Below are 56,744 nucleotides of genomic sequence, written 5' to 3'. Positions count from 1 at the left end.
CAGCGTTCCGAGCCGAGCTCTGAGCAGCCGCTCCGCAAGCCCCGTGTGGCCGTCGTCTTCGGCGGCCGCAGCTCGGAGCACGGCATCTCCGTCGTGACGGCCGGCGCCGTGCTGCGCGCGATCGACCGCGCCAAGTACGACGTCCTGCCGATCGGCATCACCACCGACGGCCGTTGGGCGCTGACCGCCGACGAGCCCGACCGGATGGCCATCGCCGACCGCAGGATGCCGAACGTCGCCGAACTCGCCGACTCCGTGGCGGGCGACGTCGTGCTCCCGCTCGACCCCGGCAACCGCGAGGTCGTCTACAGCGAGCCCGGCTCCGTGCCCAAGGCGCTGGGCGAGGTCGACGTCGTCTTCCCCATGCTGCACGGTCCCTACGGAGAGGACGGCACGCTCCAGGGGCTGCTCGAACTCTCCGGAGTGCCCTACGTCGGCTCCGGTGTCCTCGCCTCGGCCGTCGGCCAGGACAAGGACTACATGAAGCGGGTGTTCACCTCCTTCGGTCTCGACGTCGGTCCGTACCTGGTGATCCGCCCCCGCGAGTGGCAGCAGGACGAGGCCGGTGCCCGCCAGCGCATCGCGGACTTCGCCGGTGAGCACGGCTGGCCGCTGTTCATCAAGCCCGCGCGCGCGGGCTCCTCGATCGGCATCACGAAGGTCGACTCCTTCGCGGGCCTCGACGAGGCGATCGCCGAGGCACAGCGCCACGACCCCAAGATCCTCGTCGAGGCGCTGCTGCGCGGCCGCGAGATCGAGTGCGGCGTCCTGGAGTTCGAGGACGGCCCGCGCGCCAGCGTCCCGGCCGAGATCCCGCCCGTGCAGACGCACGACTACTACGACTTCGAGGCGAAGTACATCGACTCCACGCCCGGCATCGTGCCGGCGCCGCTGACGCCCGAGGAGACCGCGGAGATCCAGCGGCTCGCGGTCGAGGCGTTCGAGGCGGCGTCCTGCGAGGGCCTGGTCCGCGCGGACTTCTTCCTCACCGAGGACGGCCGGTTCGTGATCAACGAGATCAACACGATGCCGGGCTTCACGCCCATCTCGATGTACCCGCAGATGTGGGAGAAGAGCGGCGTCGGCTACGCGGAGCTGGTGGACCGTCTCATCCAGGCGGCCCTGAAGCGCTCCACGGGGCTGCGCTAGCGGCTCTCCCGCGGGGGCGCGCCGGCAGGGCGAGCCCCCGGGGAACACCGGCAGGTCCCCTCGGAGAGGGTCAGGAGGCGATCCCCACGGGGATCGTCTTCTTGATGGGGGCGGCGAAGTCCGTGAGCGGACCCAGGCCGTCCCCCGTCCGCTCCTCGGGCAGCGTCACCTCGACGTAGGCGAGCCGCGCCCCCGTGGTGAAGGTGTACGAACCGTCGTCGTTCTTCTGCAGGAGCCAGGCGACGCCGTTCACCTTGACGCCGTTCTTCTCGGCGTACGCGGGATCGATCATCTCGGGCGGACGCTCCACACCGCAGCGCAGTATGATCGCCGGGTCTCCCCACCCCGCGGTCAGCTCGGACGTCGGCCCGGGGTCGGTGCGCTCCAGCCCGTCGATGTTCTCGGGGAGCTGTTCGTGCAGGTCCCGGCAGAGTCCCGCGGCCTTCGCGGCCGGGGACGGAACCACCACTGACGCCTCGTCGTCCGTAGCTGAGCAGGCCGCTGTCGTGATCAACAGGGCGAGGGCGGACGTTCCTGTGAGGCAGCGGCGCCGGAGACGGGGGATGTTCACCGGGCCAGGGTAGACGGGGGCTACAAGTGCACGACCGGGCAGGTCAGGGTTCGGGTGATGCCATCCACCTGCTGGACTCTGGCGACCACCATGCGGCCGAGTTCGTCCACCGTGTCCGCCTGGGCGCGCACGATGACGTCGTAGGGTCCGGTCACGTCCTCGGCCTGGATCACTCCTGGGATCTTGCCGATCAGCTCGGCGACGGTCGACGCCTTGCCGACCTCGGTTTGGATCAGGATGTACGCCTGTACCACGGAACCTCCAGGGCGGCCACGAGGATCATGTGGGGGAGAAGGGACGCCACGGTACCGCGTCGCCGCTCGCCACGGGGAGACCCGGGCGACCTGTGGCGCGCACATGGTGGTGGACGGACAACAGAAGTTGACGGTCACGTCGACCGTACCGACGACAGAGGCGGCTCGCGACCGGGGGCCGAGCAGCGTGAAAGGGCATGGTGAGACTCGGTGAAGGGATCCGTGGGCGAGTTGGGGGAGTTCGGGCTCATCAGAGAGCTCACCTCCCGGCTCACCTCCACTCCGGCCGTACGGCTCGGCCCTGGCGATGACGCCGCGGTCGTGTCCGCCCCGGACCGCAGGGTCGTGGCGAGCACCGACGTCCTCCTGGAGGGACGCCACTTCCGCCGGGACTGGTCCACGGCGTACGACGTGGGCCGCAAGGCCGCCGCGCAGAACCTCGCCGACATCGCGGCCATGGGCGCCGTGCCGACCGCGCTGCTCCTCGGCCTGGTCGTCCCCGCCGAACTGCCCGCGAGCTGGCCCACCGAGCTGATGGACGGCCTGCGGGACGAGTGCCAGGTCGCGGGTGCGGCCGTCGTGGGCGGCGACGTCGTACGCGGCGACACGATCACCGTCGCGATCACCGCACTCGGTGACCTGCGCAACCACGAACCGGTCACCCGCGCGGGTGCCCAGCCCGGCGACGTCGTCGCCGTCACCGGCTGGCTCGGCTGGTCCGCCGCCGGGCACGCGGTGCTCTCCCGCGGCTTCCGCTCGCCCCGCGCCTTCGTGGAGGCCCACCGCAGGCCCGAGCCGCCGTACCACGCGGGCCCCGCGGCCGCCGGGCTCGGCGCGACCTCGATGACGGACGTCAGCGACGGGCTCATCGCCGACCTCGGCCACATCGCCGAGGCCAGCAAGGTGCGCATCGACATCCGCTCCGGAGACGTCGACGTGCCCTCGCAGATGAACGACATCGGGCAGGCCGTCGGCGTCGACCCGCTCCAGTGGGTGCTCAACGGCGGCGAGGACCACGCGATCGTGGCGACGTTCCCCGCGGACGTGAAGCTCCCCGCCCGCTGGAAGGTCATCGGCGAGGTCCTCAACCCCTCGGCGCTGCCCCAGGTGACCGTGGACGGCGCGCCGTGGACCAGCAAGGGCTGGGACCACTTCGGGGACAACGGGGACGCCGAGTGACCGCGCCGCCGCGGGTGCTCACCGTCGCGGGCTCCGACTCCGGGGGCGGCGCGGGCATCCAGGCCGACCTGAAGACGATGCTCGCCCTCGGTACGCACGGCATGAGCGTGGTCACCGCCGTCACCGCGCAGAACTCCCTGGGCGTACAGGGGTTCTGGGCGCTGCCGGCGGAGGCGGTGCGGGCCCAGTACCGCAGCGTCGTCGACGACATCGGCGTCCAGGCGGTGAAGACCGGCATGCTCGCCTCGGCCGAACTGGTCGAGACGGTCGCCGACTTGCTCGCGGGCACCGACGCGCCCGCGGTCGTCGACCCGGTCGGCGTCTCCAAGCACGGCGACTCCCTGCTCGCCGCCTCCGCGCTGGACTCCGTGCGCACCAAGCTGCTGCCGGTCGCCACGGTCGCGACGCCCAACCTCGACGAGGTCACCCAACTCACCGGCGTCGAGGTCGACTCCGAGGACGGCCTGCGGCGCGCCGCGGCCGCCGTCCTCGCCCACGGACCGAAGTGGGTCCTCATCAAGGGCGGCCACCTCAAGGGCGACGCCGTGGACCTGCTCACCGACGGCTCCGAGGAACACGTGCTGCGGGCCCCGCGCCACGACAACCGCCACACGCACGGCACGGGCTGCACCCTCGCCAGCGCGATCGCCGCGGAGCTGGCGAAGGGACAGGACGTGCCGGAGGCGGTCGCCGCGGCCAAGGAGTACGTCACCGGAGCGATCGCCGCCGGGTTCTCGCTCGGCGACGGGATCGGCCCGGTGGACCACGGCTGGCGGTTCAGACAGGCGTAGTCCGCGCGGGCGCCGGTGCGTAGTCCTTGAGCGTCAGGTCGCTCGCGGTCCGCTCCGTCAGCCTCTTGAAGAAGCCCGCCAGCAGGCGCGAGCTGAGCAATCGGTACGCGCGGTCGCGGCTGCGGATCTTCTTCTCGGTCGGCGGGGCGAGGAAGGGCCCCGCGTTGCCGGACGTCTTCTGACAGCCTTTGGCGTAGTCGCGGACCTCCGCCTCGTACGCGGCGAACGCGACGCGGTGATCGCCCCGCGCGGCCGCGAGCTCACCGGCCAGGACATAGGCGCACACCAGCGCCGTGCCCGTCCCGATGCCGCCCATCGTGGCGCCGTACCCGGCGTCGCCGAGCAGGACCACACGGCCCTGGGAGAGCCGGTCGACGTGGATCTGGGCGATGGCGTCGAAGTACAGGTCGTCGGTGTGCGCGAGGCCGTCCAGGGCCCGCTGGGCGTGCCGCCAGGCCATGCCCGCGAAGCGCTCCGCGGGGATCTCCTTCTGCCGGGCGACGTCACGCCGGTCGTGGTCGAGCGGCCCGGACGCGAAGACCAGGCCGACGCCCGCACGGTCCGCGTCGCCGTCGTAGTTGCTGATGATGACGGTGCGGCCGGGCTCGCTGTAGAGGCGGGCGGTGCGGTCCAGGCCGAGGTGGTTGGGGATGTCGAAGCCGGCCACGTAGTAGCCGAGGTGGCGCAGGTGGCGCAGGTGGCGCGACTCGTCGCCGAAGACGAGCCGGCGGGTGTTCGAGTGCAGCCCGTCGGCGCCGACGACCAGGTCGAAGCGGCGGGGAGCGCCGCGCTCGAAGGTCACGTCGATGCCTTCGGAGTCCTCGGTCAGCGTGGCGACGGAGTCTCCGAAGACGTACTCCACACGGTCCTTGGCGCGTTCGTGGACGTCGAGGGGACCGAGGGTGCCGAAGCGCATCCGCCAGATTCTGGCAGGCGCCCCGCGCGCGTGAGCACACGAAAAAGCCGGTTCCCCAAAGGGGAACCGGCTGATTCAGCAACCAGCTAGGTGGCCGCGCTGGCGTCAGCGCGAGACCTTGCCGGCCTTGATGCACGAGGTGCAGGCGTTGAGGCGCTTCGGCGTCCCGCCGACCACGGCACGCACACGCTGGATGTTCGGGTTCCAGCGACGGGGCGTACGGCGGTGCGAGTGCGAGATGTTGTTGCCGAAGCCCGGCCCCTTGCCGCAGACGTCGCAGTTGGCAGCCACGGGTCACTCCAAAGACTTCAGATGCACTTACGGTTAAACCCGGCATGCCGGGATCAGTGCAATGATCGGAGTGGCGTTGCCAGGAGGAATGGCCCGATGCGTATCGGGCAACCGGAGCAGCATACAACGACTGCTTCGGTACAACGAAACTACCATGGCTCGCCCGGCCCCCGCCCCGGGACCTCTGTTCACCCTGGGTCTACGCTGCGTCCATTCCGGATGGTCAAGGAGGCGAACAGGTGCCGCAGAACCTCGACGCGGTCGCGGTGCGCGCCTGGTGCCGACTGACGCTGGACGCCCTCGGCAGGGCCCGCGAGGAGATCGACTCCATCAACGTCTACCCGGTCGCGGACGGCGACACGGGGACCAACCTCTATCTGACCGTGGAATCCGCCTCCCAGGCGGTCGACGCGGCCTTCACGGGCCATGAGCCGGCCCTCCCCTCGCTGGCCGAGACGGTGCGCGCGATGGCGCACGGAGCGCTCATAGGGGCCCGGGGGAACTCGGGCACGATCCTGTCGCAGCTGCTGCGGGGGATGGCGCAGGTCCTCGGCGGTCCGGACGGGGACCCGGACGAGGGGGGACGTGAGGCGGATCACGCCGACGGGCAGGCCCTGGCGCTCGCCCTGCGGCGGGCCGCCGACTCCGCGTACCAGGCCGTCGCGCACCCGGTCGAGGGCACGGTCCTGACGGTGGCGACCGCGGCGGCCCGCGCGGCCGCCGACGCGGGAGCCGACGCCGACTGCGGGACCGTCGCGCGGGCCGCGTACGACGGTGCCCGCGCCGCCCTGGACGCGACGCCCGGGCAGCTCGCGGTGCTGGGGCGCGCGGGTGTGGTGGACGCGGGCGGGCGCGGGCTCGTCGCGGTGCTCGGGGCGCTCATGGGCGCGCTCGCGGGGGAGACGGTGGTGGCCAGGAGCTCCGAGGGCTCCCACGCGCGGGTGGGTGCCGAGCACGCGCGGACGGGCGCCGAGCCTGCCCGCGCGCGCGTGGCCCCCGTCGCCGTCGCGTGCGAGGACCCCCAGGGGGACACCGGCGGTCCCGCCTTCGAGGTGATCTACCTCCTGGAGGCCGACGACGCCGCCGTCGCCCGGCTGCGGGCACGGCTCGACCGGCTCGGCGACTCCCTGGTCGTGGTCGGCGGCGACGGACTCTGGAACGTGCACGTCCATGTCGACGACGCGGGAGCCGCCGTCGAGGCGGGCGTCGAGGCGGGCCGCCCCCACCGCATCCGCATCACCCACTTCGGGGCGGGCGACGCGCACACCACCGCCCGGCCCCCGCAGGAACGCGCGCAGCGCGCCGTCGTCGCCGTCGTGCCCGGCGAGGGGCTCGCCGGGCTCTACGCCGAGGCCGGGGCGACCACCGTGCCCGCGCGCCCGGGAGAGCCGCCCGCCAGCGGTGAGCTCGTCGACGCGATCCGGCGCGCCCACGCCCGCGAGGTGGTGCTCCTGCCGAACGACGCCGAGCTGCGCCACACGGCGGCCGCCGCGGCGGAACAGGCGAGGACCGAGGGCGTGCGCGTCGCCCTGATCCCCACCCGCTCCGCCGTGCAGGGCATCGCGGCGCTCGCCGTGCACGAGCCGGACCGGCGCTTCGACGAGGACGTCGTCGCCATGACGTCGGCGGCCGGCGCGACCCGGTACGGCGAGCTGGCCGTCGCCGAGCGCCAGTCCTGGACCATGGCGGGCATCTGCCAGGCCGGTGACGTCCTCGGCCTGATCGACGGCGATGTCGCGGTGATCGGGTCCGAGGTGGCCCGCACGGCGGTCTCGGTCCTGGACCGCATGCTGTCGGCGGGCGGCGAGATGGTCACGCTCGTACTCGGCGAATCCGTGCCCGACACCGTCGCCGAGCTGCTGGAGAAGCACGTGCGCGACGCGTATCTGGCGGTCGACACGGTCGTGTACCGGGGCGGCAGGCAGGCGGCGCTGCTGCTGATCGGCGTGGAGTAGAGCCGGGGATCGCGGGGACGTGGCCTGCGACATCAGGGGACGTGGCCCGCGTTGTCAGTGGCGTGGTGTGCAATGGATCTCGTGCCTGCGCTCGAAGAACCCCTGAAGAAAGTGGTCGGCCCCGCCACCGCGAAGGTGATGGCCGAGCACCTCGACCTGCACACGGTCGGCGACCTCCTGCACCACTACCCGCGGCGGTACGCCGAGCGCGGCGAGCTCACCCGCCTCGCCGACCTCCCCCTGGACGAGCACGTCACGGTGGTCGCCCAGGTCGCGAGCGCCCGCATCCTGAAGTTCAACGGCGGCAGGGGCCAGCGCCTGGAGGTCACGATCACCGACGGCGGCGGCCAGGTCCAGCTCGTCTTCTTCGGCCGCGGCATCCACAAGCCGCACAAGGACCTGCTGCCCGGCACCCGCGCGATGTTCGCCGGCAAGGTGTCGGTCTTCAACCGCAAGATGCAGCTGGCCCACCCGGCGTACGAACTGCTGAGGGGCGACGGGGACGAGGCCGGCGAGACCGTCGGCTCCTGGGCCGGCGCTCTCCTGCCGATCTACCCGGCCACCGCCAAGCTGGAGTCCTGGAAGATCGCCAAGTCGGTCGACATGGTCCTGCCCAGCGCCCAGGAGGCCGTGGACCCGCTGCCGCCCGTCCTGCGCGACGGCCGTGGTCTCGTCCCGCTCACCGAGGCGCTCCTGAAGATCCACCGGCCGCACTCCAAGGCGGACATCGCGGCCGCCCGCGACCGGCTGAAGTGGGACGAGGCCTTCGTCCTCCAGGTCGCCCTGGCCCGGCGGCGGTACGCCGACGCGCAGCTGCCCGCCGTCGCCCGCAGGGCCAAGGAGGGCGGCCTCCTCGACGCCTTCGACGCCAAGCTGCCCTTCACGCTCACCGAGGGCCAGCAGAAGGTCTCCAAGGAGATCTTCGACGACCTCGCCACCGAGCACCCGATGCACCGCCTCCTCCAGGGCGAGGTCGGCAGCGGCAAGACGATGGTCGCCCTGCGCGCCATGCTCGCCGTCGTGGACGCGGGCGGGCAGGCCGCGATGCTCGCGCCCACCGAGGTCCTCGCCCAGCAGCACCACCGCTCCGTCGTGGAGATGATGGGCGAGCTCGCCGAGGGCGGCATGCTCGGCGGCGCGGACCAGGCCACCAAGGTCACGCTGCTCACCGGCTCCATGGGCGCCGCCGCCCGCCGCCAGGCCCTGCTCGACCTGGTCACCGGCGAGGCCGGCATCGTCATCGGCACGCACGCGCTGATCGAGGACAAGGTCCAGTTCCACGACCTCGGCCTGGTCGTCGTCGACGAGCAGCACCGCTTCGGCGTCGAGCAGCGCGACGCCCTGCGCGGCAAGGGCAAGCAGCCCCCGCACCTCCTGGTCATGACGGCCACGCCGATCCCGCGCACGGTCGCGATGACCGTCTTCGGCGACCTGGAGACCTCCGTCCTCGACCAGCTGCCCGCCGGCCGCTCGCCGATCGCCAGCCACGTCGTCCCCGCCCAGGACAAGCCGCACTTCCTCGCCCGCGCCTGGGAGCGCGTGCGCGAGGAGGTGGAGAAGGGCCACCAGGCGTACGTGGTCTGCCCCCGCATCGGCGACGAGGAGGAGGACCCGAAGAAGGCCAAGAAGAAGGCCGAGGACGAGGCCATCGCAGAGAAGCGGCCGCCGCTCGCCGTCGTCGAGGTCGCCGAGCAGCTCGCGCGCGGCCCCCTCCAGGGGCTGAACGTCGAGGTCCTGCACGGCCGCATGCAGCCCGACGACAAGGACGCGGTGATGCGCCGTTTCGCCGCGGGCGAGACCCAGGTCCTGGTCGCGACGACGGTCATCGAGGTCGGGGTGAACGTGCCGAACGCCACCGCGATGGTGATCATGGACGCGGACCGCTTCGGCGTCTCCCAGCTGCACCAGCTGCGCGGCCGCGTCGGCCGTGGCTCCGCTCCCGGCCTCTGCCTCCTGGTCACCGACATGCCCGAGGCCAGCCCCGCCCGCGGGCGCCTGGGCGCCGTCGCCGCCACGCTCGACGGCTTCGAGCTCTCCCGCATCGACCTGGAGCAGCGCCGCGAGGGCGACGTGCTCGGCCAGGCCCAGTCCGGCGTCCGCTCCAGCCTGCGGATGCTGGCCGTCATCGACGACGAGGAGGTCATCGCCGCCGCCCGCGAGGAAGCGGTCGCGGTCGTCACCGACGACCCCGACCTGGAGCGGCTGCCCGCGCTGCGCACCGCGCTGGACGCCCTGCTCGACGCCGAGCGCGAGCAGTACCTCGACAAGGGCTGACGGGCGGGTACGCCATATCGTGGGGTGAGCCCACCAACGTGGCGCACCCCCGGCCAGAAGGACTCAGATGACCCGCGTGATCGCCGGCACGGCCGGCGGACGCCGCCTCGCCGTTCCCCCGGGGAACGGCACCCGCCCCACGTCCGACCGCGCGCGCGAGGGACTGTTCTCCACCTGGCAGGCCCTCCAGGGCACGCTCGACGGGGCGCGCGTGCTCGATCTGTACGCGGGGTCCGGCGCCGTCGGCCTGGAGGCGCTGTCCCGCGGCGCAGGGCACACCCTGCTGGTCGAGGCCGACGCCAGGGCGGCCCGCACCATCCGGGAGAACGTGAAGGCGGTCGGCCTGCCCGGCGCGGAGGTCAGAGCGGGCAAAGCCGCCCAGATCGTCCAGGCGGGCTCCCCGGCCGCCCCGTACGACCTGGTCTTCCTCGACCCCCCGTACGCCGTCGGAGATGACGATCTTCGAGAGATCCTCCTCACACTCCGCTCGGAAGGCTGGCTCACGGACGACGCGCTCGTCACCGTTGAACGCAGTACAAGAGGCGGAGAATTCGGCTGGCCGGAGGGTTTTGAGTCCCTCAGGTCCCGTCGCTACGGCGAAGGGACGTTTTGGTACGGTCGCGCCGCCTCTGCGTGCGACGACTCAGTGATCGCGCCATGACCGGACCGGAGAGCGAGGGACTCACGTTGCGCCGCGCCGTCTGTCCGGGGTCGTTCGACCCCATCACCAATGGACACCTCGACATCATCGCCCGCGCCTCCAAGCTGTACGACGTGGTGCACGTCGCGGTGATGATCAATCAGTCGAAGAAGGGCCTGTTCGAGATCGAGGAGCGGATCGAGCTGATCCGCCAGGTCACCGCCGACTTCGGCAACGTCGAGGTCGAGTCCTTCCACGGCCTCCTCGTCGACTTCTGCAAGCAGCGCGACATTCCGGCCATCGTCAAGGGCCTGCGCGCGGTGAGCGACTTCGACTACGAACTCCAGATGGCCCAGATGAACAACGGCCTCTCGGGCGTCGAGACCCTCTTCGTCCCGACCAACCCCACCTACAGCTTCCTCTCCTCCTCGCTGGTCAAGGAGGTCGCGGCCTGGGGCGGCGACGTCGCGCACCTGCTGCCGCCGGTCGTCCACGAGGCCCTCGTCGAACGTCTGGGCAAGAAGTGACCCCCTGACAGTTCGTCACCCGGTGTCGGGCGGGCGGCCACTGGCCTTACAGTCGTCCCGTCCGTCTCCCAACCAGCTGTAGAGAGTGGCGAGCACACGGTGGACGTGCAGAAGAAGCTCGACGAGATCGTCGACGCGATCGGCAGCGCCCGGTCCATGCCCATGTCGGCCTCGTGCGTGGTCAACCGCGCCGACCTGCTCTCGATGCTCGAAGAGGTGCGCCAGGCCCTGCCGGGCTCGCTCGCCCAGGCCCAGGAGCTGATCGGCGGCCGCGAGCAGATGGTCCAGCAGGCCCGGCAGGAGGCGGAGCGGATCATCGAGACCGCGCACGCCGAGCGCGGCTCCCTGATCTCCGACACGGAGGTCGCCCGCCGCTCCCAGGGCGAGGCCGAGCGCATCCTCGCCGAGGCCCGCCAGGCCGCCGACGAGGTCCGCGTCGAGGCCGACGACTACGTGGACAGCAAGCTCGCCAACTTCGAGGTCGTCCTCACCAAGACCCTCGGCTCCGTCGGCCGCGGCCGCGAGAAGCTCCTCGGCACCGGCCCCGGCGTCGACGAACAGGGCTACGAGGACGAGGACGCCCCCGAGCGCAGCCACGACCCCGAGACGCTGCGCCGCAACGCCGACGCGTACGTCGACGCCAAGCTCGGCGCCTTCGAGGCGGTCCTCGCCAAGACCCTGGAGGCCGTCGGCCGCGGCCGCCAGACCCTGCACGGCCGGGCCCCCGCCGACGAGCTCGGCACGCTCGGCGAGGGCGGCGGCCCCCAGGGCCACACCACCGACGCGGAGTACCTGGCGGACCTCGCGGGCCCCGTGGCGGCTCCGGAGAGCGTCCCGCAGGAGCCGGTCCAGGCCCCGCCGATCCCGGCCCAGCAGCCCTACGCTCCGCCGCCGCAGCAGCAGCCCGACCCGTACGGGTACCCGCAGCAGGACCAGTACGCGTACCAGCAGGGCTACGCGCAGCCCGACCCGTACGCCGCGTACCCGCAGCAGGACCAGTACGCGGCCTACCCGCAGCAGGGCCATGAGCAGCACGGGCAGCACGGCTACGAGCAGCCCCGGTACGAGCAGCCGGCGGCGCTGGAGGAGACCAGCCTCTTCGACACGACCATGATCAGCGCCGAGCAGCTGCGCCAGTACGAGCAAGGTCGCTAGAGGGGCTTCGGGACCGGATTGGGCCGAGAGCGAAAGGTCCAGTATCCTGGCTCTTCGGTCGCGCATACGTCCGCGACTTCGGCTGCCCACCCAAGCCTCATTCTTGCGGCATCAGTGCGGCGGCCCCTCCTATGGACTTCCAGGATTCGAAAGCAGGAAAAGCCCTGAGCGCGCGCCTCGACCACCGCAACCCCCTCGTGTTCGACACACACGAGCTGGGTCGGCGTCCCGGTGCCATGCAGCGGCTGACCCGCGAGATCGAGGCGCCCGCGTCGCCGGGCACCTTCGGCATCGAAGGGGTCATCGGAGTGCCGCAGGGCGCCCCGGTCGAGCTGGAGATCCGTCTCGAGTCGGTCATGGAAGGGGTGCTTGTCACAGGCACCGCCCGTGCGTCGGCCGAGGGGGAGTGCGTAAGGTGTCTGGAGCCGCTCGAGCTGGAGCTCGACGCGGACTTCCAGGAGATGTACTCGTACCCTGACGCCGACGACCGGGGCCGCACCGCGGAACCGGCCGACGACGCCGAGGAAGACGAGGACAGGCTCTTTCTCGAGGACGGCATGTTCGACCTCGAGCCTGTGCTGCGTGATGCGGTGGTGCTCGCACTGCCGATGCAGCCGGTGTGCCAGGACGACTGTCCGGGCCTGTGCTCCCAGTGCGGAGTGCGGCTCGCGGACGACCCGGACCACCACCATGACGCCGTCGACATCCGTTGGGCGGCACTGCAGGGACTCGCTGATTCCATCCAGGACGGCGAGAAGGACGAGATGAGCGGCGAAGCGCCTCGATCAGCACGCGCCGCCGAGAAGCAGGAGAAGTAGCCGTGGCTGTTCCGAAGCGGAAGATGTCGCGCAGCAACACGCGCCACCGCCGGTCGCAGTGGAAGGCTGCGGTCCCCACCCTGGTTTCGTGTGAGCGTTGCCAGGAGCCCAAGCAGCAGCACATCGCGTGCCCGAGCTGCGGCACCTACAACAAGCGCCAGGTCCTCGAGGTCTGAGCGGCTGGTGAGAGGCACCGTGTCTAGCCCCAAGAAGGCGGAAGACGCCAAGAAACTGGCGGAGACAACGGCCTCGTCCCACACGCTTCTGGAAGGGCGGCTCGGGTACAAGCTCGAGTCCGCCCTTCTGGTGCGTGCGCTGACCCACCGTTCGTACGCGTACGAGAACGGCGGCCTGCCGACGAACGAGCGCCTGGAGTTCCTCGGGGACTCCGTGCTCGGCCTCGTCGTCACGGACACGCTGTACCGCACCCACCCCGATCTGCCCGAAGGCCAGCTGGCCAAGCTGCGGGCCGCGGTGGTCAATTCGCGTGCGCTGGCGGAGGTCAGCCGTGGCCTCGAACTGGGCTCCTTCATCCGGCTCGGCCGCGGTGAAGAGGGCACGGGAGGCCGGGACAAGGCATCCATCCTCGCCGACACCCTCGAAGCGGTGATCGGCGCGGTCTATCTGGACCAGGGTCTGGACGCGGCGGGTGAGCTGGTGCACCGGCTCTTCGACCCGCTGATCGAGAAGTCCTCGAACCTGGGTGCGGGCCTGGACTGGAAGACCAGTCTCCAGGAGCTCACCGCGACGGAGAGCCTCGGCGTGCCCGAGTACCTCGTCACGGAGAGCGGTCCCGACCACGAGAAGACCTTTACTGCTGCCGCCCGCGTCGGAGGCGTCTCGTACGGCACCGGCACCGGCCGCAGCAAGAAGGAAGCGGAGCAGCAGGCCGCTGAGTCCGCGTGGCGTGCGATTCGCGCCGCCGCGGACGAGCGCAAGAAGGCGGCCGAGGCCGCCGCTGCCGCGCAGTCCGAGGGAAGCGCCGACACTCCCTCGGCCTGACGGCCGCCCATCCTTTTGTTGCCGGTCGCCCCTTCGGGGGCGGCCGGCATCGTGCTGGAGGAACCATGCCCGAGTTGCCCGAAGTGGAAGTCGTCCGGCGCGGTCTTGAGCGCTGGGTCAGCGGGCGCGTCGTCGCCGACGTGCAGGTGCTGCACCCGCGTGCCGTGCGACGGCACATCGCGGGCGGCGCGGACTTCGGGGCGCGGCTCACGGGGCACCGGATCGGGCTCGCCCAGCGCCGCGGCAAGTACCTGTGGCTGCCGCTCGCCGACTCCGCGCAGTCCGTCCTCGCCCACCTCGGCATGAGCGGGCAGCTCCTTGTGCAGCCCCAGGACGCGCCGGACGAGCGGCACCTGAGGATCCGGGTGCGTTTCGCGGACGAGCAGGGCACCGAGCTGCGCTTCGTCGACCAGCGCACCTTCGGCGGGCTCTCGCTCCACGACCTCACCGCCGACGGGCTGCCCGACGTCATCGCGCACATCGCGCGCGACCCGCTCGACGAGGCCTTCGACGACGAGGCCTTCCACACCGCGCTGCGCGCCCGGCGTACGACGATCAAGCGGGCGCTGCTGGACCAGTCGCTGATCAGCGGGGTCGGCAACATCTACGCGGACGAGGCGCTGTGGCGCTCGAAGCTGCACTACGAGCGCGCCACCGGCACCTTCACGCGCCCGCGCACGGCCGAACTCCTGGGTCACGTGCGGGACGTGATGAACGCGGCGCTCGCCGTCGGCGGCACCAGTTTCGACAGCCTCTACGTCAATGTGAACGGCGAATCAGGCTATTTCGACCGGTCGTTGGACGCGTACGGCCGCGAGGGCGAGCCGTGCCACCGCTGCGGCACCCCGATCCGCCGGCGCCCCTGGATGAACCGGTCCAGCTATTTCTGCCCGCGCTGTCAGAGGGTGCCGCGCGCCTCGTCGTAGCGCTCCTGCGCCTTCTGCACGTCGTCCTGCCGGGCCTCCACGAAGCGGATCAGCGTCAGCAGGCGCTCGGCGATCTCGTGCCCGAGCGGGGTGAGGCGGTAGTCCACCCGCGGCGGGTTGGTCGGCTGTGCGTCGCGGTGCACCAGGCCGTCGCGCTCCAGCGCGTGCAGCGTCTGGGACAGCATCTTCTCGCTCACGCCGTCGACGCGACGGCGCAGTTCGTTGAAGCGGAACGTGCCCTCGTGCAGCGCGCCGAGGGTGAGCGCCCCCCAGCGTCCGGTGACGTGCTCCAGCGTGCTCCGCGACGGACATCGCTTGGAGAACACGTCGTACGCCAGGTCGGCGAAGTCGTCGGCGGGGGCGAGGCGATCCATACCACCACCATACTCCCGCGCAGCGCTAACTCAGAGGTTGCGCTAACCAAAAGTTAGTGCTTTCCTTCTGTCGTCGCTCACCGAGGGACGCCGCACGCATCTGCCGAACGAGGAGTACCCCCGTCATGACCAGTCCCGTTGTCGCGATCGCCTACCACTCCGGCTACGGCCACACCGCCGTCGTCGCCGAGGCCGTCCGTGCCGGTGCCGCCGAGGCCGGCGCCACCGTGCACCTGATCAAGGTCGACGAGATCACCGAGGCCCAGTGGGAGCTGCTGGACGCCGCCGACGCGATCGTCTTCGGCTCGCCCACCTACATGGGCACCGCCTCCGGCGCCTTCCACGTCTTCGCGGAGGCCACCTCCAAGCGCTGGTTCGGCAGGACCTGGCACGACAAGCTTGCCGCCGGATTCACCAACTCCGGTTCCAAGAGCGGCGACAAGCTGCACACCCTGCAGTTCTTCCAGACCCTCGCGGCGCAGCACGCGATGCACTGGGTCAACCTCGGCCTGCTCCCCGGCTGGAACTCCAGCACGGGTTCGGAGAACGACCTCAACCGCCTCGGCTTCTTCTCCGGCGCCGCCGCTCAGTCCAACTCCGACGAGGGTCCGGAGGCCGTCCACAAGGCGGACCTAGCCACCGCCGAACACCTGGGGCGCCGCGTCACGGAGACGGCCCGCGTCTTCGCGGCGGGACGTGCGGCGGTCGCGGCCTGAGCCGTACGGCTCAGAAACCGAAGTCCTGCGTCCACCAGGGGCCGCCCGCCGCGAAGTGCGCGCCGACGCCCAGCGTCTTGTAGTCGCAGTTCAGGATGTTGGCGCGGTGGCCCTCGCTGTTCATCCAGGCGTCCATCACCGACTGGGCGTCGGCCTGGCCGCGGGCGATGTTCTCGCCGCCCAGGTTCGTGATGCCGGCCTTCTCGGCGCGGTCCCACGGCGTCGCGCCGTCCGGGTCGGTGTGGTCGAAGAAGTCGCGCGCGGCCATGTCGGCGCTGAACCGCCCGGCCAGCGCGGCGAGCCGGTCGTCGGCCCGCACCGGCCGACAGCCCGCCTTGGCCCGCTCCTGGTTGACCAGGGTGAGCACCGCGGCCTCGGCCGCGCTCTCGTCGGAGGGCGACGGCGCGGCGGCCGGGGGAGCCTTCGGCTTCTCCTCGGCCGTACGCGAAGGGCTCGGCGTCGACTTCTTCTCGTCGGCCTTCGGCTTCGGCGCCTGCGGGGTCGGCTTCTCGGACGGCGTCCTCGAAGGCTTCGGGTCGGCCTTGGAGGGGGCGGGCGCGGGCGCCTCGGTGCGGCCGGTGCCCCGGCTCGGCGAGGGCTCGGCGCGGTCCTGGGCGCCGCCCTTCGTGCCGCCCTGGGTGTCCAGGTCGGTCGGCGAACCCGCCGAGCGGACCTGGCCGGGGTCGCTCCCGCCGAGACGGTAGTTGTCGGCGCCGGGCACCAGGCCCGAGGCGACCGCGACGGCACCCATCGCGACGGCGGCGGAGACGCCGAGCAGACCCGTGCGCACCGGGGCGGAGGCCCGGCCCTTGCGGCGGTGCGACGCCGTTCCTCGGGGGACCTCAGGGGTGGCGGCGGCCTGTCCAGCGCCGGAGCGTCGGTGGCGTCCCATCTCCTGGCCTTTCGTCCTTATGATCAACGTGACTCACCCATATGAGTGAGGCTCATCGATTCGCGACTGTACGCGATGGCGCATGGGGGCGAAGTGCTCAGAGAGCAATTGGCCGGTTAGCGTGCAGCCATGAACGAAGACGTACGACTCACCGCCTGGGTGCGCGGACGCGTGCAGGCTGTGGGTTTCCGCTGGTTCACGCGGGCCAAGGCTCTCGAGATCGGCGGCCTGAGTGGTTTTGCTCTCAATCTGGACGACGGCCGGGTCCAGGTCGTCGCCGAGGGACCCCGGGCCGGCTGTCAGCAACTGCTCGAATGGCTTCAGACGGGCGACACACCCGGACGCGTCGACGGCGTCACCGAGATCTGGGACACACCGCGCGGCATATACGAGACCTTCGCCATTCGCTGAGCGCGACCCGGTCGGACGCGGCGGAAGGGGTGGCGCCGCGTCCGGTGGAGAGTGTCCACGGCAACTGCCTGAGGCAGAAAAGACCTGGTGGTTGCCAAGAACCGCTTGCCGTGGCAGGCTCCGCAGGTAAGGATGATCTCCACGCCCCCAGGGCCCCGCAGGAGAAGCAGCGCCGCCCGTTCGCCGGCCGCGCGCCCCCGGGTCGCCCGCCAATGCGGGGTGTGATCGTGTTGACCGTCAAACTTTTTGGTGAGACTCTGGAAGCCCCGCGCACCTTAGCTGTTTGGCATGTGAGAACGGCCAGCAAGACCCAGCGATACAAAGAGTGCCAAGCACCGCGGGTGCGATTCCCTCACGACCCACACCGCTTCGGTCGGTCACTCAGTGTGGAGGACCATCCATCATGGCAAAGGCGCTTCTCGGTTACGTCGGCGGCAGCGACCCGCGACTCCTCGCCGAGATGCGACGGCTCCAGCAGCGCGTCCAGGACCTCGAATCCGAGCTCGTTCGGATCCAGGCCGAGAACGACGCGCTTGCGGCTGCCGCTTCTCACGACTCGCTCCTGGAGAGCATCGACGTACCCCAGGCGGAGCCTGCGCTCACCTGACCCCTATGTGATCGAGTACGGACCAGGACCTTCCCGCAAAGGCTCCCTGTCGGCAACGAGTGCTCGAAGCAACTCGCAGTATCTCGTCTCGTAAACAAGTGGTCGGGCTGTCCGTGTCAGCCGCTTGACATCAGATCTGCAAGGGACGCTTCGGCGTCCCTTCTTTCTTTTTTCCTGCGTACGCTGCTGTCTTTACCGTCTGATGTGCCCTGCATCTTCACGGGTGAAACGGTCAGTGAAAGGTAGAGTCCGACGGCGTGCATCTCAAGGCCCTGACCCTGCGCGGTTTCAAGTCCTTCGCGTCCGCCACGACGCTGAAGTTCGAGCCGGGCATCACCTGCGTCGTCGGACCGAATGGTTCCGGCAAGTCCAATGTCGTGGACGCGCTCAGCTGGGTCATGGGCGAACAGGGCGCCAAGTCGCTGCGCGGCGGCAAGATGGAGGACGTCATCTTCGCCGGGACCACCGGGCGGCCCCCGCTCGGCCGCGCCGAGGTGTCCCTCACCATCGACAACTCCGACGGCGCCCTGCCCATCGAGTACGCCGAAGTCACCATCACGCGCATCATGTTCCGCAATGGCGGCAGCGAATACCAGATCAACGGCGACACCTGCCGTCTCCTGGACATCCAGGAACTCCTCTCCGACTCCGGCATCGGCCGCGAGATGCACGTCATCGTCGGACAGGGACAGCTCGACGGGGTGCTGCACGCCGACCCCATGGGGCGGCGCGCGTTCATCGAGGAGGCCGCGGGCGTCCTCAAGCACCGCAAGCGCAAGGAGAAGGCGCTGCGCAAGCTGGACGCGATGCAGGCCAACCTCGCGCGCGTCCAGGACCTGACCGACGAACTGCGCCGCCAGCTCAAGCCGCTGGGCCGGCAGGCCGCCGTGGCACGCCGGGCCGCCGTCATCCAGGCCGACCTGCGCGACGCCCGCCTGCGGCTGCTCGCCGACGATCTCGTCCGGCTGCGCGAGGCGCTGAACGCGGAGGTCGCCGACGAGGCCGCGCTCAAGGAGCGCAAGGAGAGCGCCGAGGCCGAACTGCGGGCCGCCCAGCAGCGGGAGGCGCGCCTGGAGGAAGAGGTGCGGCGCCTCACCCCGCGCCTCCAGCGGGCCCAGCAGACCTGGTACGAGCTGTCGCAGCTCGCCGAGCGGGTGCGCGGCACCGTCTCCCTGGCCGACGCCCGGGTCAAGAGCGCCACCGCCGCGCCCCCCGAGGAGCGGCGCGGGCGCGACCCCGAGGACATGGAGCGCGAGGCCGCCCGGATCCGCGAGCAGGAGGCCGAACTGGAGGCCGCGCTGGAGGCCGCCGAGCACGCGCTGGAGGACACGGTCGCCCACCGGGCCGACCTGGAGCGGCAGTTGGCCGTCGAGGAGCGGCGGCTCAAGGACGTGGCGCGGGCCATCGCCGACCGCCGCGAGGGGCTCGCGCGCCTCGGCGGACAGGTCAACGCGGCCCGGTCGCGCGCCGGCTCCGCCCAGGCCGAGATCGACCGGCTCGCGCTCGCCCGCGACGAGGCCGCCGAGCGCGCGGTGACGGCGCAGGAGGAGTACGAGCAGCTCAAGGCCGAGGTCGACGGCCTCGACGCGGACGACGTAGAGCTCGGCGAGCGGCACGACGCGGCCAAGCGGGACCTCGCCGAGGCGGAGGCCGCGCTCACCGCGGCCCGGGAGGCGGCGACCGCCGCCGAACGCGAGCGGGCCGCCGTCTCCGCCCGGCGCGAGGCGCTCGCGCTCGGCCTGCGCCGCAAGGACGGCACCGGGGCGCTGCTCGCCGCCAAGGACCAGCTCAGCGGACTCCTCGGCCCGGCCGCCGCGCTGCTCACCGTCGCCCCCGGCTACGAGGTCCAGGTCGCCGCCGCGCTCGGCGCGGGCGCCGACGCCATCGCCGTCAACGGCCCCGGCACGGCCGCCGAGGCCATCCGGCTGCTGCGCAAGCAGGACGCGGGACGCGCGGCGCTGCTGCTCGGCGGCGCGCCCGAGGACGGCCGGGCGGAACGTTCCGACGGGCCGCCGCACGTCGCCGACCTGGTGCGGGGCCCCGACGAGCTGATGCCCGCCGTGCGGCGGCTGCTGCGCGGCTGCGTCGCCGTGGGGTCGCTGGAGGACGCCGAGGACCTCGTCCACGCCCGCCCGGAGCTGACCGCCGTCACCGCCGAGGGCGACCTGCTCGGGGCGCACTTCGCGCAGGGCGGGTCCGCCGGTGCGCCGAGCCTCCTCGAAGTACAGGCGTCCGTCGACGAGGCCGCCGCCGAGCTGGAGCGACTGGCCGCCCAGTGCGCGGAGTTGGCCGAGGCGCAGGAGAGCGCGGCCCACCGGCGCGGGCAGAGCGCGGCTCTCGTCGAGGAGTTGGGGGAGCGGCGCAGGGCCGCCGACCGCGAGAAGTCCTCCGTCGCCAAGGAGTTGGGGCGGCTCGCCGGGCAGGCGCGCGGCGCCACGGGCGAGGCGGAACGGTCCGCCACCGCCGCCGCCAAGGCGCAGGACGCGCTGGACCGGGCCGTCGCGGAGGCCGAGGAACTGGCCGAGCGGCTCGCCGTCGCGGAGGAGACGCCGGCCGAGGAGGAGCCCGACACCTCCGTGCGCGACCGGCTCGCCGCCGACGGGGCCAACGCCCGGCAGACCGAGATGGAGGCCCGGCTCCAGGCGCGTACGCACGAGGAGCGCGTGAAGGGGCTCGCGGGCCGCGCCGACTCGCTGGACCGGGCCGCCCGTGCCGAGCGCGAGGCCCGCGCGCGTGCCGAGCAGCGCAAGGCGCGCCTTCGCCACGAGGCGGCGGTCGCCGAGGCCGTCGCGTCCGGCGGGCGTCAGCTGCTCGCCCACGTCGAGATCTCGCTCGTCCGCGCCGACGAGGAGCGCACCGCCGCCGAGCGGGCCAAGGAGGCACGGGAGGGGGACCTGTCCGCCGCGCGCACCCGGGGCCGCGACCTGAAGTCGGAGCTCGACAAGCTGACGGATTCGGTTCACCGCGGCGAGGTACTCGGTGCCGAGAAGCGGCTGCGGATCGAGCAGCTGGAGGCCAAGGCGCTGGAGGAGCTCGGTGTGGAACCGGCGGGACTCGTGGCCGACTACGGCCCCGACCAGCCCGTGCCGCCCTCGCTCCCCGCCGAGGGCGAGGAGCTGCCCGAGGACCCCGAGCACCCCCGCAACAGGCCGGTGGCGTTCGTCCGCGCCGAGCAGGAGAAGCGGCTCAAGTCAGCCGAACGGGCGTACCAGCAGCTCGGAAAAGTGAATCCGCTGGCTCTTGAGGAGTTCGCGGCGCTGGAGGAACGCCACAAGTTCCTGAGCGAGCAGCTGGAGGACCTGAAGAAGACGCGGGCCGACCTGCTGCAGGTGGTGAAGGAGGTCGACGAGCGCGTCGAGCAGGTCTTCACCGAGGCGTACCACGACACGGCCCGGGAGTTCGAGGGGGTCTTCTCGCGGCTCTTCCCCGGCGGCGAGGGGCGGCTCGTCCTGACCGACCCCGACAACATGCTGGCCACCGGCGTGGACGTCGAGGCACGGCCGCCGGGCAAGAAGGTCAAGCGTCTTTCGCTGCTCTCGGGCGGCGAGCGGTCGCTGACGGCCGTGGCGCTGCTCGTCTCGATCTTCAAGGCGCGGCCCAGCCCGTTCTACGTGATGGACGAGGTCGAGGCGGCGCTGGACGACACGAACCTCCAGCGGCTCATCCGCATCATGCAGGAGCTCCAGGAGGCCTCGCAGCTCATCGTGATCACGCACCAGAAGCGCACGATGGAGGTCGCGGACGCGCTGTACGGCGTCTCGATGCAGGGCGACGGCGTCTCGAAGGTGATCAGCCAGCGGCTGCGCTAGCTTCCGGAGCCTCTGGTTCATCTGACTTCAACTCTTCAAGTCTTGAACGTACGTAGCCTCAGGCTGCCCGCAAACTCACAGCAGTCCCCCTATTGACTTCGAAACTTGAAGGCATAGTCTCTGCAACGTTGCTTTTACCTTCAGGTGGTGGGCGGCGTGAAGTTGTGCGCCACTTGAAGAGCTCGCCCCCACCCCCGGCAACGCTGCCGGTGGCCCGAGGAGTACACGTGACCAGCACATCGCAGGCGCCACAGTCCGGAGCCAGAGAGGCCCAGCCGGACCATCTCGGCCATGTCATCTTCATTACGGCGGCCGCCGCGATGGGTGGCTTCCTCTTCGGCTACGACAGTTCGGTGATCAACGGCGCGACCGTCGCCATCCAGCACCGCTTCGACGTCGACGCCAACATGCTCGGCTGGATCATCGCCACCGCGCTGCTCGGCTGCGCGGTCGGCGCCGCCGTGGCCGGCCGCATCGCCGACCGCATCGGCCGCATCCGCTGCATGCAGATCGCCGCCGTCCTCTTCGCGGCCAGCGCCGTCGGCTCGGCCCTGCCCTTCGCGGCCTGGGACCTGACGGTGTGGCGCCTCATCGGCGGCATCGGCATCGGCATGGCCTCGGTGATCGGCCCGGCATACATCGCCGAGGTCGCGCCGCCCGCCTACCGAGGCAGGCTCGCCTCCTTCCAGCAGGCCGCCATCGTCATCGGCATCGCCGTCTCCCAGCTGGTCAACTGGGGGATCCTGAACATGGCGGACGGCGACCAGCGCGGCAAGCTGATGGGCCTGGAGGCCTGGCAGTGGATGCTCGGCGTGATGGTCATCCCGGCCGTCCTCTACGGCCTGCTGTCCTTCATCATCCCGGAGTCCCCGCGCTTCCTGATCTCGGTCGGCCGCGACGTCGAGGCCAAGAAGGTGCTCGGCGAGGTCGAGGGGACCGCCATCGACCTGGACGCGCGCGTCGCCGAGATCGAGGGCGGCATGCGCAGCGAGCACAAGCCGTCGTTCAAGGACCTGCTGGGCAAGGTCGGCTTCCTGCCGATCGTCTGGATCGGCATCGGGCTCTCGGTCTTCCAGCAGCTCGTCGGCATCAACGTGATCTTCTACTACTCGAACCAGCTGTGGCAGTCGATCGGCAAGGACCCGTCCAGCTCGTTCCTGTACTCGTTCGAGACGTCGATCGTGAACATCGTCGGTACGGTCATCGCGATGATCTTCGTCGACCGGATCGGCCGCAAGCCGCTGGCGATCATCGGCTCCGCGGGCATGGCGGCCGCCCTGTTCACCATGGCGTGGGCGTTCTCGTACCGCACCGGCTCCGGTGACACCGTCTCGCTGCCGAACGCGCAGGGTCTGACCGCGATCATCGCCGCCAACGCCTTCGTGCTCTTCTTCGCCCTCTCCTGGGGCGTCGTGGTCTGGGTGCTGCTCGGCGAGATCTTCCCGAACCGGATCCGCGCCGCCGCCCTCGGTGTGGCCGCGGCCGCGCAGTGGCTCGCCAACTTCGCGATCACCAAGACCTTCCCGAGCATGTCCGAGTGGTCCCTGACCGGCTCGTACATCATCTACGGCGCCTTCGCGGCGCTCTCGATCCCCTTCGTCATGAAGTTCGTCAAGGAGACGAAGGGCAAGGCCCTGGAGGAGATGGGCTAAAACCCCGCTGCCCCCTCCTCATCAGGAAGCTGCCCCGGCTGAAGGACTCGTGCTCACTTGTCCTTGAGCCGGGGCAGTACGTTTTCGCAGAAGTGGTGCAGGCTGCGCCAGCCCTCGTCGACGGGCATCCCGCCGACCAGCGGATGCAGCACGAGACTGCTCACGTCCCCCTTGGCGTACGTCACGCACTCCTCCGGCGTCAGGACGCGGTAGACGCCCTCGGCGCGCAGCTCGTCGACCGTCGTGGCCCCCGACCTCACCGCCGAGCGGATGTCCTTGGACTGCCAGGAGGCGTACGTACGGGCCTCGTGAAGGAAGTGCTCGCCGTGCTCGGCCCACGTGCGGTCCGGGTCGTCGGCGACGTGCAGCAGCGGGGTCTCGGCGGCGGGCATCATCGTCCAGCCCTCCTTGCCGTGCGCCGCGAGCTGTTCGGTGTAGTACGCCTCCAGCTCCGGCAGGTGCGCGCTGGGGAAGAACGGCAGGCCGAGGCGGGCCGCGCGCCGCGCCGCCGCCTTCGAGGAGCCGCCGACCAGCAGCAGCGGATGGGGCTGGGTGAAGGGGCGCGGGGTGATGCGCACCGTGCGCCCGCGGAAGGCGAAGGGCTCGCCCGTCCAGGCCGCGAGCAGCGTTTCGAGGAGCTCGTCCTGGAGCTTTCCGCGCAGCTTCCAGTCGACGCCCGACTGCTCGTACTCCTCGGGCCGGTACCCGATGCCGGCCACCGTGACCAGTCGGCCGCCGCTCAGCAGGTCGAGCACGGCGATGTCCTCGGCGAGGCGCAGCGGGTCGTGCAGCGGGCCGATGATCGCGGACACCGTCACCGCGATGCGCCTGCTCGCGCCGAAGACGGCGCCGGCGAACGTGAAGGGCGAGGAGATCCAGCTGTTCTCCGCGCCGTGGTGCTCCTCCGTCTGGATGGTGGCGATGCCGCGGTCGTCCGCGTACGCGGCCATCTCCAGGGCGGCTCGGTAGCGCTCGCTCAGCGAGGCGGGTGTCGCCGCGGGATCGACGAGATTGAACCGTACGACTGTGGCGGGCATGGGAACGTCCCCCTTCACCGTGCGTGGGCGGCGGCGAAGGGGGACGTTAGTTGACGTCGTGTCAGATGAATAGCCTCGTACGGAAGTCGGAGTGCTCCCTGCCGAACTTGGCGTGGATCAGGCGGAGATCAGCTCGGCCTCTCCCTCGCCTTTGCCGTCCGTGGACACCGCGTCCTTCTCGACGAGCGGGGCCTTCGGCAGGACCGCGTACAGCACGGCCGCGATGACGATCGTCATCAGCCAGCCCAGGCCGTGGCGGCCGATCCAGGACGTGGCGAGCGGGCCGCTGAACCAGTCGACCTTGGTGAACAGCAGGCCCGCCACCAGGGCGACCGCCCAGGCCGTCATGGCCTGCCAGGCGAAGCCCGCCTTGTACCAGTAGGCGCTGGTGCGCTTGGTGTCCATCAGCGCCTCGCCGTCGTACGTCCTGCGGCGCAGCATGTCGATGCCGAAGACGCCGATCCACGCGGAGAACGCGACCGCGAGCAGGGTGAGGAAGGAGATGAACGAACCCATGAAGCTCGTCGCCACGTTCATCAGGATGTAGCCGAAGATCAGGCTGATGATCGCGTTCACGCTGACCGCCCACGCGCGCGGGACCTTGATGCCGAGCGTCATGGCGGTGAAGCCCGCGGAGTACATCGACATCGAGTTGATCAGCAGCATGCCGATGAGGGCCATCAGCAGGTACGGCACCGCGATCCACATCGGGAGCAGCTCGCCGAGGAAGGAGACCGGGTCCTGCGCCGAGGAGAGCTTCGGGTCCGAGACCGCCATGACGGCGCCCATCAGGACCATCGGGACGACCACGATGCCGGCGCCGCCGATGGCGTGGCCGATGAGCGGCTTGTTCGAGGCGTTGCGCGGGAGGTAGCGGGTGAAGTCGGGGCCGGTGGGAACCCAGCTGATGCCGCCCGCGGCGATCGTGCCGACGCCCGCGACCATCATCGCGGTGGAGCCCGCGGGCTTGTCGAAGACGGCCGACCAGTCGGTCTCGGCGAGGAGGTAGACCAGCACGAGCACGCTGAACGCGCCGAAGGCGTACGTGGACCAGGTGCTGCAGATGTGCAGGATCTTGCGGCCGAGACCGCTGATCAGGAAGGTGCACGCGACGAAGGCGACCAGCGTGACGACGGTCAGCCAGGTGCTCGACTCGACGCCGAAGCAGATGTTCAGGACCGTGATGATCGCGTACGCGCCGGTGACCGCGTTGATCGTCTCCCAGCCCCAGCGGGCGACCCAGATGAGCGCGCCGGGGAAGAGGTTGCCGCGCTGGCCGAAGACCGCGCGCGAGAGCGTCATGCCGGGGGAGCCGCCGCGCTTGCCGGCGATGGAGATGAGGCCGACCATGCCGTAGCTCAGCAGGGGCGAGACGAGCGCGACGACCAGGACCTGCCAGATGTTCAGGCGGTTGGAGACGACCAGGCCCGCGCCCATGGTGAGCAGCAGGACGCTGATGTTGGCCGCGACCCAGGTGGGGAACAGTTCACGGGTCCTGCCGGTGCGCTCGCTGTCCGGGACGGGCTCAAGGCCGCGCGTTTCGAGGGCGCCTTCGGATTCGGCGGTGGTGCTCATGGGGGTGGGTCCGTGCCTCTCGCTCGGCTCGCAACGTCGCGATCCGTCGGTGGGGGTTGATCGCGATGGACTCTACGCGCGTTGATGCGGCGAGCTCCATCGTACTTTAGTCCGAGTAGTTCCCTCCTGGCGCATATGTTCTTTGGAGGAAACCACAATCTGGGCCTCTTCCGGGGCCATGGCCGATACTGGGTGGGTTATGGAAATCGTCATCCTTGCTGTAGTCATCGCCGTGGTCGTGATCGGCGCGCTCGGCGGGCTCGTGATCGGCAGCCGCAAGAAGAAGCAGCTGCCCCCGCAGGCCCCGTCCGGTACGCCCACCATCACCGCACCTCCCGCCGAGCCGAAGGTCGGCGAGGAGGCCGAGACGCCGCGCGACGAACCGCGCCGCACGATCGAGGAGGTGGAACTCCCGGTCGCGGAACCCTCGGTGACGGCCCCGGTCGTCGTCGAGGAGGAGCCGGCCGCGGCAGAGCCGGCCGCGCCGGAGATCGAGACCCCCGAGCCCACGGCCGGACGCCTGGTCCGGCTGCGCGCCCGCCTCTCCCGCTCGCAGAACGCGCTCGGCAAGGGACTGCTCACGCTGCTGTCCCGCGAGCACCTCGACGAGGACACCTGGGAGGAGATCGAGGACACCCTCCTCACCGCGGACGTCGGCGTCGCGCCCACCCAGGAGCTCGTGGAGCGGCTGCGCGAGCGCGTGCGCGTGCTCGGCACCCGCACCCCGGACGAGCTGCGCGCCCTGCTGCGCGAGGAGCTCCTCACGCTCCTCGGCACGGGTGAGGGCACGGACTTCGACCGGGCCGTGAAGACCGAGTCCGGCCTGGAGACCCCGGGCATCGTGATGGTCGTCGGCGTCAACGGCACGGGCAAGACCACCACCACCGGCAAGCTCGCGCGCGTCCTCGTCGCCGACGGCCGCTCGGTCGTCCTCGGCGCCGCCGACACCTTCCGCGCCGCCGCCGCCGACCAGCTGCAGACCTGGGGCGAGCGCGTCGGCGCCCGCACGGTCCGCGGCCCCGAGGGCGGCGACCCGGCGTCGATCGCCTTCGACGCGGTCAAGGAGGGCATCGCGGACGGCGCGGACGTCGTCCTCATCGACACCGCGGGCCGGCTGCACACCAAGACGGGCCTGATGGACGAGCTCGGCAAGGTCAAGCGCGTCGTCGAGAAGCACGCCCCGCTGGACGAGGTCCTCCTGGTCCTCGACGCCACCACCGGGCAGAACGGCCTCGTGCAGGCACGGGTCTTCGCCGAGGTCGTCGACATCACGGGCATCGTCCTGACCAAGCTCGACGGCACCGCCAAGGGCGGCATCGTCGTCGCCGTGCAGCGCGAGCTGGGCGTGCCGGTCAAGCTGGTGGGCCTCGGCGAGGGCGCGGACGACCTGGCGCCGTTCGAGCGGGAGGCGTTCGTGGACGCGCTCATCGGGGACTGACTCCCCGCGACGGCCGCCCGTGGGGGCGGCCGTGCGCGAAGAAGGGCCCCCTCGCACGGTGCAGATGCGAGGGGGCCCTTCGGCATGCGGGCGGCGGTGTGCGGGCCGCCCGGGAGCTACGCGGGGGACCGGTGCGCCACGTACGCCAGCGTGCCCAGCAGCAGCCGTGCCTGCGGCGGGTTCGACGCCGAGTCGAGCGCGGGGGCGCGGAGCCAGCGGACCGGGCCGAGGCCGCCGCGGTCGGAGGGCGGCGCCGTGATGTGGTCGCCCGCGCCCAGGCCGTGCAGGTCGAGGGCGGCGTCGTCCCAGCCCATGCGGTAGAGCAGCTGGGGCAGTTCCGTCGCGGCGCCCGGGGCGACGAAGAACTGCGCCCGGCCGTCCGGCGTGACCGCCACGGGCCCCAGGGGAAGACCCATCCGCTCCAGCCGGACCAGGGCACGCCGCCCCGCCGTCTCCGCCACCTCGATCACGTCGAAGGCGCGCCCCACCGGCAGCAGTACGGCGGCGCCGGGGAACTGGGCCCAGGCCTCCGCCACGTCGTCGAGCGTGGCCCCGGCCGGCACCTCCGGGGCGAAGTCCAGCGGATGGGCGCCCGGAGCGGCGCAGCCGGCGGCGCCGCACGAGCAGACGCCGTCCAGGGCGCGGGCGCCGGGCACCGCGGCCCAGCCCCACAGGCCGGTGTACTCCGCCACCGTGGTGCAGTCGGATGTGCGGCCGCGCCGCCGTGATCCGGTCCGGGGCTTTTCGGTCCCCCGGGTGCCGCCGATCGTGAAGCCCATGCCCCCTCCAACGGGTCGAGCGTGACGCGGTTACGTGACGGAATCGGATCGTGACCCTCTGCTTTCGCGACGGCGCCCGGTGAGTTCACGGGTGGTGCGCCCGGTGACATACGCCCCGGCGCACTCCGCTCCGCCCACTTTCGTTCGTCCTATGTCAAGTGAATCGCTTGTGGCGGCCCGGGAGTTCATTCGAAGGGGTGGCGAATGGTGGCGTTTCCGGGATCGCCCTCGCCGGAGGGGTGATCGTAGGATTACTTTCAGTGCACAGCCCGGGGAGATCGAGCACCCGCGGGTATGCCGGAGGCAAGTCGGCTTCCTGTTCGATGGGTGACGTTCTCCGGACGGACAGCCGCAAGACGCGGCATTCTGTTAGGGCTTGGCGTGGACGACACACAAATGTCTTGAGGGATGGGGGCGTTCCAGTGGGCGGCAATGGCGGAGGCGGTGTGAACGCTGAGAAGCGCCCCAATGAGATGCTCACGTCGTGGTTCGTGCGCAGCGGTTGGTCCAAGGGCGAGCTGGCGCGCCAAGTGAACCGCAGGGCGCGGCAGTTGGGCGCCCACCACATCTCCACGGACACCTCGCGGGTGCGGCGCTGGCTGGACGGCGAGAATCCGCGCGAGCCGATTCCCCGCATCCTGTCCGAGCTGTTCTCCGAGCGGTTCGGCTGCGTCGTCGCCGTCGAGGACCTCGGCCTGCGCGCCGCCCACCGCACGCCCGCCTCCTCCGGCGTCGACCTGCCCTGGACCGGACCGCAGACGGTCGCGCTCATCAGTGAGTTCTCGCGCAGCGACCTGATGCTCGCCCGCCGCGGCTTCCTCGGCACCTCGCTCGCGCTCTCCGCGGGCCCCGCCCTCATCGAGCCCATGCAGCGCTGGCTGGTGCCCTCGCCGGCCGCGCCGCCCGAGGAGCCCGAGCCCGCCGCCTCGCGCCGCCCGGCGCGCCTGTCCAAGCCCGAGCTGGACCTGCTGGAGTCCACCACGGTGATGTTCCGCCAGTGGGACGCCCAGTGCGGGGGAGGCCTCCGGCGCAAGGCCGTCGTCGGACAACTGCACGAGGTGACGGACCTGTTGCAGGAGCCCCAGCCCGAGGCCACCTCCAGGCGCCTGTTCAAGGTCGCGGGCGAGCTGGCCGAACTGGCCGGCTGGATGAGCTACGACGTGGGCCTCCAGCCCACCGCCCAGAAGTACTTCGTCCTCGCCCTGCACGCCGCCAAGGAAGCGGGCGAGAAGCCGCTGGGGTCGTACATCCTCTCCAGCATGAGCCGCCAGATGATCCACCTCGGCCGGCCCGACGACGCCCTCGAACTGATCCACCTCGCGCAGTACGGCAGCCGGGACTGCGCGAGCCCGCGCACCCAGGCGATGCTGTATGCGATGGAGGCCCGCGCGTACGCCAGCATGGGCCAGCCCGGCAAGTGCAAGCGGGCCGTGCGGATGGCCGAGGACACCTTCGCCGACGCGGAGGACTTCAACGAGCCCGAGCCGGACTGGATCCGCTTCTTCTCCGAGGCCGAGCTCAACGGAGAGAACGCCCACTCGTTCCGCGACCTGGCCTACGTGGCGGGCCGCAGCCCCACGTACGCCTCGCTCGCCGAGCCCGTCATGGACCGCGCCGTCGAGCTCTTCGAGAAGGACGTCGAGCACCAGCGTTCGTACGCGCTGAATCTGATCGGCAAGGCCACCGTCCACCTGCTCCAGCGCGAGCCCGAGCAGAGCACGGTGCTCGCCGGGCAGGCGCTCGACATCGCCAAGAAGGTCCGCTCCGAGCGGGTCAACACCCGACTGCGCAAGACCGTCGACACCGCCGTGCGGGACTTCGGGGACGTCACCGAGGTCCTGCGGATCACCGAACGGCTCGCCATCGAGATGCCGGAAACCGCGGAGGCGGTCTGACGACCGGCACGACCGGCTCCGGCCGCGGCAGGACCATCCCGAACAGCCCGACTCGGCTCCCCCACGCCAGGTCAGTCGGATGGCCGCCGCGGCCGGTTCGCATGCCCCGCGCGGGGCGGGAGAATCCACCCCGCGCGACCCGGCAGTTCATGGCCGCGTAACACGCACGACCTCTTCGTCACTGCGGCGAAACACCGAGGGGCCCCCGCCGAAACCGCACTGCGCCAGTCTCTGGCGCATAACCGGCCCACCGCCCCGCTCCCCAGGAGCAAGGGCCCCTCGGCACCGCACAGGCTTCGCCCGCACGGGCCGCATACGACGACGAGGAGACGCCGATGCCCCCAGGCATCACGATCGCCGCAGACGCCCCCGAGCTGTCTGCCGCCAACACCGGGTTCATGCTCATCTGTTCCGCCCTGGTGATGCTCATGACGCCGGGACTCGCCTTCTTCTACGGAGGCATGGTCCGCGTCAAGAGCACCCTGAACATGCTGATGATGAGCTTCATCAGCCTGGGGATCGTCACCATCCTGTGGGTGCTGTACGGCTTCTCCGTCGCGTTCGGCACCGACCACGGCAGCCTCTTCGGGTGGGAGGGCGACTACGTCGGGCTCAGCGGCCTCGGGATCAACCAGCTCTGGGACGGCTACACCATCCCCGTCTACGTCTTCGCCGTCTTCCAGCTGATGTTCGCGATCATCACCCCCGCGCTGATCAGCGGCGCTCTCGCGGACCGCGTGAAGTTCACCGCCTGGGCGCTGTTCATCGCGCTGTGGGCCACGATCGTGTACTTCCCCGTCGCGCACTGGGTGTGGGGCACCGGCGGCTGGGCCTTCGAGCTCGGCGTCATCGACTTCGCGGGCGGCACGGCCGTGCACATCAACGCCGGTGCGGCGGCGCTCGGCGTGATCCTCGTCATCGGCAAGCGCGTCGGCTTCAAGAAGGACCCGATGCGGCCGCACTCCCTGCCGCTCGTGATGCTCGGCGCGGCCCTGCTGTGGTTCGGCTGGTTCGGCTTCAACGCCGGATCGTGGCTGGGCAACGACGACGGCGTCGGCGCGCTCATGTTCGTCAACACCCAGGTCGCCACCGCCGCGGCCATGCTCGCCTGGCTCCTCTACGAGAAGATCCGCCACGGCGCGTTCACCACGCTGGGCGCCGCGTCGGGCGCGGTCGCCGGCCTCGTCGCCATCACCCCGTCCGGCGGCTCCTGCTCGCCGCTCGGCGCCATCGCCATCGGTGCCATCGCCGGTCTGCTGTGCGCCATGGCGGTCGGCCTGAAGTTCCGGTTCGGGTACGACGACTCCCTCGACGTCGTCGGCGTCCACCTGGTCGGCGGCATCGCCGGATCGGTCCTCGTCGGCTTCTTCGCCACCGGCGGCGGCCAGTCGGAGGCGAAGGGCCTCTTCTACGGCGGCGGCCTCGACCAGCTCTGGAAGCAGCTCGCGGGCGTCGGCGCCGTCCTCGCGTACTCACTGATCGCCTCCGCGGTCCTCGCCCTCCTCATCGACAAGACGATCGGGATGCGGGTCCCCGAGGACGACGAGGTCGCGGGCATCGACCAGGTCGAACACGCCGAGACCGCGTACGACTTCAGCGGCGCCGGCGGCGGTACGGCACCGCGGACGGCGGCGGTGCCCTCCCCGGTGGCGACGGCGGCGGGCGGCGGTCAGGGCTCGGCTCAGGCTCAGAAGAACAAGAAGGTGGACGCATGAAGCTCATCACCGCGGTCGTCAAGCCGCACCGGCTCGACGAGATCAAGGAAGCGCTGCAGGCCTTCGGCGTCCAGGGGCTGACCGTCACCGAGGCCAGCGGATACGGACGCCAGCGCGGGCACACCGAGGTCTATCGCGGCGCCGAGTACACCGTCGACCTCGTGCCCAAGATCCGCATCGAGGTGCTGGTCGAGGACGACGACGCCGAACAGCTCCTCGAAGTCGTGGTGAAGGCCGCGCGCACCGGCAAGATCGGGGACGGCAAGGTCTGGAGCGTCCCGGTCGACACGGCCGTCCGGGTGCGGACCGGCGAGCGCGGGCCCGACGCGCTGTGACGCGGACGGGACCGGACACGGGCAACTGAGCGGTACAGGACAGGAGCTGCTGGGTGACGAGTGTGGACGTACGTACTGAATCGGAAGACTCCGGACCCAGCGGTTACGCGGCGGCCCGACTGCGACTTCTCCAGGAGGAGTCGCGGTCCGGGCCGCCGCGCCGTTCCGCGCTCGCGGAGCTGACGGACGACTGGCTGGCGGGGCTCCTGCGGGCGGGCGGCGGCGCCGACGGCGCGCCCCGGGGCGTCGCCTTGGTCGCCGTCGGCGGGTACGGACGCGGCGAGCTGTCGCCGCGCAGCGACCTCGACCTGCTGCTCCTGCACGACGGGAGCGCCGACGCCGCGGAGGTGGCCGCCCTCGCCGACCGCCTCTGGTACCCCGTCTGGGACCTCGGACTCGCCCTCGACCACTCCGTCCGTACGCCCGCCGAGGCCCGCAGGACCGCGGGCGAGGACCTCAAGGTGCACCTCGGGCTCCTCGACGCGCGGCACGTCGCCGGGGACCTGGGGATGACCACGGCGCTGCGCACCGTCGTGCTCGCCGACTGGCGCAACCAGGCGCCGAAGCGGCTGCCCGAGCTGCGCGAGCTGTGCGAGGAACGGGCCGTGCGCCACGGTGAGCTGGGCCACCTCCTGGAGCCCGACCTGAAGGAGGCCAGGGGCGGGCTGCGGGACGCGACGGCGCTGCGGGCCGTCGCCGCCTCCTGGCTCGCGGACGCCCCCCGCGAGGGCCTCGCCGACGCCCGGCGCCGACTGCTCGACGTGCGCGACGCCCTGCACCTGACCACCGGGCGCGCCACCGACCGGCTCGCCCTCCAGGAACAGGACCAGGTCGCCGCCGCCCTGGACCTCCTGGACGCCGACACCCTGCTCCGCCAGGTGTACGAGGCCGCCCGCGTCGTCTCCTACGCCAGCGACGTCACCTGGCGCGAGGTCGGGCGCGTGCTGCGGGCGCGGGCCGCGCGGCCGCGGCTGCGGTCCCTGCTCGGCGGTGGCCGGGGCGGCGGTGGGCGCGGGGCCGCCGCGGCCGAGCGGTCGCCGCTGGCCGAGGGCGTGGTCGAGCAGGACGGGGAGGCCGTGCTCGCGCGGGCCGCCCGGCCCGAACGGGACCCCGTCCTGCCGCTGCGGGCCGCCGCGGCCGCCGCGCAGGCGGGGCTGCCGCTGTCCCTGCACGCCGTGCGGCGCCTCGCCGCCACGGCGCGGCCGCTGCCGACACCGTGGCCCGCCGAGGCGCGGGAGCAGCTGGTGACCCTGCTCGGCGCGGGGCGCCCGACCGTCGAGGTGTGGGAGGCACTGGAGGCGGAGGGGCTGATCACGCGGATGCTGCCGGACTGGGAGCGGGTGCGGTGCCGGCCCCAGCGCAACGCCGTCCACACGTGGACGGTCGACCGCCACCTCGTGGAGACGGCGGTGCGGGCCGCCGCGCTCACCCGCAGGGTGGGACGGCCCGACCTGCTCCTCGTGGCCGCGCTGCTCCACGACATCGGCAAGGGGTGGCCCGGGGACCACTCCGCCGCCGGGGAGATCATCGCCCGGGACGTCGCCGCGCGCGTCGGCTTCGACCCGGCCGACGTGGCCGTCCTCGCCTGTCTCGTCCGGCACCATCTGCTGCTCGTGGAGACCGCGACCCGGCGCGACCTCGACGACCCCGCGACGGTGTGGGGGGTCGCCGAGAAGGTCGGGTCCGTCGGGACGCTGGAGCTGCTGCACGCGCTGACCGAGGCGGACGCGCTGGCCACCGGGCCCGCGGCCTGGTCGGCCTGGCGCGGGGCGCTCGTCGCCGACCTGGTGAAGCGGGTGGCCGCGCTGCTGTCCGGGGACGAGCCCCCGGAGCCGGAGGGCGCGGCGCCGACGGCGGAGCAGGAGCGGCTCGCGGTCGAGGCGATGCGGACGGGCGGTCCGGTGGTGGCGCTCGGGGCGGGCGCCGCGGAGCCGTCGGAGGAGCCGCTGGGCGCGGAGCTCCTGGTGGCCGTGCCGGAGCGGGACGGGGTGCTGTCCGCGGTGGCGGGAGTCCTCGCGATGCACCGGCTGACGGTGCGGACGGCGGAGCTGCGGGCCGTGACGCTGCAGTCCGGTGTCGAGGACCTCGACGGGCCGGTGCTGCTCCTGAACTGGCGGGTCGCCGCGGAGTACGGGTCGCTGCCGCAGGCCGCGCGGTTGCGGGCCGATCTGGTGCGGGCGCTGGACGGGTCGCTCGACATCGCGGCGCGGCTGGTGGAGCGGGACGCGGCGTACCCCCGCCGGCGGGGGACGGTGGCGCCGCCCGCGCGGGTGACGGTCGCCCCGGCGGGTTCGCGGCGCGCGACGGTGATCGAGGTACGGGCCCAGGACGCGCCGGGGCTTCTGCACCGGATCGGACGGGCGCTGGAGGCGGCGGGCGTGACGGTCCGCAGCGCCCACGTCTCGACGCTGGGCTCCAACGCGGTGGACGCGTTCTACGTGACGGACCCGACGGGCGAACTCCTCTCGGGCGAGGCGGCGGCGGGGGTGGCTCGGGGGGTGGAGGGGGCGTTGAGGGCTTGACGCTTCTGGCGGGGCGCCTGCTGTCCGTCTTGGGGCGGGGCTGCGTCGGCGTCTGCCGGTGCGCGCTATGTCCGTCTGTGGGGCGGGGCCGCGGGGGTATGTGCGTACTCGCCATCCCTGCGCCGCGCCTCAAGTCCAAAGGCGCTATGGCTGGCTCGGTGCTCCGTTCGCACATACCCCCACGTCCCCTCGGGCCGTAGGGCGGCAACCGGCCGTCGGTGGTTGCTGCTGTGGGCAGGCGTTCCGCAAGGCGGAACGGGTGGGCACAGCCCACGGTGCCGGGCAGCGATAAGTGTGGCCCCAGCCCCGGCGCAGCCGACCCGTGCCGGGCGGCGACGACCGTGGCTCCAGCCCGGCGCAGCCGGACCGTGCCGGGTGGTGATCAAGGAGGCCCCGCCCCGGTACCGGCGGGTGCAGACCTCGGGCTCGGAGGGGAGCCGAGGGGCCGCCCCAGGCGTAGGCGGGGGCCGTCGGGCCGGGCCAGGGGAGAGATGTGGTGACCGGAGACCCTGGCAGGGGTGGACGGCAGATACTCTGGAAGGCGACCTGTCAGCCCGCCCCCAGATCCGAGGATTCGCGACCGCCGTGTTCGATACTCTCTCCGACCGCCTCGCAGCGACATTCAAGAACCTCCGGGGCAAGGGCCGCCTGTCCGAGGCGGACATCGACGCCACGGCGCGCGAGATCCGCATCGCCCTCCTCGAGGCGGACGTCGCCCTGCCCGTCGTCCGCGCCTTCATCAAGCAGGTCAAGGAGCGCGCGACCGGCACCGAGGTCTCCCAGGCCCTCAACCCCGCCCAGCAGGTCATCAAGATCGTCAATGAGGAACTCATTGGCATCCTGGGCGGCGAGACGCGACGCCTCCGCTTCGCGAAGACCGCGCCGACCGTCATCATGCTGGCGGGTCTGCAGGGTGCCGGTAAGACGACCCTCGCCGGAAAGCTCGGCCGCTGGCTGAAGGGCCAGGGCCACTCCCCGCTCCTCGTGGCGTGCGACCTCCAGCGGCCGAACGCCGTGAACCAGCTCTCGGTCGTCGCCGAGCGCGCCGAGGTCGGCGTGTACGCCCCCCAGCCGGGCAACGGCGTCGGCGACCCGGTCCAGGTCGCCAAGGACTCCATCGAGTACGCGCGCACGAAGCAGTTCGACGTCGTCATCGTCGACACCGCCGGCCGCCTCGGCATCGACCAGGAGCTGATGCAGCAGGCCGCGGACATCCGCGACGCCGTCAGCCCGGACGAGGTCCTGTTCGTCGTCGACGCCATGATCGGTCAGGACGCGGTCAACACGGCCGAGGCGTTCCGCGACGGCGTCGGCTTCGACGGCGTCGTGCTCTCCAAGCTCGACGGCGACGCCCGCGGTGGTGCCGCGCTCTCCATCGCGCAGGTCACCGGCAAGCAGATCATGTTCGCCTCGAACGGCGAGAAGCTGGACGACTTCGACGCGTTCCACCCGGACCGCATGGCGTCCCGCATCCTCGGCATGGGCGACATGCTCACGCTGATCGAGAAGGCCGAGCAGACCTTCTCGCAGCAAGAGGCCGAGAAGATGGCCTCGAAGCTGGCCTCCAAGAAGGGCCAGGACTTCACGCTCGACGACTTCCTGGCCCAGATGGAGCAGGTCAGGAAGATGGGCAGCATCTCCAAGCTGCTCGGCATGATGCCCGGCATGGGCCAGATGAAGGACCAGATCAACAACCTGGACGAGCGGGACGTCGACCGCACGGCCGCCATCATCAAGTCGATGACCCCGGCCGAGCGCCAGGAGCCCACGATCATCAACGGCTCGCGCCGTGCCCGTATCGCCAAGGGTTCCGGCGTCGAGGTCAGCGCGGTCAAGAACCTGGTCGAGCGCTTCTTCGAGGCCCGCAAGATGATGTCGCGCATGGCCCAGGGCGGCGGCATGCCGGGTATGCCCGGGATGCCGGGCATGGGCGGCGGCCCCGGCAAGCAGAAGAAGAAGCAGAAGCAGGCCAAGGGCAAGCAGCGCTCCGGCAACCCGATGAAGCGCAAGCAGCAGGAGCAGGAGGAGGCCACGCGCCGCGAGCAGGCCGGTCAGGCCGGCGGCGCCTTCGGCCTCCCGGGCGGCCAGCCCGGCAAGGACTTCGAGCTGCCCGACGAGTTCAAGAAGTTCATGGGCTGAGTCCGCGGTATCGCGGGCTTCGTCTCGTACGTCGCTTGGGGCGCCCCTCGTCCGAGGGGCGCCCCAAGCGCTTTCCGGCGCGGGTGCCCGGGGTTGATTTGTGACGTAACGTCCGACTATGAGCAACCCTGTGCCGCCGCGCCAGGCGCCCGATCAGCCGTGGCGCTCCGAGGGCGCGCCCCCGCCCGCCCCCACGCCGCCGCCGAAGAAGAAGATGCCGGGCGGCTGGGGGAGCCTGATCCTGACGGCTCTGATCGTCTACCTCATCGCCAACCTCGTGTTGTCCTTCTTCAACGACGGCGACGAGCCGACCATCTCGTACACGGAGTTCAGCAAGCAGGTCGACGACGGCAACGTCACGAAGATCTACGCCAAGGGCGACGCGATCCAGGGGCAGCTCAAGAAGGAACAGCCCAAGCCGGACGGCGACAAGGGGAACTACACCAAGTTCACGACGCAGCGGCCCGCCTTCGCCGACGACAAGCTCTGGGACGACCTGACCAAGCACAAGGTCACCGTCACCGCCGAGCCCGTCGTGCAGGAGCGCAGCTTCCTGTCGAACCTGCTCATCTCGCTCGCCCCGATGCTGCTGCTGGTCGCGCTGTGGATCTTCATCGCACGCCGCATGAGCGCGGGCATGGGCGGCGGGGGCGGCATGCTCGGGCGCAAGACGCCGCCCAAGCCCGTCGAGCTCGAGCCCGGCGCCAAGCGGACGACGTTCGAGGACGTGGCCGGCATCGACGAGGTCGAGGGCGAGCTCAACGACGTCGTCGACTTCCTGAAGAACCCCGACGCCTACCGCTCGATGGGCGCCAAGATGCCGCGCGGCGTGCTGCTCGCCGGGCCGCCCGGCACCGGCAAGACCCTGCTCGCCCGCGCCGTCGCGGGCGAAGCGGGCGTGCCGTTCTTCTCGGCCTCCGCGTCGGAGTTCATCGAGATGATCGTGGGCGTGGGCGCCTCGCGCGTACGGGAACTCTTCGCGGAGGCCCGCAAGGTCGCGCCGTCGATCATCTTCATCGACGAGATCGACACCATCGGCCGCGCGCGGGGCGGTGGCAGCGGCATGGGCGGGCACGACGAACGCGAGCAGACCCTGAACCAGATCCTCACCGAGATGGATGGTTTCTCGGGCGCCGAGGGCGTCATCGTGCTGGCCGCCACCAACCGCGCCGACATCCTCGACCCCGCCCTCACGCGGCCCGGCCGCTTCGACCGCGTCGTCAACGTCTCGCCCCCCGACCGGGGCGGACGCGAGGCCATCCTCAAGATCCATACGCGCTCCATCCCGCTGGCCGACGACGTAGACCTCGCCCAGGTCGCCCGTACGACACCGGGCATGACCGGCGCCGAACTCGCCAACCTCGCGAACGAGGCCGCCCTCCTCGCCGTCAAGCGCAAGCAGAAGCAGGTCACGCAGTCCGACCTCTCCGAAGCCATGGAGAAGGTGCAGCTCGGCGCCGAACGTCCGCTCGTCATGCCGGAGGAGGAGCGCCGCCGCACCGCGTACCACGAGAGCGGGCACGCCCTGCTCGGCATGCTCCAGCCCGGCGCCGACCCGGTCCGCAAGATCACCATCGTGCCGCGCGGGCGCGCGCTGGGCGTGACGCTCTCCACCCCGGACTCCGACAAGTACGCCTACACCGAGGAATATCTGCGGGGCCGCATCATCGGTGCCCTGGGAGGCATGGCCGCCGAACACGTCGTCTACGGAGTCATCACCACCGGCGCCGAGAACGACCTGGAACAGGTCACCAACATCGCGCGCGGCATGGTCGGCCGCTGGGGCATGAGCGAGCGGGTGGGCCGTCTTTCCGCCCTGCCGAACGACGCCCAGCAGGCGTACGGACTCTCCGCCGCCCCGGAGACCCTCGACGCGATCGACGGCGAGATGCGGCGGATCGTCGACGAGTGCTACGACCGCGCCTGCCGGCAGCTGCGCGAGCACCGGGGCCAACTGGACGCCCTGGCGGCGGCGCTGCTGGAGAACGAGACCCTGGAGGAGGCGGACGCCTACCGGATCGCGGGCATCACGCGGCTCACCAAGGACGGCTAGCGGCCCTCGAAGGAAACAGCACGCTACGGAGTACGGGCGATCAGGTACCGGAAGACGTTCGGCATCCACACCGTCCCGTCCGCGCGCCGATGCGGATGTAGCGCCTCCGCCAGCTCCTTGTCGACCTGCGCCTGGTCCGTCGCGCGCGCGGCCGCGTCGAACAGCCCCGTGGAGAGCAGCCCGCGGACCGCGCTCTCCATGTCCGCGTACCCGAAGGGGCACCCGACCCGGCCCGAGCCGTCCGGCTTGAGGCCCGCCCGGTGGGCGACCTCCTCCAGGTCGTCCCGCAGCGCGGGGCGCCAGCTGCCCGTGCTCCGCAGCGGGTCGGCGAGCTTCGTCGCCACCCGCAGCACGGACGAGGTCGCACACCGCTCCGGAGGCCCCCAGCCGGCCAGCACCACCGGAGTGCCGTGCCCGGCGAGCGGGGCCGCCGCCTCCAGGAGACTCGCGAGCCCTTCGGAGTCGCCCGCCGTGCAGCCGATCGGCTGGAAGGCGGTGATGAGGTTGTACGCCGGCAGGCCCGGGTCCGCCGCGTCCGCGGGGCCGCCCTCGACCAGGCGCGGACGGGCCTGCGCGGGCATCTCCCGCGAGGCCTCCGGAAGGAGGCGCTCCCGCGCGAGGGCGAGACGTTCGGGCGCCGCCGGATCGACGCCGGTGACCGTGGCGCCCCGCGACGCCGCCATCAGCAGAGCGAGCCCGGAGCCACAGCCGAGACCGAGGAGACGAGTGCCGCCGCCCACTTCGAGCCGTTCATACACCGCTTCGTAGAGCGGGACCAGCATCCGCTCCTGGATCTCCGCCCAGTCACGCGCGCGTGCGCACAGGTCCACACGGGGTGCAGCGCCCGCGTGGGGGAGGTGCGGCTGCACGAGTGTTGGTGTCATCGAAAGCGCCCCAATCCGCCGAGAGTTACTGCCGTGCCGGAATTCAACGGTTCGTCCGCCCCCGTGCAGTGCGCTCGCACTCCCCCCGTATGCCAGACAACTCCGCATCCGTCGTGGCGTCCAGAGGTTGTGAGGCAATGCTTGCGTGCCACCGTCGTGCGCCCCCCGGGGAAAACGATTCCCGCCCCCCTCAGGCCCGCCCCTACCATGCGCGCCATGGCCAAGACACCCGTGCTCACGCCCCGGTCGGACGACTTTCCCCGCTGGTACCAGGACCTCATCAACAAGGCCGAGCTGGCCGACAACGGTCCGGTGCGCGGCTCCATGGTGATCCGACCGTACGGATACGGCCTGTGGGAGCGGATGCAGCACGACATGGACGCCCGCATCAAGGAGACGGGTACCCAGAACGCCTACTTTCCTCTGCTCATCCCGCAGTCGTACCTCACCCGCGAGGCCGAGCACGTCGAGGGCTTCGCCCCGGAGCTCGCCGTCGTCACGCACGGGGGTGGCAAGGAGCTGGAGGAGCCCGTCGTCGTCCGCCCCACCTCCGAGACGATCGTCAACGAGTACTTCTCCAAGTGGGTGCAGAGCTACCGCGACCTGCCCCTGCTCATCAACCAGTGGGCGAACGTGGTCCGTTGGGAGATGCGCCCGCGCCTGTTCCTGCGCACCTCGGAGTTCCTCTGGCAGGAGGGCCACACCGCCCACGCGACGTACGAAGAGGCCCGCGACTTCGCCGCGCACATCCACCGCCACGTCTACGGAGCGTTCCTGCGCGACGTCCTCGCCATGGACTTCGTGCCCGGCCGCAAGACCGCCAAGGAGCGCTTCGCCGGCGCCCTCAACACCCTCACCCTCGAAGGCATGATGGGCGACGGCAAGGCCCTCCAGCTCGGCACCAGCCACGAGCTCGGCCAGAACTTCGCCAGGGCCTTCGAGACCCGGTACCTGACCAAGGAGGGCAAGCGGGAGCTGGTCTGGCAGACCTCCTGGGGCAGCACGACACGGCTGATCGGTGCCCTGGTGATGATGCACGGCGACGACAACGGCCTGCGCGTGCCGCCCCGCCTCGCGCCCGTCCAGGCCGTCGTCCTCGCCGTCAAGGGCGACGACGCGGTGCTCGCCGAGGTCCGGCGCATCGGCGAGACCCTGAAGGCGGCGGGCGTGCGCGTCCAGGTCGACGACCGCACGGACCTCCCCTTCGGCCGGCGCGCGGTCGACTGGGAGCTCAAGGGCGTACCGGTCCGCATCGAGGTCGGCCCGCGCGACCTGGAGAACGGCACCGCGATGCTGGCCCGCCGCATCCCGGGCGGCAAGGAGCCGGTCGCGACCGGCGCCCTCGCCGCGCTGCTGCCCGCCGCCCTGGAGGAGGACCAGCGACTCCTCCTGACGCAGGCGCGCGAGCGCCGCGAGTCCCGCACCTCGGACGTCGCCACCGTCGAGGAGGCCGTGGCGGCCACCGAGGCCGGCCGCTGGGCGCGCGTCCCGTGGGCCGCGCTCGGCACGGAGGGCGAGGCCAGGCTGGCCGAGCACGCCGTGACCGTACGGTGTCTGGTCGCCGAGGACGGGGCGGTGCCGGACGCCGAAGACACCCCGGGTAACGTCGCTGTCGTGGCCCGCTCCTACTGAAGGAGCGTGCCTTCGGTACCGGCGCGCTCGTTCCCGGCTCGTGCGCCCGCCCGGACCACACGAGTCCCGGCGTGAGGAACCGCTCTACGCGCCGGGGCGTACGCGCCACTACGTACCGGCTTGGTGCGAGCTGTGCGGCTTCTCCGCAGATCAGCGCACCCGCCCTCGTCCGGACGCATCAACGGCAACTGACGGGTACGTGCAAATTATTTGGGATGCCCCGGAATGGAACCCCGAGGGCTCCCGGCTCGTTGTCACGACGTGAGCACGACACCACCTGTTCTCGCCGCAGAGCTGGCACAGGCGTGGGCCGACATTCAGCGGCACCACCCCGAGCTGCCCGACCTTGCCGCGCCCGAATCCCTGATCGGAGAGTCGTCGTCCGCCTGCGGCGCCGAGCTCTCCTTCGAGCGACTGCTTCACGAGGCAGTCCATGGCATCGCCGCCTCGCGCGGCATCCGCGACACCTCACGCGCCGGCCGCTATCACAACCGCAGATTCCTCGCGATCGCCGAGGAGCTGGGCCTGGACCACCCCGAGGAGCCGCACCCCAGCAGCGGCTTCTCCCTGGTCACGCTCAACCCCGAGGCCAAGAAGAAGTACCGCCCGACGATGGAGCGCCTGCAGCGCGCCCTCAAGGCGCACACCGCGGCGACGACCGCGGACACCGCGCGCAGCTTCCGGGGCCCGGCCGCCCGGCACGGCTCCTCCGGAGGCGGCGTGCGCGTGAAGGCGGTCTGCGACTGCGGGCGCAATGTCCGCGTCGTTCCCTCCGTGCTCGCCCAGGCCCCGATCATGTGCGGCGGCTGCGGCAAGCCCTTCCGGATCCCGGAAGCGGTGGGCGCGGGAGTGGGCTGAGCTGGACCGGGGCGCCCGGCTCGGTTCGGGTGCCCCGGCGGCGTATGGCACAATGGCTAGCTGTACTCGACAGCCGCACAGGACCCCTCTCTCCTCCGGCTGACGCGTCCATCGGGCACTCGAGTACCGCAACCCCACGCGGCATCCCCGTTGTGCCCACCCACGTCAAGACCAGGAGACACCACTCCCGTGGCAGTCAAGATCAAGCTGAAGCGTCTGGGCAAGATCCGTTCGCCTCACTACCGCATCGTCGTCGCCGACTCCCGTACCCGCCGTGACGGCCGGGCCATCGAGGAGATCGGCCTGTACCACCCGGTGCAGAACCCCTCGCGCATCGAGGTCGACTCGGAGCGTGCCCAGTACTGGCTGTCCGTCGGCGCCCAGCCGACCGAGCCGGTCATGGCCATCCTGAAGCTCACCGGTGACTGGCAGAAGCACAAGGGCCTGCCGGCCCCGGCGCCGCTGCTCGTCGCGGAGCCCAAGGACAAGCGCGCCGCGTTCGAGGCCTTCACCAAGGGTCTCGAGGGCGACGACGTCAAGGGTGAGGCCATCACCCAGAAGGCCAAGAAGTCGGACAAGAAGGCGGACGAGGCCGAGGCCGCGTCCACCGAGTCGACCGAGGCCTGAGCATGCTCGAGGAGGCTCTCGAGCACCTCGTGAAGGGCATCGTCGACAACCCCGACGACGTGCAGGTCGCCTCGCGCAACCTGCGCCGCGGGCGCGTCCTCGAGGTCCGGGTCCACCCCGACGACCTCGGCAAGGTGATCGGCCGCAACGGCCGCACCGCACGCGCTCTGCGCACGGTCGTGGGCGCCATCGGCGGCCGCGGTGTCCGCGTCGACCTCGTCGACGTGGACCAGGTTCGCTGAACCGGGTTCGCAGAACCACAGCAGCACCGGCTCGGGCCGGGGAGGGCTCAAGGGCCGTCCCCGGCCCGTAGTCGTGAACGAGGAGAGAACGCAGTGCAGTTGGTAGTCGCCCGTATCGGCCGTGCCCATGGCATCAAGGGCGAGGTCACCGTCGAGGTCCGCACCGACGAGCCGGAGCTGCGGCTCGGCCCCGGCGCCGTCCTCGCCACGGACCCCGCGTCCACCGGCCCGCTGACCATCGAGACCGGCCGGGTCCACAGTGGCCGTCTCCTGCTGCGCTTCGAGGGCGTACGCGACCGCACGGGCGCCGAGGCGCTGCGCAACACCCTCCTGATCGCCGAGGTCGACCCGGAGGAGCTCCCCGAGGACCCCGACGAGTACTACGACCACCAGCTCATGGACCTCGACGTGGTCACCAAGGACGGCGCCGAGGTCGGCCGGATCACGGAGATCTCGCACCTGCCCTCGCAGGACCTGTTCATCGTGGAGCGGCCCGACGGCAGCGAGGTCATGATCCCCTTCGTCGAGGAGATCGTCACCGAGATCGACCTGGAGGAGCAGCGCGCGGTCATCGACCCGCCCCCGGGGCTCATCGACGACCGTGCGGAGATCGCCTCCGCCCGCGACGCCGAGACGGCCGGTTCCCCCGAGGCGGCCCCGGAGGACCAGGCGTAATGCGGCTCGACGTCGTCACGATCTTTCCCGAGTACTTGGAACCCCTGAACGTCTCCCTCGTGGGCAAGGCACGCGCGCGTGGGCAGCTCGACGTCAACGTGCACGACCTCAGGGAGTGGACGTACGACCGGCACAACACGGTCGACGACACCCCCTACGGCGGCGGCCCCGGCATGGTCATGAAGACCGAGCCCTGGGGCGACGCCCTCGACGACGTGCTCGCCGAGGGGTACGAGACGGGGGCCCACGGGCCCGTCCTGGTCGTCCCCACGCCCAGCGGCCGTCCCTTCACCCAGGAACTCGCCGTCGAGCTCTCCGAGCGCCCCTGGCTGGTCTTCACGCCCGCGCGCTACGAGGGCATCGACCGCCGCGTCATGGACGAGTACGCGACCCGCATGCCGGTCTACGAGGTCTCCATCGGTGACTACGTCCTCGCGGGCGGCGAGGCCGCCGTGCTGGTCGTCACCGAGGCCGTGGCCCGGCTCCTGCCCGGTGTCCTGGGCAACGCCGAGTCCCACCGGGACGACTCCTTCGCGCCCGGCGCCATGGCCAACCTCCTGGAGGGGCCGGTGTACACCAAGCCTCCCGAGTGGCGCGGGCACGGCATTCCGGAGGTCCTGCTCAGCGGCCACCACGGCAAGATCGCGCGCTGGCGGCGGGACGAGGCGCTGCGGCGCACCACCCGCACCAGGCCCGATCTCATCGAGCGCTGCGACCCCGCGGCCTTCGACAAGAAGGACCGCGAGATGCTCTCGATCCTGGGGTGGCGGCCGGGGCCGGACGGCCGATTTGGGCGAGACCCCGAGGCCGTGGAAGAATAGACCGCTGCTGTACGTCCAGCGTGCGCCCCTGCCACAGGGGGATCGACCGAAGCTTTCTCTCCGCCCCGCGGAGAGGGTCAAGACGCCCGCCCGACGCGATCAGCTACCGAATTCTCATCACCACGTTCCGCTGATGACCTGTGGCATCAGTGAAGAAAGCAGACGATCATGGCTAACCTGCTCGACTCCGTCGACAGCGCGTCGCTGCGCAGCGACATCCCGGCCTTCCGCCCGGGCGACACCGTCAACGTCCACGTCCGCGTCATCGAGGGCAACCGCTCCCGTGTGCAGCAGTTCAAGGGCGTAGTCATCCGTCGCCAGGGTGCCGGCGTGCGCGAGACCTTCACGGTCCGCAAGGTCTCCTTCTCCGTCGGCGTCGAGCGCACCTTCCCGGTGCACACCCCGATCGTCGAGAAGATCGAGCTCGTCACCCGCGGTGACGTGCGTCGCGCGAAGCTGTACTACCTCCGTGACCTGCGCGGCAAGGCCGCGAAGATCAAGGAGAAGCGCGAGAACTGATCTCGCGCACGGGTCCGATCCGGGGCCGGATAACATCTGGCCCCGATGGACACCGAAGCACAGCACACGGAGCGCGACCGCTCCTCCCCACCCTCCGAAGCCGGAGACGTTCCGCACGTCGCCGAAGCATCCGAGGAGACGGAGGAACGGTCGCGTTCCGTTTTTGCGTCCGTCGTCGACTGGCTGCCCGGCGGCAGACTCACCCTCACGTTCCTGCTGTGCATGGGGTTCCTGCTCGCGGTCAGCACCTTCGTGATGCAGCCCTTCCAGATCCCGAGCGGCTCCATGGAGCCCGCGTTCCGCGTCGGGGACCGGGTACTCGTCAACAAGTTGGCGTACCGTTTCGGTTCCGAGCCGCAACGAGGTGACGCGGTCGTCTTCGACGGCAGCGGCTACTTCGGAGATGCCGACTACATCAAGCGGGTCGTGGGCACAGGGGGAGACCGGGTGGTCTGCTGCGACAAGCGGGGGAGGATCAAGGTGAACGGCGAGCCCGTCGACGAGCCTTACCTGTACGAGGGGGACGCCCCCTCACAGGTGCCCTTCGACGTCGTCGTCCCCGAGGGCAGCCTGTTCCTCCTCGGCGACCACCGCAGCGACTCCAGCGACTCCCGCGACCACCTCGGCCAGCCCGGCGGCGGCATGATCCCCGTCGACGAGGTCATCGGCAGGGCCGACTGGATCGCCTGGCCCATCGGCCACTGGTCGTCCCTGAAGCGCCCCGACAGCTACGCGCGCGTGCCGGCACCAGGCGGCGCGCATGGGTAACCGCGGTCGGGCGCGTGCCGCGGGGCACCGCGCGGACGCCGAGCTGCCCACCGGGTCCCGGCCGACCGACGCCCCCGCGCGGCCGGGCCGCGCGGAGCGGCGCAAGCTCGCGAAGAAGGTCAAGCGGCGCAGGCGGCGCTCGGCGATCAAGGAGATACCCCTCCTCATAGGCGTGGCGCTCCTGATAGCCCTGGTCCTGAAGACCTTCCTGGTGCAGGCCTTCGTGATCCCCTCGGGCTCCATGGAGCAGACGATCCGGATCGGCGACCGGGTCCTCGTCGACAAGCTCACTCCCTGGTTCGGCTCGAAGCCGGAGCGCGGCGACGTCGTCGTCTTCAAGGACCCCGGCAACTGGCTCGAGGAAGAGCAGGGCAAGAAGAAGGACGACCCCGTGGTCGTCAAGCAGGTCAAGGAAGGCCTGACCCAGATCGGTCTGCTGCCCTCCGACAACGAACGGGACCTGATCAAGCGCGTGATCGGCGTCGGCGGCGACACGGTCAAGTGCTGTGACAAGAACGACAAGATCACCGTGAACGGCGTACCGCTGGATGAGCCGTACATCCATCCGGGGGACAAGCCCTCCGCATTCGCGTTCGAGGTGAAGGTCCCCGAGGGGCGCATCTTCGTGATGGGCGACCACCGGAGCGACTCGGCGGACTCGCGTTTCCACCGCACCGAGAAATTCAGCGGCACGGTGTCGGAGGACCAGGTCGTGGGGCGTGCGATCGTCATCGCCTGGCCGTTCGGACACTGGCGCAAACTGGAGGAGCCGGACACGTATGCGTCGGTTCCCGACGCGCGTGCTGGATCGGACACCGCCACAGGAGCGTCGCATAGGGTGGCCCACGGCGATCGATACGGATTGATCCGACTCCCGACCCCTGCGGAACTCCCGCTCGTTATGGGAGTGGTGGGCCTGCATCGCATCTGGGGCAGGCGGCGGCACGGACTGAGGAGTGGATGTGGGGGATTTGGCGGTCGGCGCACGATCCGGACACGAAGGGCCCGAGGAGCGGCCGGGGCGATCCGACGAGCCGGGTACCGAGTCCGTCGCGGACGGCGTGCGGCCCGGGAGTGACGCGGTGGACGGCGAGGACGCGAAGAGCGAGCGGGACGCCGAGCAGCCCAAGAAGCCCCGTTCCTTCTGGAAGGAGCTTCCGCTTCTCATCGGCATCGCCCTTGTTCTGGCGCTGCTGATCAAGACGTTCCTGGTGCAGGCGTTCTCGATCCCCTCGGACTCGATGCAGAACACGCTGCAGCAGGGCGACCGGGTCCTGGTCGACAAGCTGACGCCGTGGTTCGGCTCCGAGCCCGAGCGCGGCGAGGTCGTCGTCTTCAAGGACCCGGGCCACTGGCTGGACGGCGAGCCCACGCCCGATCCCAACGCGGTGCAGCGGGTCCTCGGCTGGATCGGCCTGATGCCGTCCGCCGACGAGAAGGACCTCATCAAGCGCGTGATCGGCGTCGGCGGCGACACCGTGGAGTGCAAGGGCACCGGCCCGGTGAAGGTCAACGGCAAGGCGCTGAACGAGCCGTACGTCTTCGCCGGGAACACCCCGTGCAGCGTGGACGACCAGGGCGGCCAGTTCAAGGTGACCGTCCCCAAGGGCAAAATCTGGGTCATGGGTGACCACCGGCAGAACTCGCTGGACTCCCGCTACCACCAGAACCAGCCCGGCGGCGGCGCCGTCCCCGTGGACAACGTCGTGGGCCGCGCCATCGTGATCGCCTGGCCGCCCACCCGCTGGGCGACGCTGCCCAAGCCCGACACCTTCGACCAGCCGGGCATCAACGCGCTCTCCAGCGCGGCGCCGGGCGTCCTCGGTCTCGCGGGTGCCGTGCCGATCGTGCTGTGGCGCCGGCGCCGTCTCACGGTGGCCGCTGCTCGGTCCGCGAGGGTTTCTGGCGGCAGTACCGCCGGGTAGGGTGCCGTCCCAGATCGCCGATCTTCCGCCGCCCGCGCACGCGGGCGGCGAGGTCGTCTCCGAGACGGGGGAGCACCGGGATGAGCAGGACACGTCGTACGGACGAGGGCCACGGACGGCTCGGCAGCGTGCTGTCGGGCGTCGCCGTGGCCCTCGGCTGTGTGCTCTTCCTCGGCGGCTTCGTCTGGGGCGCCGTCCTGTACCAGCCGTACACCGTCCCCACCGGGTCGATGACACCGACGATCGGCTCGGGCGACCGCGTGCTCGCGCAGCGGATCGACGGCGACGAGGTGCGCCGCGGTGACGTCGTCGTCTTCAAGCAGGCGACGTGGGGCGACCTGCCGATGGTCAAGCGGGTCGTCGGCGTGGGCGGCGACAAGATCGCCTGCTGCAAGGACGGCAAGCTGACCGTCAACGGCGAGGAAGTCGCAGAACCGTATCTCCCCGAGGGCAAGGGCGCCGCGGCCACCGGCATCCCGACCACGACGGTGCCCGAGGGCCGCCTGTTCCTGCTCGGCGACGAGCGCAGCGGATCCCTGGACTCCAGCGTGCACCTGGGCGACGCCGACCACGGCTCGGTGCCCCGCGGCGCCGTGCAGGCGCGCGTCGACGCGGTGGCCTGGCCGATGGACAAGTTCGGCATGCTGGAGCGGCCCGACGGCTTCGCGGACATGCCGGGCGGCATCTCCGAGCCGGGGCCGCTGCGCCTGGTCGTCACCGCGATCGTGGCCGGCATGGTCCTGGTCCTCGGCGGCGCCGCGTACGGGCCGGTGGCCAGGCGCATGGGCCGCGGGCGCGCCAGGAGCCGTACGGCGGAGGCCGCCGGTGTCGGCTGAGGGGACGGCGCAGGCCCCGCCGCCGGAGTCGGGACGGCCGCTGCGCCGGGTGGCGCGGGTCGTGCTCCTCGACCCGGACGACCGCATCCTGCTGCTGCACGGCCACGAGCCCGAGGACCCGGAGGACGACTGGTGGTTCACGCCGGGCGGCGGTCTGGAGGGCGACGAGACGCACGAGCAGGCGGCCCTGCGCGAGCTGCGGGAGGAGACCGGCATCACGGAGGTCGAGCTCGGCCCGGTCCTGTGGCGGCGCGTCTGTTCCTTCCCGTTCGCCGGGCGTCGCTGGGACCAGGACGAGTGGTACTACCTGGCGCGTACGTCGCAGACGGCGACCGCCGCCGAGGGCCTCACGGAGCTGGAGCGACGCAGCGTCGCCGGAGCGCGTTGGTGGACGTGCCGAGAACTGACCGGGGCTCATGAGACGGTGTACCCGACCAGACTCGCCGGGCTGCTGCGCAAGCTGCTCGACGAGGGGCCCCCGGACCGGCCCGAGATCCTCGACACGGAAATCGTGTAGGGGCTCGCGAGGCTGACGCACAATAGGGGGACGCACGGCTGAAGGGGAACATGCCATGAGCGCCGAGGACCTCGAGAAGTACGAGACCGAGATGGAGCTGAAGCTCTACCGGGAGTACCGCGATGTCGTCGGTCTGTTCAAATACGTGATCGAGACCGAACGGCGCTTCTACCTCACCAACGACTACGAGATGCAGGTGCACTCGGTTCAGGGCGAGGTTTTCTTCGAGGTGTCGATGGCCGACGCCTGGGTGTGGGACATGTACAGGCCCGCTCGCTTCGTCAAGCAGGTCCGTGTCCTCACGTTCAAGGACGTGAACATCGAGGAGCTCAGCAAGAGCGACCTGGAGCTGCCGGGCAGCTGAGTTCACTCGCCGGGGTGGCGGAGTTTTCCACAACCGGCGAGTAGTGCACCAAGATCCAATAGGTGCGGGCTGATCCGTGAGTGTGGGTGCCGGAGGTGGTGCCGACATGAACGCACGGGGAGCACTCGGCAGGTACGGCGAAGATCTGGCCGCGCGGCGGCTGATCGCGTCGGGCATGACGGTCCTGGCGCGCAACTGGCGCGCGGGCCGCACCGGAGAGATCGACATCGTGGCCCTGGACGGCGAGGTCCTCGTCGTCTGCGAGGTCAAGACGCGCAGGGCGGGCCTGGTCGGGGCGGCGCTGTTCGAGCATCCGATGGCGGCCGTGGGCCGGACCAAGGCGGAGCGGCTGCGGCGGCTGGCCGAGCGCTGGATCGAGGAGCGCGGCGGCCCACCGTCGGGCGGCGTCCGCATCGACCTGGTCGGCGTCCTGGTCCCGCGCCGCGGCGGACCCGTGGTCGAGCATGCGCGCGGGGTGGCCTGATGGGATTCGCGCGTACGTGTTCCGTGGCCCTCGTCGGCGTCGAGGGCGTGGTCGTCGAGGTGCAGGCCGACCTGGAGCCCGGTGTGGCGGCGTTCACGCTGGTCGGCCTGCCGGACAAGAGCCTGACCGAGAGCCGCGACCGGGTCAGGGCCGCCGTGGTGAACTCGGGCGGCGAGTGGCCCCAGAAGAAACTCACGGTGGGGCTGAGCCCGGCGTCGGTGCCGAAGAGCGGCAGCGGTTTTGATCTCGCAGTTGCCAGCGCGGTCCTCGGGGCGGCCGAGCGGATCGACCCGAAGGTGCTCGCCGACATCGTGATGATCGGCGAGCTGGGGCTCGACGGCCGGGTGCGCCCCGTCCGCGGGGTGCTGCCGGCGGTCCTCGCGGCGGCGGACGCGGGGTACGAACAGGTGGTCGTCCCCGAGTGCACGGCCGCGGAGGCCGCGCTGGTGCCGGGGATCTCCGTCCTCGGGGTGCGCAGCCTGCGCCAGCTGATCGCGGTCCTCACCGACGAGCCGGTGCCGGAGGAGGAGCCGACCGAGGAGGGGCGCCCCGATCCGCTGCTCGCCGGGCTCTGTGTGCCGGGCACCGGCGCGGGCACGGGGCTCGGCGGGGCCCTGGACGACGCCCACGCGCTGGACCTCGCCGACGTCGTCGGCCAGCGGGCCGCCAGGACCGCCATCGAGGTGGCCGCCGCGGGGGCGCACCACCTCTTCCTGCAAGGACCGCCGGGCGCCGGCAAGACGATGCTCGCGGAGCGGCTGCCGGCGATCCTGCCCCGGCTCACGCGCGAGGAGTCCCTGGAGGTGACGGCGGTCCACTCGGTGGCGGGCATGCTTCCCCCGGGCAGGCCCCTGGTGGACGTCGCGCCGTACTGCGCCCCGCACCACTCCGCGACGATGCAGTCGCTCGTGGGCGGCGGCAAGGGAATCGCGCGGCCGGGCGCGGTCTCGCTGGCCCATCGTGGGGTGCTCTTTCTCGACGAGGCCCCGGAGTTCAGCACCCAGACCCTGGACTCCTTGCGCCAGCCCCTCGAATCGGGGCATGTGGTGATCGCGCGCAGCGCAGGTGTGGTGCGGCTGCCCGCGCGGTTCCTGATGGTGCTCGCGGCCAACCCCTGCCCGTGCGGGCGGCACACCTTGCTGGGCGACGGCTGCGAATGCCCGGCCTCCGCCGTGCGCCGCTATCAGGCCCGCCTCTCGGGACCGCTGCTCGACCGGGTCGACCTGAAGGTCGGGGTGGAGGCCGTCACCCGCTCCGAGCTGGCCGGGGGCGGCGTGGCCGGAGAGTCCACGCGGACCGTCGCCGACCGGGTGCGGGCCGCGCGGGAGAGAGCGGCCGCCCGGCTGGCAGACACCGGCTGGCGGACCAACAGCGAGGTGCCCGGCCATGCGCTGCGCACGCGCTGGCCCGCCGCTCCCGGCGCGCTGGACGCGGCCGAAGTCGACCTGGAGCGAGGTTTCCTGACCGCCCGTGGCCTCGATCGGGTGCTGAGGGTGGCCTGGACCGTCGCGGACCTCGCGGGCCACGACCGGCCGTCCGCGCAGGACGTCGCACTGGCGCTGCAACTGCGCACGGGCATCTCGCGCGGAGTGCCGATGGAGATCGGGGCGTCGGCATGACCGTCGACCCGCCGCCGGACGAGGAGCGGCTGGCCCGGGTCGCCCTGACGCGGGTGCTGGAGCCCGGGGACGCGGCCGGTGGGCGGTGGCTGCGGGAGGCCGGGGCCGTCGAGGTGCTGCGGCGGCTCGGGGCGGACGAGGAGCGGCTCGCGGGAGTGACCGCGCGGCGCTGGGCGGGGCTGCGGGCACGGGCCGCCGGGGTGCGACCCGAGCGGGACCTGGAGGCGGCGCGGGACGTCGGAGGGCGGTTCGTGTGTCCGGGGGACACGGAGTGGCCCGCCTCGCTGGACGACCTGGGGGACGCGCGGCCGGTCGGGCTGTGGGTGCGGGGGCGGCCGTCCCTGCGGATATGGGCGCTGCGGTCGGTGGCCGTCGTCGGGGCGCGGGCCTGCACGGAGTACGGCGCGCGCATGGCGGCGGGCCTCGCCTCGGGGCTCGCGGAGCGCGGCTGGGTCGTGGTCTCCGGAGGGGCGTACGGGGTGGACGGTGCCGCGCACCGCGGGGCGCTCGGGGCCGGGGGCGCGACCGTGGCGGTGCTGGCGTGCGGGGTGGACCGGCCCTATCCACGAGGGCACGCGGAGTTGATCGGGAGGATCGCGGAACAGGGGCTCGTCGTCGGGGAGTTGCCGCCGGGGGACCATCCGACGCCGAGCCGGTTCATTCTGCGGAACCGGGTGATCGCGGCGTTGACCCGGGGGACGGTGGTCGTCGAGGCCGCGTATCGCAGCGGGGCGCTGGCCACGGCGCGCAGTGCCCAGGAGTTGGGGCGCTTCGCCATGGGAGTGCCGGGGCCTGCGACCAGCGGGCTGTCCGCAGGGGTGCACGAACTGCTCCGGGGCGACGGTGTCCTCGTCACCGACGCCGCGGAAGTCGTCGAGCTGGTCGGGGACATGGGTGAGCTGGCGCCGGCGCGGCGGGGGCCGGTCGTGCCGCGCGATCTGCTCGCCCCGGGGGCGGCGCGGGTGCTGGCGGCGCTGCCCGCGCGGGGGCGTGCGACGGCGCGGGACGTCGCGGTGGGCGCGGGTACGAGCGCCGATGACGCGGTAGGGCGACTGTATGAGCTTCAGTCGTTGGGGTTCGTCGAACGACACGGCGACGGCTGGCAGTTGACACGCCAGGCGATTCTGTCCGTGATCGCCGGTGGAGGTGAATCGTGACCGAGCGTGTTCCGCCGGACGGATGACCCCCGACGACCTTGGCAAATAGTGCAGTTGATACTTCAGGGTCGTCACGCTGCGCTACGGAATCGACTCCTTGGGGCACCCGGCGGAACGTATCTGCGCACGCACGATCCCATAGTCTTCGCACACTGCGACACTTCAGTCACGCTACGCTCACAAGGATTCCGACGCGGACAGGCAACCAGACGGACGACCCCATTCACTCCACGCACGCTCCCCACCGCACAGGCGCGAGCGGTCCCGGCGACTCCACGGGCTCGCGCGACCTCACCGACCCACGCGACCTCACCAGTTCACGGCAGAACGGCTCAAGGCGACGAATGCCCCAGCACACCTCAGGGTCCGACCGGGCGGCGGTTCCACCCGCCGCCCGTAGCGGCGAGCGGGAGCGGCCTCCCGCCCCCTCGTCGCTGGACGAGTTGTGGCGGTCGTACAAAGAGACGGGGGACGAGCGGCTCAGGGAGCAGCTGATCCTGCACTACTCGCCGCTGGTGAAGTACGTCGCGGGCCGGGTGAGCGTGGGGCTGCCGCCCAATGTCGAGCAGGCCGACTTCGTCTCCTCCGGGGTCTTCGGTCTGATCGACGCGATCGAGAAGTTCGACATCGAGCGGTCGATCAAGTTCGAGACCTATGCGATCACCCGCATCCGCGGGGCGATGATCGACGAACTGCGGGCGCTCGACTGGATTCCGCGGTCCGTGCGGCAGAAGGCGCGCAATGTCGAGCGGGCCTACGCCACGCTGGAGGCGCAGCTGCGGCGGACGCCCACCGAGAGCGAGGTCGCCGCCGAGATGGGGATCGCGCTGGAGGAACTGCACGCGGTTTTCAGCCAGTTGTCGCTGGCGAACGTGGTGGCGCTCGAAGAACTGCTGCACGTCGGAGGCGACGGCGGCGACCGGCTGAGCCTCATGGACACGCTGGAGGACCACGCGGCCGACAACCCCGTGGAGGTCGCGGAGGACCGCGAGCTCCGCAGGCTGCTGGCGCGGGCGATCAACACGCTGCCGGAGCGCGAGAAGACCGTCGTGACGCTCTACTACTACGAGGGGCTCACGCTCGCCGAGATCGGCAATGTGCTCGGCGTGACCGAGAGCCGGGTGAGCCAGATCCACACCAAGTCGGTGCTCCAGTTGCGGGCGAAGCTGGCGAGTTTTGGGCGCTGAGCGAGGTGAATCGTCCCTGCCCGGTGGGTGGGGGACCAGGAGCGACTCCCGTGCGGGGCGTCCCGTCCGTAGAGTGGAAGTGTGCCAAGGATTCGAGCGGCCTCAGTGGCCGAGCACCGGTCGATGCAGCGCGGCGCCCTGCTGGACGCCGCCCGGTCCCTGCTGTCCGAGGGGGGTACGGAGGCGCTGACCTTCCCCGCTCTCGCCGAGCGCACCGGGCTCGCCCGGTCCTCCGTGTACGAGTACTTCCGGTCACGGGCCGCCGTGGTGGAAGAGCTGTGCGAGGTCGACTTCCCCGTCTGGGCGGCCGAGGTCTCGGCCGCGATGGAGGGGGCGGACACACCCGAGGGCAAGGTCGAGGCGTACGTCAGGCGGCAGCTGGCGCTGGTGGGGGACCGGCGGCATCGCGCCGTGGTCGCCATCTCCGCGAGCGAGCTCGACGCCGGGGCCCGCGAGAAGATCCGTGCGGCGCACGGCGGGCTGATCGCGATGATCGTCGAGGCGCTGGTGGCGCTCGGGCACGAGCAGCCGCGGCTCGCGGCGATGCTGCTCCAGGGGGTCGTCGACGCGGCGGTGCGGCGCATCGAGCTGGGGGCCGCGGAGGATCCTTCCGCCATTACGGAGGCGGCTGTCGCCATGGCGCTGCGCGGGGTGCGGGGCTGAGGTCCGGCCGTGCCGCGGGTGCGCCGTCTATGCGCGCCGTCACGCGCGCCCCGGTCCGGGACCCGTCATCGGCAGGAGGCGTGAGGGGCCCCCTCGCAGCAGCCGGGGCGGGAGCAGGGTCAGCGGGTCCAGATAGGTCCGCGCCCTGAGCAGGCCCCAGTGGAGGCAGCTCATGGGGCAGTGGCCGGTCGGAGCCTGGAGAACGCCCACCGTCTCGCCCGCCGTCACCTCGTCGCCCTTCTCGACCGTCGCCCGTACCGGCTCGTACGTGGTGCGCAGGGGCGGGGTGCCCGTGCCGGTCAGTTCCAGCGAGATCACGCCCCGGCCCGCCACCTGGCCCGCGAAGGCGACGCGTCCCGTGGCCACCGCCCGCACCGGTGTGCCCGGTGGGGCGGCGAGGTCGACGCCGCGGTGGCCCGCGCCGTACGGGGTCGCGGGCGGGTCCCAGGCGCGGACGACCTGAGGGCGGGGACCCAGCGGCCAGGTCGTGGCCGTCCCGGGGGACGGCGCGGGCGGGGGCAGCAGGGTCGCGAGCAGGGCCGCCAGCGTCGGCAGCAGCAGTTCCAGGCGCATGGCAGAACCGTCCCGCGCCCCGCCGATCCGCGGGGATCATGGACCGGATCTGGGGATGACCGGCCGGTTGTGGACAGCGCCGTCACCCGAACGTGGCAGATGGGCCCACGGTGGCGGAGCCGGCTCCGCCACCTGGTGGTCGACGGTGGCGTCACCCGGTACCTCGCGGGTCCCGTACACTTCATTTGGCGATCCGGGTCACCGGGTCGACTTCGCACGCCCCGACACCAGGTCAGGAAACAGCCGGTGTCAGCGCCCCTCGGTCCCTCGTGGCAAGGCGCACAGCGGGCGTCAGGCGCGAGTGCCGTCCGGCACACGCGGCACAACCGAGAATCTCAAGGAGAACGGCCATGGCCGTCGTCACGATGCGGGAGCTGCTGGAGAGCGGCGTCCACTTCGGTCACCAGACCCGTCGCTGGAACCCGAAGATGAAGCGCTTCATCTTCACCGAGCGCAACGGCATCTACATCATCGACCTGCTCCAGTCGCTGTCGTACATCGACCGCGCCTACGAGTTCGTCAAGGAGACCGTCGCCCACGGCGGCACGGTCATGTTCGTCGGCACGAAGAAGCAGGCGCAGGAGGCCATCGCCGAGCAGGCCACCCGCGTCGGCATGCCCTACGTCAACCAGCGCTGGCTGGGCGGCATGCTCACCAACTTCTCGACCGTCTACAAGCGTCTGCAGCGCCTCAAGGAGCTCGAGCAGATCGACTTCGAGGACGTCGCCGCGTCCGGTCTGACCAAGAAGGAGCTTCTCGTGCTCTCGCGCGAGAAGGCCAAGCTGGAGAAGACCCTCGGTGGTATCCGCGAGATGCAGAAGGTGCCCAGCGCCGTCTGGATCGTGGACACCAAGAAGGAGCACATCGCCGTTGGTGAGGCCCGGAAGCTCAACATTCCGGTCGTCGCGATCCTCGACACCAACTGCGACCCCGACGAGGTCGACTACAAGATCCCGGGCAACGACGACGCGATCCGCTCCGTCACCCTGCTCACCCGCGTGATCGCCGACGCCGTCGCCGAGGGCCTCATCGCCCGTTCCGGCGTTGCCACCGGTGACTCGAAGCCGGGCGAGAAGGCCCAGGGCGAGCCGCTGGCCGAGTGGGAGCGCGACCTGCTCGAGGGCGAGAAGAAGGCCGACGAGGCCCCCAAGGCCGACGAGGCCGCCGAGGCCCCCAAGGCCGAGGACAAGCCGGCCGAGGCCGCTGCCGAGGCGCCCGCCGCCGAGGCCCCGGCCGCCGAGGCTCCGGCCGCGGACGCCGAGCAGGCCTGACCCTCACGGGTTCGGTAGTTGACGGCGGGGGCCGATCGGCCCCCGCCGTTCACCCGTAGACCTTCGTAGATCTTTCAGACTTCGAGAGAGAAATTTCGATCATGGCGAACTACACCGCCGCTGACGTCAAGAAGCTCCGTGAGCTCACGGGCGCCGGCATGATGGACTGCAAGAAGGCGCTCGACGAGGCCGAGGGCGATGTCGACAAGGCCGTAGAGGCCCTGCGCATCAAGGGCCAGAAGGGCGTCGCCAAGCGCGAGGGCCGCTCCGCCGAGAACGGCGCCGTGGTCTCCCTCATCGCCGACGACAACACCTCCGGCGTCATCGTCGAGCTGAAGTGCGAGACGGACTTCGTCGCCAAGGGCGAGAAGTTCCAGGCCGTCGCCAACAACCTCGCCGCCCACATCGCCAAGACCTCCCCGGCCGACCTCGAGGCGCTGCTCGCGTCCGAGATCGAGGCCGGCAAGACCGTCCAGGCGTACGTCGACGAGGCCAACGCCAACCTCGGCGAGAAGATCGTCCTGGACCGCTTCGCGCAGTTCAGCGACGGCTTCGTCTTCGCGTACATGCACCGCACGATGCCCGACCTGCCCCCGCAGATCGGTGTCCTCGTCGAGCTGGACAAGGCCGACGCCGACCTCGCCAAGGGTGTCGCGCAGCACATCGCCGCCTTCGCGCCGAAGTACCTCTCCAAGGAGGACGTGCCGGCCGAGGTCGTCGAGTCC

At 71.4% G+C, this 56,744-nt stretch carries 54 protein-coding genes and 1 pseudogene (2 of these 55 cut by a window edge); 44 read left to right on the top strand and 11 right to left on the bottom strand.

The features are described from left to right. On the top strand, positions 1-1,149 hold the 3' portion of the coding sequence (locus tag AB0L89_RS07695; RefSeq protein ID WP_365135980.1) for a D-alanine--D-alanine ligase family protein. Its footprint begins 33 nt before the window's first position; only the last 1,149 of its 1,182 coding nucleotides appear in the window; its start codon lies off the left edge, out of view; the stop codon is at positions 1,147-1,149. Between the two features lie 70 nt (positions 1,150-1,219). Here AB0L89_RS07695 and AB0L89_RS07690 read toward each other — a convergent pair whose 3' ends face one another. Together AB0L89_RS07690 and AB0L89_RS07685 are read right to left on the bottom strand one after the other, a co-directional pair. Beyond that, entirely contained in the window at positions 1,220-1,714 is a 495-nt protein-coding gene (locus tag AB0L89_RS07690) for a DUF3515 domain-containing protein (protein ID WP_365137163.1), read from the bottom strand. Positions 1,715-1,740: 26 nt separating this feature from the next. Next, on the bottom strand, positions 1,741-1,974 hold the full coding sequence (locus tag AB0L89_RS07685; protein WP_055698135.1) for an Lrp/AsnC ligand binding domain-containing protein: 234 nt from the start codon (positions 1,972-1,974) through the stop codon (positions 1,741-1,743). 210 nt (positions 1,975-2,184) lie between these two features. Here AB0L89_RS07685 and AB0L89_RS07680 point away from each other — a divergent pair, with 210 nt between their 5' ends. Both AB0L89_RS07680 and thiD read left to right on the top strand, forming a co-directional pair. Next, the gene (locus AB0L89_RS07680) at positions 2,185-3,153 is read left to right on the top strand and encodes a thiamine-phosphate kinase (RefSeq protein WP_365135976.1); all 969 of its coding nucleotides are present in this window, start codon (positions 2,185-2,187) and stop codon (positions 3,151-3,153) included. Then, positions 3,150-3,944: a bifunctional hydroxymethylpyrimidine kinase/phosphomethylpyrimidine kinase gene (thiD, locus tag AB0L89_RS07675; RefSeq protein ID WP_365135973.1), complete on the top strand. Its 795-nt coding sequence runs from the start codon at positions 3,150-3,152 to the stop codon at positions 3,942-3,944. Before AB0L89_RS07680 ends, thiD begins: the two co-directional genes overlap by 4 nt. Here the strand turns inward: thiD and AB0L89_RS07670 are convergent. Then, positions 3,931-4,860 (bottom strand): FAD-dependent oxidoreductase, encoded by a 930-nt coding sequence (locus tag AB0L89_RS07670; protein WP_365135970.1) that lies wholly within the window; start codon positions 4,858-4,860, stop codon positions 3,931-3,933. The genes thiD and AB0L89_RS07670 overlap by 14 nt on opposite strands. A gap of 105 nt (positions 4,861-4,965) precedes the next feature. Beyond that, positions 4,966-5,151, bottom strand: coding sequence for a 50S ribosomal protein L28 (gene rpmB, locus AB0L89_RS07665; RefSeq protein WP_030195073.1), 186 nt, complete (start codon positions 5,149-5,151; stop codon positions 4,966-4,968). A 239-nt stretch (positions 5,152-5,390) separates the two neighbouring features. On the opposite strand from rpmB, the gene AB0L89_RS07660 reads away from it, so the two are divergent. The 9 genes and pseudogenes from AB0L89_RS07660 to mutM all read left to right on the top strand — a co-directional run bounded on the left by AB0L89_RS07660 (position 5,391) and on the right by mutM (position 14,448). After that, positions 5,391-7,106, top strand: a complete 1,716-nt coding sequence (locus AB0L89_RS07660; protein WP_365135967.1) for a DAK2 domain-containing protein — start codon at positions 5,391-5,393, stop codon at positions 7,104-7,106. 72 nt (positions 7,107-7,178) lie between these two features. After that, complete coding sequence (gene recG / locus AB0L89_RS07655; protein ID WP_365135964.1) at positions 7,179-9,380, top strand: ATP-dependent DNA helicase RecG; 2,202 nt, start codon at positions 7,179-7,181, stop codon at positions 9,378-9,380. Between the two features lie 64 nt (positions 9,381-9,444). Next, positions 9,445-10,041: pseudogene (rsmD, locus tag AB0L89_RS07650) on the top strand (16S rRNA (guanine(966)-N(2))-methyltransferase RsmD); the annotation flags it as partial. 26 nt (positions 10,042-10,067) lie between these two features. Next, positions 10,068-10,547 carry a pantetheine-phosphate adenylyltransferase gene (gene coaD / locus AB0L89_RS07645; protein ID WP_223779214.1) on the top strand — a complete coding sequence of 160 codons (480 nt, stop codon included), beginning with the start codon at positions 10,068-10,070 and terminating at the stop codon, positions 10,545-10,547. 99 nt (positions 10,548-10,646) lie between these two features. Then, positions 10,647-11,702: a cell division initiation protein gene (locus AB0L89_RS07640; RefSeq protein WP_365135961.1), complete on the top strand. Its 1,056-nt coding sequence runs from the start codon at positions 10,647-10,649 to the stop codon at positions 11,700-11,702. 131 nt (positions 11,703-11,833) lie between these two features. Beyond that, a complete protein-coding gene (locus tag AB0L89_RS07635; protein ID WP_365135958.1) occupies positions 11,834-12,520 on the top strand; it encodes a YceD family protein in 687 nt (228 codons plus the stop codon). 2 nt (positions 12,521-12,522) lie between these two features. Next, positions 12,523-12,696: a 50S ribosomal protein L32 gene (gene rpmF / locus AB0L89_RS07630; protein WP_026165248.1), complete on the top strand. Its 174-nt coding sequence runs from the start codon at positions 12,523-12,525 to the stop codon at positions 12,694-12,696. 7 nt (positions 12,697-12,703) lie between these two features. After that, on the top strand, positions 12,704-13,522 hold the full coding sequence (gene rnc / locus AB0L89_RS07625; protein WP_365135955.1) for a ribonuclease III: 819 nt from the start codon (positions 12,704-12,706) through the stop codon (positions 13,520-13,522). Between the two features lie 65 nt (positions 13,523-13,587). Then, entirely contained in the window at positions 13,588-14,448 is an 861-nt protein-coding gene (gene mutM / locus AB0L89_RS07620; protein ID WP_365135952.1) for a bifunctional DNA-formamidopyrimidine glycosylase/DNA-(apurinic or apyrimidinic site) lyase, read from the top strand. On the opposite strand, the gene AB0L89_RS07615 is transcribed toward mutM, so the two are convergent. Next, complete coding sequence (locus AB0L89_RS07615) at positions 14,421-14,822, bottom strand: helix-turn-helix domain-containing protein (RefSeq protein ID WP_365135949.1); 402 nt, start codon at positions 14,820-14,822, stop codon at positions 14,421-14,423. The two genes, mutM and AB0L89_RS07615, sit on opposite strands and share 28 nt — an antisense overlap. Before the next feature lie 125 nt (positions 14,823-14,947). On the opposite strand from AB0L89_RS07615, the gene AB0L89_RS07610 reads away from it, so the two are divergent. Next, the gene (locus tag AB0L89_RS07610) at positions 14,948-15,538 is read left to right on the top strand and encodes a flavodoxin family protein (RefSeq protein ID WP_365135946.1); all 591 of its coding nucleotides are present in this window, start codon (positions 14,948-14,950) and stop codon (positions 15,536-15,538) included. Between the two features lie 10 nt (positions 15,539-15,548). Here AB0L89_RS07610 and AB0L89_RS07605 read toward each other — a convergent pair whose 3' ends face one another. Then, positions 15,549-16,430: a CAP domain-containing protein gene (locus AB0L89_RS07605; protein ID WP_365135943.1), complete on the bottom strand. Its 882-nt coding sequence runs from the start codon at positions 16,428-16,430 to the stop codon at positions 15,549-15,551. A 129-nt stretch (positions 16,431-16,559) separates the two neighbouring features. Here AB0L89_RS07605 and AB0L89_RS07600 point away from each other — a divergent pair, with 129 nt between their 5' ends. From AB0L89_RS07600 to AB0L89_RS07585, 4 genes are all read left to right on the top strand, one after another. After that, entirely contained in the window at positions 16,560-16,841 is a 282-nt protein-coding gene (locus AB0L89_RS07600; protein ID WP_365135940.1) for an acylphosphatase, read from the top strand. Between the two features lie 403 nt (positions 16,842-17,244). Then, a complete protein-coding gene (locus AB0L89_RS07595; protein ID WP_016640148.1) occupies positions 17,245-17,448 on the top strand; it encodes a hypothetical protein in 204 nt (67 codons plus the stop codon). A gap of 257 nt (positions 17,449-17,705) precedes the next feature. Continuing rightward, the gene (gene smc, locus AB0L89_RS07590) at positions 17,706-21,257 is read left to right on the top strand and encodes a chromosome segregation protein SMC (RefSeq protein WP_365135937.1); all 3,552 of its coding nucleotides are present in this window, start codon (positions 17,706-17,708) and stop codon (positions 21,255-21,257) included. A 227-nt stretch (positions 21,258-21,484) separates the two neighbouring features. Beyond that, complete coding sequence (locus AB0L89_RS07585; RefSeq protein WP_365135934.1) at positions 21,485-22,909, top strand: sugar porter family MFS transporter; 1,425 nt, start codon at positions 21,485-21,487, stop codon at positions 22,907-22,909. 53 nt (positions 22,910-22,962) lie between these two features. Here the strand turns inward: AB0L89_RS07585 and AB0L89_RS07580 are convergent, their stop codons facing one another. Together AB0L89_RS07580 and AB0L89_RS07575 are read right to left on the bottom strand one after the other, a co-directional pair. Beyond that, positions 22,963-23,946 (bottom strand): LLM class flavin-dependent oxidoreductase, encoded by a 984-nt coding sequence (locus AB0L89_RS07580; protein WP_365135931.1) that lies wholly within the window; start codon positions 23,944-23,946, stop codon positions 22,963-22,965. A gap of 117 nt (positions 23,947-24,063) precedes the next feature. Then, positions 24,064-25,521, bottom strand: a complete 1,458-nt coding sequence (locus AB0L89_RS07575; protein WP_365135928.1) for a cytosine permease — start codon at positions 25,519-25,521, stop codon at positions 24,064-24,066. A gap of 199 nt (positions 25,522-25,720) precedes the next feature. Between AB0L89_RS07575 and ftsY the strand changes: the two genes are divergently transcribed. Continuing rightward, positions 25,721-26,959 carry a signal recognition particle-docking protein FtsY gene (gene ftsY, locus AB0L89_RS07570; protein WP_365135925.1) on the top strand — a complete coding sequence of 413 codons (1,239 nt, stop codon included), beginning with the start codon at positions 25,721-25,723 and terminating at the stop codon, positions 26,957-26,959. Between the two features lie 116 nt (positions 26,960-27,075). On the opposite strand, the gene AB0L89_RS07565 is transcribed toward ftsY, so the two are convergent. Then, entirely contained in the window at positions 27,076-27,738 is a 663-nt protein-coding gene (locus AB0L89_RS07565; protein ID WP_365135922.1) for a bifunctional DNA primase/polymerase, read from the bottom strand. A 422-nt stretch (positions 27,739-28,160) separates the two neighbouring features. Here AB0L89_RS07565 and AB0L89_RS07560 point away from each other — a divergent pair, with 422 nt between their 5' ends. The 6 genes from AB0L89_RS07560 to ftsH all read left to right on the top strand — a co-directional run bounded on the left by AB0L89_RS07560 (position 28,161) and on the right by ftsH (position 38,397). Further along, positions 28,161-29,633: a hypothetical protein gene (locus tag AB0L89_RS07560; protein ID WP_365135919.1), complete on the top strand. Its 1,473-nt coding sequence runs from the start codon at positions 28,161-28,163 to the stop codon at positions 29,631-29,633. Between the two features lie 335 nt (positions 29,634-29,968). Then, on the top strand, positions 29,969-31,348 hold the full coding sequence (locus AB0L89_RS07555; RefSeq protein WP_365135916.1) for an ammonium transporter: 1,380 nt from the start codon (positions 29,969-29,971) through the stop codon (positions 31,346-31,348). Next, positions 31,345-31,683, top strand: coding sequence for a P-II family nitrogen regulator (locus tag AB0L89_RS07550; RefSeq protein ID WP_055698112.1), 339 nt, complete (start codon positions 31,345-31,347; stop codon positions 31,681-31,683). The genes AB0L89_RS07555 and AB0L89_RS07550 overlap by 4 nt, the downstream gene beginning before the upstream one ends. 53 nt (positions 31,684-31,736) lie before the next feature. Beyond that, entirely contained in the window at positions 31,737-34,205 is a 2,469-nt protein-coding gene (locus AB0L89_RS07545; protein WP_365135913.1) for a [protein-PII] uridylyltransferase, read from the top strand. Positions 34,206-34,790: 585 nt separating this feature from the next. Continuing rightward, a complete protein-coding gene (gene ffh / locus AB0L89_RS07540) occupies positions 34,791-36,344 on the top strand; it encodes a signal recognition particle protein (RefSeq protein ID WP_365135910.1) in 1,554 nt (517 codons plus the stop codon). 118 nt (positions 36,345-36,462) lie between these two features. Then, on the top strand, positions 36,463-38,397 hold the full coding sequence (gene ftsH, locus AB0L89_RS07535; RefSeq protein WP_365135907.1) for an ATP-dependent zinc metalloprotease FtsH: 1,935 nt from the start codon (positions 36,463-36,465) through the stop codon (positions 38,395-38,397). Between the two features lie 23 nt (positions 38,398-38,420). Here the strand turns inward: ftsH and AB0L89_RS07530 are convergent, their stop codons facing one another. Next, on the bottom strand, positions 38,421-39,281 hold the full coding sequence (locus AB0L89_RS07530) for an SAM-dependent methyltransferase (RefSeq protein WP_365135905.1): 861 nt from the start codon (positions 39,279-39,281) through the stop codon (positions 38,421-38,423). 216 nt (positions 39,282-39,497) lie between these two features. On the opposite strand from AB0L89_RS07530, the gene proS reads away from it, so the two are divergent. From proS to AB0L89_RS07440, 18 genes are all read left to right on the top strand, one after another. Continuing rightward, positions 39,498-40,913, top strand: coding sequence for a proline--tRNA ligase (proS, locus tag AB0L89_RS07525; RefSeq protein WP_365135902.1), 1,416 nt, complete (start codon positions 39,498-39,500; stop codon positions 40,911-40,913). Positions 40,914-41,138: 225 nt separating this feature from the next. Further along, complete coding sequence (locus tag AB0L89_RS07520) at positions 41,139-41,771, top strand: hypothetical protein (protein WP_365135899.1); 633 nt, start codon at positions 41,139-41,141, stop codon at positions 41,769-41,771. A 189-nt stretch (positions 41,772-41,960) separates the two neighbouring features. Further along, on the top strand, positions 41,961-42,398 hold the full coding sequence (rpsP, locus tag AB0L89_RS07515; protein ID WP_365135897.1) for a 30S ribosomal protein S16: 438 nt from the start codon (positions 41,961-41,963) through the stop codon (positions 42,396-42,398). A gap of 2 nt (positions 42,399-42,400) precedes the next feature. Then, positions 42,401-42,640: an RNA-binding protein gene (locus AB0L89_RS07510; RefSeq protein WP_014176063.1), complete on the top strand. Its 240-nt coding sequence runs from the start codon at positions 42,401-42,403 to the stop codon at positions 42,638-42,640. 93 nt (positions 42,641-42,733) lie between these two features. After that, on the top strand, positions 42,734-43,315 hold the full coding sequence (gene rimM, locus AB0L89_RS07505; protein ID WP_365135894.1) for a ribosome maturation factor RimM: 582 nt from the start codon (positions 42,734-42,736) through the stop codon (positions 43,313-43,315). Next, positions 43,315-44,136 (top strand): tRNA (guanosine(37)-N1)-methyltransferase TrmD, encoded by an 822-nt coding sequence (trmD, locus tag AB0L89_RS07500; RefSeq protein WP_365135891.1) that lies wholly within the window; start codon positions 43,315-43,317, stop codon positions 44,134-44,136. Before rimM ends, trmD begins: the two co-directional genes overlap by 1 nt. Before the next feature lie 168 nt (positions 44,137-44,304). After that, positions 44,305-44,655 carry a 50S ribosomal protein L19 gene (rplS, locus tag AB0L89_RS07495; protein WP_069886329.1) on the top strand — a complete coding sequence of 117 codons (351 nt, stop codon included), beginning with the start codon at positions 44,305-44,307 and terminating at the stop codon, positions 44,653-44,655. A 45-nt stretch (positions 44,656-44,700) separates the two neighbouring features. Then, positions 44,701-45,423, top strand: a complete 723-nt coding sequence (lepB, locus tag AB0L89_RS07490) for a signal peptidase I (protein ID WP_365135888.1) — start codon at positions 44,701-44,703, stop codon at positions 45,421-45,423. Then, positions 45,416-46,501: a signal peptidase I gene (gene lepB, locus AB0L89_RS07485; protein WP_365135885.1), complete on the top strand. Its 1,086-nt coding sequence runs from the start codon at positions 45,416-45,418 to the stop codon at positions 46,499-46,501. The genes lepB (AB0L89_RS07490) and lepB (AB0L89_RS07485) overlap by 8 nt, the downstream gene beginning before the upstream one ends. Further along, complete coding sequence (lepB, locus tag AB0L89_RS07480) at positions 46,386-47,348, top strand: signal peptidase I (protein WP_365135882.1); 963 nt, start codon at positions 46,386-46,388, stop codon at positions 47,346-47,348. The genes lepB (AB0L89_RS07485) and lepB (AB0L89_RS07480) overlap by 116 nt, the downstream gene beginning before the upstream one ends. 80 nt (positions 47,349-47,428) lie before the next feature. Next, on the top strand, positions 47,429-48,184 hold the full coding sequence (lepB, locus tag AB0L89_RS07475) for a signal peptidase I (protein WP_365135879.1): 756 nt from the start codon (positions 47,429-47,431) through the stop codon (positions 48,182-48,184). Further along, on the top strand, positions 48,174-48,701 hold the full coding sequence (locus AB0L89_RS07470) for an NUDIX hydrolase (RefSeq protein ID WP_365135876.1): 528 nt from the start codon (positions 48,174-48,176) through the stop codon (positions 48,699-48,701). The genes lepB (AB0L89_RS07475) and AB0L89_RS07470 overlap by 11 nt, the downstream gene beginning before the upstream one ends. Positions 48,702-48,756: 55 nt before the next feature. After that, positions 48,757-49,065 (top strand): DUF2469 domain-containing protein, encoded by a 309-nt coding sequence (locus AB0L89_RS07465; protein ID WP_055699425.1) that lies wholly within the window; start codon positions 48,757-48,759, stop codon positions 49,063-49,065. A 76-nt stretch (positions 49,066-49,141) separates the two neighbouring features. Next, on the top strand, positions 49,142-49,549 hold the full coding sequence (locus AB0L89_RS07460; RefSeq protein WP_365135873.1) for a YraN family protein: 408 nt from the start codon (positions 49,142-49,144) through the stop codon (positions 49,547-49,549). Beyond that, the gene (locus AB0L89_RS07455) at positions 49,549-51,168 is read left to right on the top strand and encodes a YifB family Mg chelatase-like AAA ATPase (protein WP_365135870.1); all 1,620 of its coding nucleotides are present in this window, start codon (positions 49,549-49,551) and stop codon (positions 51,166-51,168) included. The genes AB0L89_RS07460 and AB0L89_RS07455 overlap by 1 nt, the downstream gene beginning before the upstream one ends. Then, a complete protein-coding gene (dprA, locus tag AB0L89_RS07450; RefSeq protein WP_365135867.1) occupies positions 51,165-52,325 on the top strand; it encodes a DNA-processing protein DprA in 1,161 nt (386 codons plus the stop codon). The genes AB0L89_RS07455 and dprA overlap by 4 nt, the downstream gene beginning before the upstream one ends. A 344-nt stretch (positions 52,326-52,669) precedes the next feature. Continuing rightward, the gene (gene whiG / locus AB0L89_RS07445) at positions 52,670-53,512 is read left to right on the top strand and encodes an RNA polymerase sigma factor WhiG (protein WP_365135865.1); all 843 of its coding nucleotides are present in this window, start codon (positions 52,670-52,672) and stop codon (positions 53,510-53,512) included. 105 nt (positions 53,513-53,617) lie between these two features. Next, the gene (locus AB0L89_RS07440; protein WP_365135863.1) at positions 53,618-54,175 is read left to right on the top strand and encodes a helix-turn-helix domain-containing protein; all 558 of its coding nucleotides are present in this window, start codon (positions 53,618-53,620) and stop codon (positions 54,173-54,175) included. Positions 54,176-54,214: 39 nt separating this feature from the next. Here the strand turns inward: AB0L89_RS07440 and AB0L89_RS07435 are convergent, their stop codons facing one another. Continuing rightward, a complete protein-coding gene (locus tag AB0L89_RS07435) occupies positions 54,215-54,748 on the bottom strand; it encodes a M23 family metallopeptidase (protein ID WP_365135860.1) in 534 nt (177 codons plus the stop codon). Between the two features lie 350 nt (positions 54,749-55,098). On the opposite strand from AB0L89_RS07435, the gene rpsB reads away from it, so the two are divergent. Continuing rightward, positions 55,099-56,019 carry a 30S ribosomal protein S2 gene (rpsB, locus tag AB0L89_RS07430; RefSeq protein WP_365135857.1) on the top strand — a complete coding sequence of 307 codons (921 nt, stop codon included), beginning with the start codon at positions 55,099-55,101 and terminating at the stop codon, positions 56,017-56,019. A gap of 101 nt (positions 56,020-56,120) precedes the next feature. After that, a protein-coding gene (gene tsf, locus AB0L89_RS07425; protein ID WP_365135854.1) for a translation elongation factor Ts crosses the window boundary here: on the top strand, positions 56,121-56,744 show its 5' portion. The gene runs 213 nt beyond the window's last position; 624 of the gene's 837 nt are visible here — the first part of the coding sequence; the start codon lies at positions 56,121-56,123; its stop codon lies beyond the right edge, outside the window.

The organism is Streptomyces sp. NPDC052114, assembly GCF_040680155.1.
Classification (GTDB): Bacteria; Actinomycetota; Actinomycetes; order Streptomycetales; family Streptomycetaceae; genus Streptomyces.
The sequence above is the reverse complement of the archived record's forward strand: the minus strand, read 5'-3'. Positions and strand labels throughout refer to the sequence as shown.

What these genes read in the sequence shown, in the direction of transcription:
- AB0L89_RS07670 (WP_365135970.1), bottom strand. Translation starts at nt 4,860, where the DNA reads ATGCGCTTCGGCACCCTCGGTCCCCTCGACGTCCACGAACGCGCCAAG.
- recG (WP_365135964.1), top strand. Translation starts at nt 7,179, where the DNA reads ATGGATCTCGTGCCTGCGCTCGAAGAACCCCTGAAGAAAGTGGTCGGC.
- AB0L89_RS07635 (WP_365135958.1), top strand. Translation starts at nt 11,834, where the DNA reads ATGGACTTCCAGGATTCGAAAGCAGGAAAAGCCCTGAGCGCGCGCCTC.
- mutM (WP_365135952.1), top strand. Translation starts at nt 13,588, where the DNA reads ATGCCCGAGTTGCCCGAAGTGGAAGTCGTCCGGCGCGGTCTTGAGCGC.
- AB0L89_RS07615 (WP_365135949.1), bottom strand. Translation starts at nt 14,822, where the DNA reads ATGGATCGCCTCGCCCCCGCCGACGACTTCGCCGACCTGGCGTACGAC.
- AB0L89_RS07610 (WP_365135946.1), top strand. Translation starts at nt 14,948, where the DNA reads ATGACCAGTCCCGTTGTCGCGATCGCCTACCACTCCGGCTACGGCCAC.
- AB0L89_RS07605 (WP_365135943.1), bottom strand. Translation starts at nt 16,430, where the DNA reads ATGGGACGCCACCGACGCTCCGGCGCTGGACAGGCCGCCGCCACCCCT.
- AB0L89_RS07600 (WP_365135940.1), top strand. Translation starts at nt 16,560, where the DNA reads ATGAACGAAGACGTACGACTCACCGCCTGGGTGCGCGGACGCGTGCAG.
- AB0L89_RS07595 (WP_016640148.1), top strand. Translation starts at nt 17,245, where the DNA reads ATGGCAAAGGCGCTTCTCGGTTACGTCGGCGGCAGCGACCCGCGACTC.
- AB0L89_RS07580 (WP_365135931.1), bottom strand. Translation starts at nt 23,946, where the DNA reads ATGCCCGCCACAGTCGTACGGTTCAATCTCGTCGATCCCGCGGCGACA.
- AB0L89_RS07575 (WP_365135928.1), bottom strand. Translation starts at nt 25,521, where the DNA reads ATGAGCACCACCGCCGAATCCGAAGGCGCCCTCGAAACGCGCGGCCTT.
- ftsY (WP_365135925.1), top strand. Translation starts at nt 25,721, where the DNA reads ATGGAAATCGTCATCCTTGCTGTAGTCATCGCCGTGGTCGTGATCGGC.
- AB0L89_RS07565 (WP_365135922.1), bottom strand. Translation starts at nt 27,738, where the DNA reads ATGGGCTTCACGATCGGCGGCACCCGGGGGACCGAAAAGCCCCGGACC.
- AB0L89_RS07555 (WP_365135916.1), top strand. Translation starts at nt 29,969, where the DNA reads ATGCCCCCAGGCATCACGATCGCCGCAGACGCCCCCGAGCTGTCTGCC.
- AB0L89_RS07550 (WP_055698112.1), top strand. Translation starts at nt 31,345, where the DNA reads ATGAAGCTCATCACCGCGGTCGTCAAGCCGCACCGGCTCGACGAGATC.
- ftsH (WP_365135907.1), top strand. Translation starts at nt 36,463, where the DNA reads ATGAGCAACCCTGTGCCGCCGCGCCAGGCGCCCGATCAGCCGTGGCGC.
- AB0L89_RS07530 (WP_365135905.1), bottom strand. Translation starts at nt 39,281, where the DNA reads ATGACACCAACACTCGTGCAGCCGCACCTCCCCCACGCGGGCGCTGCA.
- proS (WP_365135902.1), top strand. Translation starts at nt 39,498, where the DNA reads ATGGCCAAGACACCCGTGCTCACGCCCCGGTCGGACGACTTTCCCCGC.
- AB0L89_RS07520 (WP_365135899.1), top strand. Translation starts at nt 41,139, where the DNA reads ATGGAACCCCGAGGGCTCCCGGCTCGTTGTCACGACGTGAGCACGACA.
- AB0L89_RS07510 (WP_014176063.1), top strand. Translation starts at nt 42,401, where the DNA reads ATGCTCGAGGAGGCTCTCGAGCACCTCGTGAAGGGCATCGTCGACAAC.
- trmD (WP_365135891.1), top strand. Translation starts at nt 43,315, where the DNA reads ATGCGGCTCGACGTCGTCACGATCTTTCCCGAGTACTTGGAACCCCTG.
- rplS (WP_069886329.1), top strand. Translation starts at nt 44,305, where the DNA reads ATGGCTAACCTGCTCGACTCCGTCGACAGCGCGTCGCTGCGCAGCGAC.
- lepB (WP_365135888.1), top strand. Translation starts at nt 44,701, where the DNA reads ATGGACACCGAAGCACAGCACACGGAGCGCGACCGCTCCTCCCCACCC.
- lepB (WP_365135885.1), top strand. Translation starts at nt 45,416, where the DNA reads ATGGGTAACCGCGGTCGGGCGCGTGCCGCGGGGCACCGCGCGGACGCC.
- lepB (WP_365135879.1), top strand. Translation starts at nt 47,429, where the DNA reads ATGAGCAGGACACGTCGTACGGACGAGGGCCACGGACGGCTCGGCAGC.
- AB0L89_RS07465 (WP_055699425.1), top strand. Translation starts at nt 48,757, where the DNA reads ATGAGCGCCGAGGACCTCGAGAAGTACGAGACCGAGATGGAGCTGAAG.
- AB0L89_RS07455 (WP_365135870.1), top strand. Translation starts at nt 49,549, where the DNA reads ATGGGATTCGCGCGTACGTGTTCCGTGGCCCTCGTCGGCGTCGAGGGC.
- dprA (WP_365135867.1), top strand. Translation starts at nt 51,165, where the DNA reads ATGACCGTCGACCCGCCGCCGGACGAGGAGCGGCTGGCCCGGGTCGCC.
- whiG (WP_365135865.1), top strand. Translation starts at nt 52,670, where the DNA reads ATGCCCCAGCACACCTCAGGGTCCGACCGGGCGGCGGTTCCACCCGCC.
- AB0L89_RS07435 (WP_365135860.1), bottom strand. Translation starts at nt 54,748, where the DNA reads ATGCGCCTGGAACTGCTGCTGCCGACGCTGGCGGCCCTGCTCGCGACC.
- rpsB (WP_365135857.1), top strand. Translation starts at nt 55,099, where the DNA reads ATGGCCGTCGTCACGATGCGGGAGCTGCTGGAGAGCGGCGTCCACTTC.